General features: G+C 69.2%; 59 protein-coding genes (2 of these 59 running past the window's edge). 29 read left to right on the forward strand and 30 right to left on the reverse strand.

From position 1 onward, the window contains the following. Nucleotides 1–879, forward strand: the end of a protein-coding gene (locus CFP71_RS04745) for an efflux RND transporter permease subunit (RefSeq protein ID WP_093932602.1). The gene continues 2,262 nt to the left of window position 1, outside the view; 879 of the gene's 3,141 nt are visible here — the last part of the coding sequence; the start codon falls outside the window, past its left edge; it ends in the stop codon at nucleotides 877–879. 296 nt (nucleotides 880–1,175) lie between these two features. Here the strand turns inward: CFP71_RS04745 and CFP71_RS04750 are convergent, their stop codons facing one another. Continuing rightward, on the reverse strand, nucleotides 1,176–2,012 hold the full coding sequence (locus tag CFP71_RS04750; RefSeq protein WP_093932603.1) for a hypothetical protein: 837 nt from the start codon (nucleotides 2,010–2,012) through the stop codon (nucleotides 1,176–1,178). Nucleotides 2,013–2,135: 123 nt separating this feature from the next. After that, entirely contained in the window at nucleotides 2,136–2,378 is a 243-nt protein-coding gene (locus tag CFP71_RS04755) for a DUF3039 domain-containing protein (protein ID WP_005164469.1), read from the reverse strand. 58 nt (nucleotides 2,379–2,436) lie between these two features. Between CFP71_RS04755 and CFP71_RS04760 the strand changes: the two genes are divergently transcribed. The 4 genes from CFP71_RS04760 to CFP71_RS04775 are packed head-to-tail and all read left to right on the forward strand — an operon-like array spanning nucleotide 2,437 to nucleotide 5,688. Continuing rightward, nucleotides 2,437–3,243 (forward strand): sporulation protein, encoded by an 807-nt coding sequence (locus CFP71_RS04760; protein ID WP_093932604.1) that lies wholly within the window; start codon nucleotides 2,437–2,439, stop codon nucleotides 3,241–3,243. Nucleotide 3,244: 1 nt separating this feature from the next. After that, nucleotides 3,245–3,889, forward strand: coding sequence for an HD domain-containing protein (locus CFP71_RS04765; RefSeq protein WP_093932605.1), 645 nt, complete (start codon nucleotides 3,245–3,247; stop codon nucleotides 3,887–3,889). 9 nt (nucleotides 3,890–3,898) lie between these two features. Further along, nucleotides 3,899–4,816 carry a pseudouridine-5'-phosphate glycosidase gene (locus CFP71_RS04770; protein WP_093932606.1) on the forward strand — a complete coding sequence of 306 codons (918 nt, stop codon included), beginning with the start codon at nucleotides 3,899–3,901 and terminating at the stop codon, nucleotides 4,814–4,816. After that, nucleotides 4,813–5,688, forward strand: a complete 876-nt coding sequence (locus CFP71_RS04775; RefSeq protein WP_093932607.1) for a carbohydrate kinase family protein — start codon at nucleotides 4,813–4,815, stop codon at nucleotides 5,686–5,688. The genes CFP71_RS04770 and CFP71_RS04775 overlap by 4 nt, the downstream gene beginning before the upstream one ends. A gap of 85 nt (nucleotides 5,689–5,773) precedes the next feature. Here the strand turns inward: CFP71_RS04775 and CFP71_RS04780 are convergent, their stop codons facing one another. Further along, nucleotides 5,774–6,127, reverse strand: coding sequence for a DUF3099 domain-containing protein (locus CFP71_RS04780; protein ID WP_093932608.1), 354 nt, complete (start codon nucleotides 6,125–6,127; stop codon nucleotides 5,774–5,776). A 17-nt stretch (nucleotides 6,128–6,144) separates the two neighbouring features. Beyond that, complete coding sequence (locus CFP71_RS04785) at nucleotides 6,145–7,410, reverse strand: amidohydrolase (protein ID WP_093932609.1); 1,266 nt, start codon at nucleotides 7,408–7,410, stop codon at nucleotides 6,145–6,147. Between the two features lie 72 nt (nucleotides 7,411–7,482). Between CFP71_RS04785 and CFP71_RS04790 the strand changes: the two genes are divergently transcribed. From CFP71_RS04790 to CFP71_RS04805, 4 genes are all read left to right on the forward strand, one after another. Continuing rightward, nucleotides 7,483–8,979 (forward strand): DUF7782 domain-containing protein, encoded by a 1,497-nt coding sequence (locus CFP71_RS04790; protein WP_093932610.1) that lies wholly within the window; start codon nucleotides 7,483–7,485, stop codon nucleotides 8,977–8,979. Next, nucleotides 8,979–9,404 (forward strand): D-aminoacyl-tRNA deacylase, encoded by a 426-nt coding sequence (gene dtd / locus CFP71_RS04795; protein WP_093932611.1) that lies wholly within the window; start codon nucleotides 8,979–8,981, stop codon nucleotides 9,402–9,404. Before CFP71_RS04790 ends, dtd begins: the two co-directional genes overlap by 1 nt. A 247-nt stretch (nucleotides 9,405–9,651) precedes the next feature. Next, nucleotides 9,652–10,683 carry a sigma-70 family RNA polymerase sigma factor gene (locus CFP71_RS04800; protein ID WP_093932612.1) on the forward strand — a complete coding sequence of 344 codons (1,032 nt, stop codon included), beginning with the start codon at nucleotides 9,652–9,654 and terminating at the stop codon, nucleotides 10,681–10,683. A gap of 428 nt (nucleotides 10,684–11,111) precedes the next feature. Further along, a complete protein-coding gene (locus CFP71_RS04805) occupies nucleotides 11,112–12,770 on the forward strand; it encodes a fumarate hydratase (RefSeq protein ID WP_005164456.1) in 1,659 nt (552 codons plus the stop codon). Between the two features lie 76 nt (nucleotides 12,771–12,846). Here CFP71_RS04805 and CFP71_RS04810 read toward each other — a convergent pair whose 3' ends face one another. The 9 genes from CFP71_RS04810 to CFP71_RS04850 form a co-directional block, all read right to left on the reverse strand. Beyond that, nucleotides 12,847–13,257: a hypothetical protein gene (locus CFP71_RS04810; RefSeq protein ID WP_244199553.1), complete on the reverse strand. Its 411-nt coding sequence runs from the start codon at nucleotides 13,255–13,257 to the stop codon at nucleotides 12,847–12,849. 163 nt (nucleotides 13,258–13,420) lie between these two features. Further along, nucleotides 13,421–13,897, reverse strand: a complete 477-nt coding sequence (locus CFP71_RS04815; RefSeq protein ID WP_093932613.1) for a hypothetical protein — start codon at nucleotides 13,895–13,897, stop codon at nucleotides 13,421–13,423. A gap of 36 nt (nucleotides 13,898–13,933) precedes the next feature. Then, a complete protein-coding gene (locus CFP71_RS04820) occupies nucleotides 13,934–14,731 on the reverse strand; it encodes an ABC transporter permease (RefSeq protein ID WP_093932614.1) in 798 nt (265 codons plus the stop codon). Beyond that, the gene (locus tag CFP71_RS04825; RefSeq protein ID WP_093932615.1) at nucleotides 14,709–15,563 is read right to left on the reverse strand and encodes a 2-aminoethylphosphonate ABC transporter permease subunit; all 855 of its coding nucleotides are present in this window, start codon (nucleotides 15,561–15,563) and stop codon (nucleotides 14,709–14,711) included. Before CFP71_RS04825 ends, CFP71_RS04820 begins: the two co-directional genes overlap by 23 nt. Continuing rightward, a complete protein-coding gene (locus CFP71_RS04830; protein ID WP_093932616.1) occupies nucleotides 15,560–16,621 on the reverse strand; it encodes an ABC transporter ATP-binding protein in 1,062 nt (353 codons plus the stop codon). The genes CFP71_RS04825 and CFP71_RS04830 overlap by 4 nt, the downstream gene beginning before the upstream one ends. Further along, nucleotides 16,618–17,637 carry a 2-aminoethylphosphonate ABC transporter substrate-binding protein gene (locus tag CFP71_RS04835; protein WP_093932617.1) on the reverse strand — a complete coding sequence of 340 codons (1,020 nt, stop codon included), beginning with the start codon at nucleotides 17,635–17,637 and terminating at the stop codon, nucleotides 16,618–16,620. Before CFP71_RS04835 ends, CFP71_RS04830 begins: the two co-directional genes overlap by 4 nt. 16 nt (nucleotides 17,638–17,653) lie before the next feature. Beyond that, on the reverse strand, nucleotides 17,654–18,328 hold the full coding sequence (locus tag CFP71_RS04840) for a phosphonatase-like hydrolase (protein WP_093932618.1): 675 nt from the start codon (nucleotides 18,326–18,328) through the stop codon (nucleotides 17,654–17,656). After that, a complete protein-coding gene (locus CFP71_RS04845; protein WP_093932619.1) occupies nucleotides 18,322–19,434 on the reverse strand; it encodes a TIGR03364 family FAD-dependent oxidoreductase in 1,113 nt (370 codons plus the stop codon). The genes CFP71_RS04840 and CFP71_RS04845 overlap by 7 nt, the downstream gene beginning before the upstream one ends. 183 nt (nucleotides 19,435–19,617) lie before the next feature. Continuing rightward, on the reverse strand, nucleotides 19,618–20,394 hold the full coding sequence (locus CFP71_RS04850; RefSeq protein ID WP_093932620.1) for a GntR family transcriptional regulator: 777 nt from the start codon (nucleotides 20,392–20,394) through the stop codon (nucleotides 19,618–19,620). A gap of 73 nt (nucleotides 20,395–20,467) precedes the next feature. Here CFP71_RS04850 and CFP71_RS04855 point away from each other — a divergent pair, with 73 nt between their 5' ends. Next, entirely contained in the window at nucleotides 20,468–21,718 is a 1,251-nt protein-coding gene (locus tag CFP71_RS04855) for an APC family permease (RefSeq protein ID WP_093932621.1), read from the forward strand. Nucleotides 21,719–21,842: 124 nt separating this feature from the next. Continuing rightward, nucleotides 21,843–22,649: a S1 family peptidase gene (locus CFP71_RS04860; RefSeq protein WP_093932622.1), complete on the forward strand. Its 807-nt coding sequence runs from the start codon at nucleotides 21,843–21,845 to the stop codon at nucleotides 22,647–22,649. A 367-nt stretch (nucleotides 22,650–23,016) separates the two neighbouring features. Here the strand turns inward: CFP71_RS04860 and CFP71_RS04870 are convergent, their stop codons facing one another. Together CFP71_RS04870 and CFP71_RS04875 are read right to left on the reverse strand one after the other, a co-directional pair. Beyond that, nucleotides 23,017–24,123: an NAD(P)H-dependent flavin oxidoreductase gene (locus CFP71_RS04870; protein ID WP_005164421.1), complete on the reverse strand. Its 1,107-nt coding sequence runs from the start codon at nucleotides 24,121–24,123 to the stop codon at nucleotides 23,017–23,019. A gap of 9 nt (nucleotides 24,124–24,132) precedes the next feature. Continuing rightward, nucleotides 24,133–25,749, reverse strand: coding sequence for an acyl-CoA synthetase (locus CFP71_RS04875; protein ID WP_208635881.1), 1,617 nt, complete (start codon nucleotides 25,747–25,749; stop codon nucleotides 24,133–24,135). Nucleotides 25,750–25,809: 60 nt separating this feature from the next. On the opposite strand from CFP71_RS04875, the gene CFP71_RS04880 reads away from it, so the two are divergent. Further along, entirely contained in the window at nucleotides 25,810–26,598 is a 789-nt protein-coding gene (locus CFP71_RS04880) for a crotonase/enoyl-CoA hydratase family protein (RefSeq protein WP_093932625.1), read from the forward strand. 64 nt (nucleotides 26,599–26,662) lie between these two features. Here the strand turns inward: CFP71_RS04880 and CFP71_RS04885 are convergent, their stop codons facing one another. Then, complete coding sequence (locus tag CFP71_RS04885) at nucleotides 26,663–28,222, reverse strand: acyl-CoA synthetase (RefSeq protein WP_093932626.1); 1,560 nt, start codon at nucleotides 28,220–28,222, stop codon at nucleotides 26,663–26,665. A gap of 99 nt (nucleotides 28,223–28,321) precedes the next feature. On the opposite strand from CFP71_RS04885, the gene CFP71_RS04890 reads away from it, so the two are divergent. From CFP71_RS04890 to CFP71_RS04900, 3 genes are read left to right on the forward strand one after another with little or no spacing between them, the layout of a single operon-like run. Next, on the forward strand, nucleotides 28,322–29,305 hold the full coding sequence (locus CFP71_RS04890) for a Zn-ribbon domain-containing OB-fold protein (protein ID WP_093932627.1): 984 nt from the start codon (nucleotides 28,322–28,324) through the stop codon (nucleotides 29,303–29,305). Nucleotides 29,306–29,312: 7 nt separating this feature from the next. Then, entirely contained in the window at nucleotides 29,313–30,368 is a 1,056-nt protein-coding gene (locus CFP71_RS04895) for a thiolase domain-containing protein (protein WP_093932628.1), read from the forward strand. Next, nucleotides 30,365–31,528, forward strand: coding sequence for a thiolase domain-containing protein (locus tag CFP71_RS04900; protein ID WP_093932629.1), 1,164 nt, complete (start codon nucleotides 30,365–30,367; stop codon nucleotides 31,526–31,528). Before CFP71_RS04895 ends, CFP71_RS04900 begins: the two co-directional genes overlap by 4 nt. Nucleotides 31,529–31,623: 95 nt before the next feature. Here the strand turns inward: CFP71_RS04900 and CFP71_RS04905 are convergent, their stop codons facing one another. Genes CFP71_RS04905 through CFP71_RS04915 form a run of 3 tightly spaced genes read right to left on the reverse strand, consistent with a single transcriptional unit; the run spans nucleotide 31,624 to nucleotide 34,746 of the window. Further along, a complete protein-coding gene (locus CFP71_RS04905; RefSeq protein WP_093932630.1) occupies nucleotides 31,624–32,646 on the reverse strand; it encodes a YhjD/YihY/BrkB family envelope integrity protein in 1,023 nt (340 codons plus the stop codon). 48 nt (nucleotides 32,647–32,694) lie between these two features. Next, nucleotides 32,695–33,483: a transglutaminase-like domain-containing protein gene (locus CFP71_RS04910; RefSeq protein ID WP_093932631.1), complete on the reverse strand. Its 789-nt coding sequence runs from the start codon at nucleotides 33,481–33,483 to the stop codon at nucleotides 32,695–32,697. 36 nt (nucleotides 33,484–33,519) lie between these two features. Then, entirely contained in the window at nucleotides 33,520–34,746 is a 1,227-nt protein-coding gene (locus CFP71_RS04915; RefSeq protein WP_093932632.1) for a cytochrome P450, read from the reverse strand. A gap of 243 nt (nucleotides 34,747–34,989) precedes the next feature. On the opposite strand from CFP71_RS04915, the gene CFP71_RS04920 reads away from it, so the two are divergent. Continuing rightward, entirely contained in the window at nucleotides 34,990–36,153 is a 1,164-nt protein-coding gene (locus tag CFP71_RS04920; protein ID WP_093932633.1) for a steroid 3-ketoacyl-CoA thiolase, read from the forward strand. Between the two features lie 258 nt (nucleotides 36,154–36,411). On the opposite strand, the gene CFP71_RS04925 is transcribed toward CFP71_RS04920, so the two are convergent. Together CFP71_RS04925 and CFP71_RS04930 are read right to left on the reverse strand one after the other, a co-directional pair. Next, nucleotides 36,412–36,903, reverse strand: a complete 492-nt coding sequence (locus CFP71_RS04925) for a pyridoxamine 5'-phosphate oxidase family protein (RefSeq protein WP_093932698.1) — start codon at nucleotides 36,901–36,903, stop codon at nucleotides 36,412–36,414. A 40-nt stretch (nucleotides 36,904–36,943) separates the two neighbouring features. After that, nucleotides 36,944–37,789 (reverse strand): SCO6745 family protein, encoded by an 846-nt coding sequence (locus CFP71_RS04930; protein WP_093932634.1) that lies wholly within the window; start codon nucleotides 37,787–37,789, stop codon nucleotides 36,944–36,946. A 66-nt stretch (nucleotides 37,790–37,855) separates the two neighbouring features. Here CFP71_RS04930 and CFP71_RS04935 point away from each other — a divergent pair, with 66 nt between their 5' ends. After that, nucleotides 37,856–38,728 carry a GNAT family N-acetyltransferase gene (locus CFP71_RS04935; RefSeq protein WP_093932699.1) on the forward strand — a complete coding sequence of 291 codons (873 nt, stop codon included), beginning with the start codon at nucleotides 37,856–37,858 and terminating at the stop codon, nucleotides 38,726–38,728. Between the two features lie 77 nt (nucleotides 38,729–38,805). Here the strand turns inward: CFP71_RS04935 and CFP71_RS04940 are convergent, their stop codons facing one another. After that, entirely contained in the window at nucleotides 38,806–39,711 is a 906-nt protein-coding gene (locus tag CFP71_RS04940; protein ID WP_093932635.1) for an SDR family oxidoreductase, read from the reverse strand. Beyond that, nucleotides 39,708–40,505: an SDR family oxidoreductase gene (locus tag CFP71_RS04945; protein WP_093932636.1), complete on the reverse strand. Its 798-nt coding sequence runs from the start codon at nucleotides 40,503–40,505 to the stop codon at nucleotides 39,708–39,710. The genes CFP71_RS04940 and CFP71_RS04945 overlap by 4 nt, the downstream gene beginning before the upstream one ends. Before the next feature lie 92 nt (nucleotides 40,506–40,597). Between CFP71_RS04945 and CFP71_RS04950 the strand changes: the two genes are divergently transcribed. Genes CFP71_RS04950 through CFP71_RS04970 form a run of 5 tightly spaced genes read left to right on the forward strand, consistent with a single transcriptional unit; the run spans nucleotide 40,598 to nucleotide 44,795 of the window. Further along, entirely contained in the window at nucleotides 40,598–41,347 is a 750-nt protein-coding gene (locus tag CFP71_RS04950; protein WP_093932637.1) for an enoyl-CoA hydratase family protein, read from the forward strand. Continuing rightward, the gene (locus CFP71_RS04955; RefSeq protein WP_093932638.1) at nucleotides 41,347–42,207 is read left to right on the forward strand and encodes a CoA transferase subunit A; all 861 of its coding nucleotides are present in this window, start codon (nucleotides 41,347–41,349) and stop codon (nucleotides 42,205–42,207) included. Before CFP71_RS04950 ends, CFP71_RS04955 begins: the two co-directional genes overlap by 1 nt. Further along, entirely contained in the window at nucleotides 42,204–42,929 is a 726-nt protein-coding gene (locus CFP71_RS04960) for a CoA-transferase subunit beta (protein WP_093932639.1), read from the forward strand. The genes CFP71_RS04955 and CFP71_RS04960 overlap by 4 nt, the downstream gene beginning before the upstream one ends. Then, nucleotides 42,926–43,972, forward strand: coding sequence for an NAD(P)H-dependent flavin oxidoreductase (locus CFP71_RS04965; protein ID WP_093932640.1), 1,047 nt, complete (start codon nucleotides 42,926–42,928; stop codon nucleotides 43,970–43,972). Before CFP71_RS04960 ends, CFP71_RS04965 begins: the two co-directional genes overlap by 4 nt. A gap of 31 nt (nucleotides 43,973–44,003) precedes the next feature. After that, nucleotides 44,004–44,795, forward strand: a complete 792-nt coding sequence (locus CFP71_RS04970; protein ID WP_093932641.1) for an alpha/beta fold hydrolase — start codon at nucleotides 44,004–44,006, stop codon at nucleotides 44,793–44,795. 3 nt (nucleotides 44,796–44,798) lie between these two features. On the opposite strand, the gene CFP71_RS04975 is transcribed toward CFP71_RS04970, so the two are convergent. Next, on the reverse strand, nucleotides 44,799–45,275 hold the full coding sequence (locus CFP71_RS04975) for a DUF2000 domain-containing protein (RefSeq protein ID WP_093932642.1): 477 nt from the start codon (nucleotides 45,273–45,275) through the stop codon (nucleotides 44,799–44,801). 103 nt (nucleotides 45,276–45,378) lie between these two features. Between CFP71_RS04975 and CFP71_RS04980 the strand changes: the two genes are divergently transcribed. Further along, the gene (locus tag CFP71_RS04980; protein WP_093932643.1) at nucleotides 45,379–45,846 is read left to right on the forward strand and encodes an Lrp/AsnC family transcriptional regulator; all 468 of its coding nucleotides are present in this window, start codon (nucleotides 45,379–45,381) and stop codon (nucleotides 45,844–45,846) included. 175 nt (nucleotides 45,847–46,021) lie between these two features. Here CFP71_RS04980 and CFP71_RS04985 read toward each other — a convergent pair whose 3' ends face one another. The 4 genes from CFP71_RS04985 to CFP71_RS05000 form a co-directional block, all read right to left on the reverse strand. Continuing rightward, nucleotides 46,022–46,579 (reverse strand): sugar O-acetyltransferase, encoded by a 558-nt coding sequence (locus tag CFP71_RS04985; protein ID WP_093932644.1) that lies wholly within the window; start codon nucleotides 46,577–46,579, stop codon nucleotides 46,022–46,024. Nucleotides 46,580–46,831: 252 nt separating this feature from the next. Beyond that, the gene (locus tag CFP71_RS04990; RefSeq protein WP_093932645.1) at nucleotides 46,832–47,845 is read right to left on the reverse strand and encodes a DUF1996 domain-containing protein; all 1,014 of its coding nucleotides are present in this window, start codon (nucleotides 47,843–47,845) and stop codon (nucleotides 46,832–46,834) included. A 92-nt stretch (nucleotides 47,846–47,937) separates the two neighbouring features. Then, entirely contained in the window at nucleotides 47,938–48,690 is a 753-nt protein-coding gene (locus CFP71_RS04995) for an anti-sigma factor family protein (RefSeq protein ID WP_093932646.1), read from the reverse strand. Beyond that, nucleotides 48,687–49,238 carry a sigma-70 family RNA polymerase sigma factor gene (locus tag CFP71_RS05000; protein WP_039919256.1) on the reverse strand — a complete coding sequence of 184 codons (552 nt, stop codon included), beginning with the start codon at nucleotides 49,236–49,238 and terminating at the stop codon, nucleotides 48,687–48,689. Before CFP71_RS05000 ends, CFP71_RS04995 begins: the two co-directional genes overlap by 4 nt. A gap of 236 nt (nucleotides 49,239–49,474) precedes the next feature. Here CFP71_RS05000 and CFP71_RS05005 point away from each other — a divergent pair, with 236 nt between their 5' ends. From CFP71_RS05005 to CFP71_RS05025, 5 genes are read left to right on the forward strand one after another with little or no spacing between them, the layout of a single operon-like run. Next, nucleotides 49,475–50,035: a hypothetical protein gene (locus CFP71_RS05005; protein WP_093932647.1), complete on the forward strand. Its 561-nt coding sequence runs from the start codon at nucleotides 49,475–49,477 to the stop codon at nucleotides 50,033–50,035. Continuing rightward, complete coding sequence (locus tag CFP71_RS05010; protein WP_093932648.1) at nucleotides 50,019–50,786, forward strand: DUF4142 domain-containing protein; 768 nt, start codon at nucleotides 50,019–50,021, stop codon at nucleotides 50,784–50,786. The genes CFP71_RS05005 and CFP71_RS05010 overlap by 17 nt, the downstream gene beginning before the upstream one ends. Further along, nucleotides 50,779–51,384, forward strand: a complete 606-nt coding sequence (locus tag CFP71_RS05015; RefSeq protein WP_093932649.1) for a ferric reductase-like transmembrane domain-containing protein — start codon at nucleotides 50,779–50,781, stop codon at nucleotides 51,382–51,384. Before CFP71_RS05010 ends, CFP71_RS05015 begins: the two co-directional genes overlap by 8 nt. A gap of 33 nt (nucleotides 51,385–51,417) precedes the next feature. Then, the gene (locus CFP71_RS05020; protein ID WP_005164337.1) at nucleotides 51,418–51,654 is read left to right on the forward strand and encodes a ferredoxin; all 237 of its coding nucleotides are present in this window, start codon (nucleotides 51,418–51,420) and stop codon (nucleotides 51,652–51,654) included. Next, entirely contained in the window at nucleotides 51,647–52,990 is a 1,344-nt protein-coding gene (locus CFP71_RS05025) for an NAD(P)/FAD-dependent oxidoreductase (protein ID WP_093932650.1), read from the forward strand. Before CFP71_RS05020 ends, CFP71_RS05025 begins: the two co-directional genes overlap by 8 nt. 720 nt (nucleotides 52,991–53,710) lie before the next feature. On the opposite strand, the gene CFP71_RS05030 is transcribed toward CFP71_RS05025, so the two are convergent. Next, complete coding sequence (locus CFP71_RS05030) at nucleotides 53,711–54,163, reverse strand: winged helix-turn-helix transcriptional regulator (protein WP_093932651.1); 453 nt, start codon at nucleotides 54,161–54,163, stop codon at nucleotides 53,711–53,713. Nucleotides 54,164–54,231: 68 nt separating this feature from the next. Between CFP71_RS05030 and CFP71_RS05035 the strand changes: the two genes are divergently transcribed. Further along, nucleotides 54,232–55,377, forward strand: a complete 1,146-nt coding sequence (locus CFP71_RS05035) for an MFS transporter (protein ID WP_093932652.1) — start codon at nucleotides 54,232–54,234, stop codon at nucleotides 55,375–55,377. On the opposite strand, the gene CFP71_RS05040 is transcribed toward CFP71_RS05035, so the two are convergent. Next, nucleotides 55,361–55,851: the end of an acetyl-CoA C-acetyltransferase gene (locus tag CFP71_RS05040; RefSeq protein ID WP_093932700.1), read on the reverse strand. It continues 688 nt past the right edge of the window; 491 of the gene's 1,179 nt are visible here — the last part of the coding sequence; its start codon lies beyond the right edge, outside the window — the gene reads right to left on this strand; the stop codon is at nucleotides 55,361–55,363. The two genes, CFP71_RS05035 and CFP71_RS05040, sit on opposite strands and share 17 nt — an antisense overlap.

Genomic DNA, 55,851 nt, shown 5'->3' on the forward strand with positions numbered 1-55,851 from the left:
ACGGACATCGTGCTGCGGGCGGGTTCGGCGCCACTGTCGGTCGACGCGGTCAAGGCGCTGCCGATCCCGAGCGCGACCGGTGTCGTCCGGCTGGACTCCGTCGCGGACGTGTCCACTGTGGACGGCCCGGCCGCGGTGCACCGCACCTCGGGCGAGCTGAGCACCACGGTCACCGCCAAGAACACCGGCGCGGACCTGGCCGCCACCACGAAGGCCATCCAGTCCGAATTGGACGGCCTGACCTTCACCGGCGGCGCGGCGTACAAGCTCGGCGGGGTCAGCGAGGATCAGCAGGAGGCCTTCGGGAACCTGTTCCTCGCGCTGCTGGCCGCTGTCGCGATCGTGTACCTGATCATGGTGGCGACGTTCCGCAGCCTGATCCAGCCGCTGATCCTGCTGGTGTCGATCCCGTTCGCGGCGACCGGCGCGATCGGGCTGCTGCTGGCCACCGGGACCGCGCTGGGCCTGCCCGCACTGATCGGGATGCTGATGCTCGTCGGCATCGTGGTGACCAACGCGATCGTGCTGATCGACCTGATCAACCAGTACCGGGCTTCGGGAATGAGCGTCGCCGACGCCGTCGTCGAAGGTGGACGGCGGCGGTTGCGGCCGATCCTGATGACCGCGGCGGCGACCATCTTCGCGCTGGTCCCGATGGCGCTCGGCCTGACCGGCCAGGGCGGGTTCATCGGGCAGCCGCTGGCGATCGTGGTCATCGGCGGCCTGGTCAGCTCCACCCTGCTGACGCTGATCCTGGTGCCGACGCTGTACACGATGGTCGAAACGCGGAAAGAGAAGCGCCGCGCGAAGAAGGAAGCCAGGCGGTCGCCTTCGGAGGCGCCGGCCTCCGAGACCCTGACGCCGGAGCCGACCGCGTAGACCTGGGGGCAGGGGAAGAGAGGCACGCCGGGCCTGGTGGGGGCTCGGCGTGCCTTTCGCCGCTTCGCAGTTAGTCGGCTAATTGCGCCGAGCTCCGAAGGGCGGCGCCGGTCGCGTGCTTGAGCCCGGAACTCACGTGCTTGAGCCCGGAACTCGCGTGCTTGGAGCCGTAACTCGCGTGTTTGAGGCCGTGACTCACGCGCTTGGGCGAGTTCCGGCTCCAAGCACGCGAGTCACGGCTCTGATCACGCGAGTTCCGGGTTCAAGCACGCGAGTCACGGCTTCGGGCACGGGTCTCAGGACTTCCGGAACCGCCAGGTCTTGCTGTCGAAGGCCACGCACCACGAAGGCGACAGCACGACCACCCGCAGGGTCCCGTCGGCGGCGACGTCGATGCCCTCGGTCTCGAAGTTCCCGCTGCAGGTGCTCTTCAGCGGCAGCTGCCCCAGCGAGGTCACCCGCCCGGTCACGTCCGAACCGGACAGCGCACCGGAAAGATCCACCTGCAACAGCGGCTTGGTCGTCCCGAAGAGCGAACCTTCGGGATCGTCGGACGAGCACAGCAGGCGCGTCGCGGTGACGAAGTCGCAGCCCTGGATGTCCCGCACCGGCTTGTCGAGCCGGATCGCGGACGAGTACGGCAGGTTCGCCGACGGGTTCGTGTGCGCGACGCCGGGCATCGGGTGCACGAGGAGCCGGTCCATCGTGCCCCACTCGCCCGCCACCATCCAGCGCGCGTCGGGCGTCACGGCGGCGAACGAGTTGTTGTTCGCTTCCCACGACTCCAGCGCGTGCTTGTAGTTCGCCCATTTCCCGTCGGGTGACTCGACGCGGAAGAGCTTCTCTCCCCGGTCGTCGCGCTGGTAGGGCTCCACGTACCAGCCCTGCGCGGAGCCCGGGTCGCCGACGTGGCCCCAGCCCTGCGACGACAGGTCCACGGGAACGGTCGTGATCCCGGTGTAGCGGTAGATCGTCCCGGAAGGCCGCTCGATGGTGGCCAGGCCCTGGCCCTCGTCGAGCGGGCGGGCGTTGTCCGAACCGACCGTGGTCCAGCCTGTCACGGCTTGGGCGGCGGCGGGTGAGAACACCGCGACCAACGCGGCGATGGCGAGCACGATCCCGGTTCTACGCATGAAGGCTCCGTCCCGGCGGGGTTTCGCTGGCGGGTACTGATTACCAGCGAATACCGGGACGGGCAGCCACCATGTGAAGGATTTTCAGATTTTGTCCGGTTTCGGACACCGGACGGCCAGGTGTCAGTCGCCCGGCTTGAGACCGTCGTAGATCTTCTTGCAGTCCGGGCAGACCGGCGAACCGGGCTTCGCCGACTTCGTCACCGGGAAGACCTCGCCGCACAGCGCCACCACGTGCGTGCCCATGACCGCGCTTTCGGCGATCTTGTTCTTGCGCACGTAGTGGAACATCTTCGGCGCGTCGTCATCGGTGCCGTCGGTGCCCTCGGGACGGGTATCCGGCTTCGGAAGGGTCTGTGTACTCACCCCTCCATAATGCCCCAAATCCTCCTGCGCACACCGGCGACCTGGCAGGATCTCGCCCATGTTCCAGAAGGTGCTCGCGACATTCGGTTCGGGCGGGGCGAAGATCGACGCCCGGCTGCTCGACCGCACGGTGTCCCCCGGCAGACCCCTGCGCGGCGAGGTCCTGCTGCTCGGCGGCGAAGTCGATCAAGAGATCAACGGCCTTTCGGTGAAGCTGCTCGCCAGGGTCACCCTCCCGGACGAGCGCCGTCCCGGTGTCGAGGACCTCGAATTCGGCACCCAGCAGCTGGCGGGCAGCGAGCGGATCGGGCCGGGTCAGCAGGTCCGGATCCCGTTCGAGGTCGCCCTGCCCTGGGAGACGCCGATCTCCAGCGTCTTCGGCAAACCGCTGAACGGCATGGCCATCGGCCTCCAGACCAGCCTCGACATCGCGAACTCCGTCACCGACCCGGTCGACGTCGACGCCGCCGCGATCGAGCCGCTGCCCGCGCAGAAACGGATTCTGGACGCCTTCAGCCGGATCGGCTTCGTCTTCCGTGAGGCCCTGCTGGAACGCGGCCGGATCAACGGCGCGACGCAGCAGCTCCCGTTCTTCCAGGAAATCCGCTTCACCCCCTCGCCGCGGTTCGCGCCCGCTTTCACCTCCGTGGCGGTGACGTTCTTGTCCTCGCCTTCGGAGACGCAGGTCGTGCTGGAGGTGACGAAACGGGTCCGCGTGTCCAAGAGCGGCGGATTCGGCGGCCGCGGGCAGGAGTTCCTCGGCCTGTTCAAGGTCGACCACGCCGCGCTGGACCGGGTCAACTGGGAGCCACAGCTCGAAGGCTGGCTGCACGAGGTGGCCAAATCACGCGGAATCTTCGACTGAGATGGACTGGCCGACCGCGATCACCCGGCTCGGAGGCGATCACCAGATCGCCGCCGTCGCGTGGGACGACCTCCAGACCCGCTACGCCGAGCCGCATCGCCGCTATCACGATCTGCGGCACGTCACGGCCGTCGCCCGCGACAGCGGAGCCCTCGCCGTCGCCTTCGGCCTGGGCGCGCGCGAGCGGGCCCTCGTCGCCGTCGCCGCCTGGACGCACGACGTCGTCTACGACGCCCGTCCCGGAGAGGACGAGCGGGCGAGCGCGGCCTGGACCCGCGACGAGCTCACCAACGCGCGGGTGCCGGCGGCCGAAGTCACCCGCGCGGAGGACCTGGTCCTCAGCACGATCCACCACACCGCCCCGGACGACGACCTCCTCGCCACCGCGCTGCTCGACGCCGACCTCGCGATCCTCGGTTCCTCACCGGAGAGCTACGAGGGGTACGCGAACGGTGTCCGGGAGGAGTACTCGATCTACTCGGACGAGGACTGGCGCGCGGGCCGCGCGAGCGTGCTGGAGAACCTGCTGGCCCGGCCGCGGCTGTACCGCAGCGACATCGCGCGGGCACGCTGGGAGAGCAAGGCGCGCGAGAACCTGGCGAACGAACTGACCCGATGGCGTGACGCGGAGCCGGATCACCGATGATGTTCGTTCGTGACTCCGCAACTGTCCCTTCACGAAGAGGTCGCCTCCGCCCTCGCCGCCGGTGATCCCGTCGTCGCGCTGGAGAGCACCATCCTCTCCCACGGTCTCCCGCCGGGCCGCAACCTCGACGTCGCCCGGCGGCTGGAGAAGGTCGTGCGCGACGGCGGCGCCGTTCCCGCGACCATCGCCGTGCTCGACGGCGTCCCCCTGATCGGCCTCACCGGCGAGCAGCTGGAACGCGTCTGCGCGCCCGGCGCGGAGCTGGACAAGCTGTCCCTGCGCGACATCGGCCCGGCCGTCGGCCTCGGCCGCTCCGGGGCGACGACGGTCGCGAGCACCGCGGCGCTGGCCGCCGCGGCCGGGATCGGCATGTTCGCCACCGGCGGGCTGGGCGGCGTGCACCAGGGCGCGGCCCAGAGCTGGGACGTCTCCGCGGATCTGGGCGTGCTCGCGAAGGTGCCGACCACGGTCGTCTGCTCCGGGGTGAAATCGGTGCTCGACATCGCCGCGACGCTGGAGCTGCTGGAGACCAACTCGGTACCGGTGCTGGGTTACCGCACCGGCGAGTTCCCCGCGTTCTACCTCCGCTCGTCCGGCTTCGAGGTGCCGTGGCGGGTCGATGACGCCGCGCAGGCCGCCGCCGTCATCGCCGCGCACCGCGCGCACGCGGATTCCGGTGTCCTGCTGGCGAATCCGATCCCCGAAGCGTCCGAAATGGACAAAGAGCTGCACGATCGCCTGCTCGCCGAAGGGCTGGAACTGCTGAAGGCCCAAGGGGTGCACGGCAAGGACGTCACGCCGGTGCTGCTGGAGCATTTCCACACCGCGAGCGGCGGCGTGAGCCTCGACGCGAACGAGGCACTGGTGCTGTCCAACGCCGAACTGGCCACCGAGGTGGCCGTCGCGCTCGCCGGGAACGCGGCATGAGCGGCGGCATCGTCGTCGTCGGCGACGTCGGCCTCGACGTGGTCGCGCGGCACGAGGGCCCCATCCCGCACGGCGGCGACATCCGCGCGAAGGTCCACTTCACCAGCGGCGGCGCGGGCGCGAACACCGCGCTCTGGCTGCGGTCCGAGGAAGTGGAGACCACGCTGGTCGCGCGGATCGGCGACGATTCCGGCGGCCGCATGGTGAAGACCGAGCTGGAGGCGGCCGGCGTCCGCTGCGAGTTCGCCGTGGACCCCGAAGAACCGACGTTCTGTGTCGTGGTGCTCGTCGACGGCGCGGGCGAGCGGAGCATGCTCGCCGACCGGGCCGCGAACGCAAAGTTCAGTCCCGAGGACGTCACCGAGGCGGCGCTGGCCGGGGCGAGCCACCTGCACCTCTCGGGCTACGTCCTGCTGTATCCGTCGTCGCGTCCGGCGGCGCTCGCCTCGCTGGCGGCGGCGAAGAAGGCCGGGCTGACGACGTCGGTCGACCCGCAGGCGGCGACGCTGATCACCGATCCGGCGACCTTCCTCGACGACGTGCGCGGCGTCGACCTGCTGATGCCGAACACGAGCGAACTGGTCGCGCTGACCGGGTCGAGCGATCCCGAAGCGGCGAAGGAACTGCTGGACTACGTGGGCGAGGTCGTGGTCACCGCCGGTCTCGACGGCGCCAGCTGGGTGGACGCGAGCGGCACCATCACCTCGGTGCCCGCGCAGCCCGCGGAGTGCGTGGACTCCACCGGCGCGGGAGACGCCTTCGACGCCGGTGTGCTGGCGGCGTGGTTGCGCGGCGAGTCCACCGTGGAGGTGCTTCGGGCCGGTACGCGTCTGGGTGCGCGTGCGGTCGCGAAGGTCGGCCCGCAACCGTAGCGAAAAACGCTATGAAAGGTCCTTTCCGTGCAAATTTTGCAAGGAAAGGACCTTTCATAGCACGTGACTGCGCGCGCGAAACGGGTCAGCCGCCGTCGATGACGCGGTGCGTGGTGCCTTCGATGCGGGTCGGTTCCGCCTCGTACCGGTTGACCGACTCGCTCTTGCGCGGCGGCCGGTCGTTGGCGACCAGGACCGCGATCCAGGGCAGCGGGATCGAGATCGCGATCAGCGCCAGCGCGAGCCACCAGGTCTCGTAGAAGATCCCGGCCAGGATGAGGCAAGGGATGCGGAACGACATCATGATGATGTACTTCCGCTTCCGTTTGGCGAGCTGGTCTTCGTAGGACGGGGCGGCTTCGGTGATCAGCACCGGAGCGGGTTCCCTCGGTTCGGGACCGTGGGCGGGCGCGTTCACAGCACCACCTCCGGCATCCATGCTCCCACTCCCCGGGCTCATCCGACACCTGGGTGGGTGAACCGGTGCAGGGCCGCGACCACGAGCGTTTCGACGCCCGCCGAGAGCGTCGGATGCGGGATGGGCGCGAAGAGCGGCGAGTGGTTCGAAGGAATGTCCTGTTCGAACCGCCCGGCGGTCATCGCCGCGATGACCTTCTCCGCGTCCAGGCCGCCGACCAGCCAGAACACCGACGGCACCCCGGCCGCCCGGCCGAACTCGCTGAAGTCCTCGCTGCCGGTGACCAGGGGCGCGGGCATCACGCGGCCTTCGCCGAAGTGGTCGGCGAAAGCGGCCGCGAGGCCTTCGGTGGCCTTCTCGTCGTTCTCGGTCACCGGGAACGCGCCGATCCGCTCGATGTCCGGCGGTTTCGGGGCGCCCGCGGTGGCGGCCTCGCCGTGGACGATCCGTTCGACGGCCGCGACGACCTTCTCCCGCACCGCCTGGTCGAACGACCGGATGTTGACCTCGAGCACGGCGTGGTCGGCGATGATGTTGTGCGCGGTGCCGACGTGCAGCGAACCGACGGTCACCACCGCTGATTCGGTCGCCGAGATCTCCCGCGAGACGATGGTCTGCAGCTTGAGCACCACCGACGCGGCGAGCACGGCGGGATCCACCGTGGTCTCGGGGCGCGAGCCGTGCCCGCCCCGGCCGTGCAGCGTGATGCGCAGCGCGTCGGTGGCCGCCATGATCACGCCCGGCCTGGTCAGCACCCATCCCGCCGGACCGGGGACGACGTGCTGGCCGAGGACGACGTCGGGTTTGCCGGCGGGACCGAAGACCCCGTCCCGGACCATCCCGACAGCACCGTCCCCCGCCTCCTCACCCGGCTGGAACACGACCATCAGCGTGCCCGACCAGTGCTCGCGTCCGGACGCGAGCAGCGAGGCGGCGCCGGAGAGCCAGGTGGCGTGCATGTCGTGGCCGCAGGCGTGCATCACCGGGACGTCGCGGCCGTCGGCGTCGACCCCGCGCGCGGTACTCGCGTAGGGCAGTCCGGTCTTCTCCTCGACCGGCAGCGCGTCGATGTCGGCGCGCAGCATCACCTTCGGGCCGGGCCCGTTGCGCAGCACGCCCAGGACGCCGGTGCGCCCGATGCCGGTGTGCACCTCGTAACCGTCGGCCTCCAGGCGCCGGGCCAGTTCGGCGGCGGTCCGGGTTTCGGCGAACGACAGCTCCGGGTGCCGGTGGAGGTCGGTGTACAGGTCTTCCAATCCGGGCAGCGCCGCCTGCAGCGGTGCCAGGACACGTTCGAGGCTCACCACCTCATCCTGGCAGTATTACCCCACGTGAGCAGAGGCCCCAGCGCACCCCGCCCGTCGCAATTACCCAACGTGAGCACATCAGCGGCCCTCCCCGACCTGTCCGACGACGTCTGCGCGAGGCTGCGGGACGCCTTCCGCCGGACGGGTTACGACGCCGACGGCGTGGTCGACGCCCTCGGACCGGCACACGCCGCCCTCGGGCGCGGCGAACCCGAACTCGCTTATCGCGCCACCCGCGACTCCGGCGACCTCGGCACCCTGATCCGGCTCTTCCTGCTGGGTTCGACCGAAGCGGAGAAGGACGTCGAGGCCGCTTTCGCGCCACTGTCCCTCGATGACGCGGTCGCCGCCACGCTGCTCGTGCCCGTCGCCGACGGCTACCGGGCAGGTCTCGACGTCCGGCCGCACGGCGACGACGAAGGCTCGTGGTGGGTCGTCGCCGACCTCGACGCCGACATCCTGGGCAAGACGGTGCCCGAAGACCACGTGCTCGGCGTCGGGCACGCGTCGCTGAGCCTGATCCGGGCCACCAGCCGCCGCGAGGTCGGCAGCCTGCTCGACGTCGGCACCGGCAACGGCGTCCAGGCGCTGCACGCCACCCGGCACGCGAAGAAGGTCACCGCGACCGACGTCTCGGCCCGCGCGCTGGCACTGGCCGCGGCCACCTTCCGGCTCAACGAGCTGGACGTCGAGCTCGTGCGGGGCGAGTGGTTCGCACCGGTCGCGCGGCGCCGGTTCGACCAGATCGTCTGCAATCCGCCGTTCGTGGTCGGCCCGCCGCGGGTCGACTACACCTACCGCGACTCCGGTCTCGCCGGTGACGACGCCAGCGCGCTCGTGGTGCGGCAGCTGCCCGGGTTCCTCAACGACGGCGGCACCGGCCAGCTCCTGGCGTCCTGGCTGCACGTCGAGGGCGAGGACTGGGGCGATCGGGTGACCCGCTGGCTGCCGGCGGAGACCGACGCGTGGTTCGTCCAGCGGGACATCGCGGATCCGGGCCTGTACGTCGGCACGTGGCTGCGCGACGCGGGCATCGACCCCCGCTCCCCCGAAGGCCGTGCCAAATCCGGCGCCTGGCTCGACTGGTTCGCCGAAAACGACGTCCAGGGCATCGGTTTCGGCTTCGTCACCCTTCGCCGGGCGGGCGGCGCGACCCCGACGATCGTGTGCGAGGACCTGCGCCAGGCCTACGACGACCCGCTGGGCGCCGAGGCGGCGAACTGGCTGGATCGCGTGGAATGGCTGCGTACCAACGGCGATTCCCTCCTCGATGTCCGTTTCCGGGTGCCGGAAAGCGTTCTTCTGGAGAGCGTCGCCGAACCGGGCGAGGAGGGCTGGGCCACGACCGTCCAGCGCCTGCACCGCACCGACGGGCCCGGGTGGTCGCACGAGGTCGACGAACTCGCCACGAGGCTGCTCGCGGGCTGCCAGGGCGCGCTGCCGCTGGAGGACCTGATCGTGCTCCTGGCGGCCGCTCAAGGCCTGGAACCCGAGGAGCTGGCCGAGGCCGCGCTGCCGGTCGTGCGAGAGCTGGTCCGGCACGGCATGCTCCTCCCCGCCGCCTGATGCGGGCGGTGGTGGCGAGGGTCACGGAAGCGAGCGTGACCGTCGGCGACGAGGTGACGGGCGCCATCGACGAGCCGGGTTTGCTGGTACTGCTGGGAATCCACGTCGACGACGAGATGTCGAAGGTGGCCACCATGGCACGCAAACTGCACGAAGCTCGCATACTTCGCGACGAGGAATCCTGCGCCACCACCGGCGCTCCCCTGCTCGTCGTGAGCCAGTTCACCCTCTACGGGGACACCCGCAAAGGCCGCCGTCCGTCGTGGACGGCGGCAGCCCGCCCCGAAGCCGCCGAACCACTCGTGACGGCCGTCGTCGACGCCCTGCGCGAACGTGGCGCGCGGGTCGAGACCGGCCGCTTCGGCGCGATGATGGCAGTGCGGAGCGTGAACGACGGTCCGTTCACCCTTCTCCTAGAGGTCTAGACCATCTCGGTTTCTCCCGCGCACGGTCATTCTCAGGAAAAGCTCAGGGTTGGTCGAGCAACGTCCCAGGTCAGCCACCCGTCTCTCCTGTAGCGGCCGGGAACGTTTTCGGACCTCCCGGCGTTGAGCCAAGTGTCCAGCCAAGCTGGGCCGACGAGGAGTAGCGGGTTTTCCACAGGGCTTGCTACACCGAGGCGGATCCGGCGGACACACCGCAGCACGTTCAGCCCGTGACCGGGGAGGCAGAATGTCAGTCCAGACTCTCGAACGCGAAGCGCGCGGGATTCGCGAGCGCCGTATCCCGGCGCAATCCACCCAGGAGCCGGTGAGCACGGGGGCGCTCACCGACGCCGACCTCGACGCCCAGAGCCCGGCCGCGGACCTCGTTCGCGTGTACCTCAACGGAATCGGCAAGACGGCGCTGCTGTCCGCCGCCGACGAGGTCGAGCTGGCCAAGCGCATCGAAGCCGGAGTGTTCGCCCAGCACATGCTGGACACGGCCGAAGGCCTCACGCCCAAGCGCCGCTCGGAGATGCGCGCTCTCGTGCGTGACGGCCACGTCGCGAAGAACCACCTGCTGGAGGCCAACCTCCGCCTCGTGGTCTCGCTCGCGAAGCGGTACACCGGCCGGGGGATGCCGCTGCTCGACCTGATCCAGGAGGGGAACCTGGGTCTGATCCGCGCGGTGGAGAAGTTCGACTACTCCAAGGGGTTCAAGTTCTCGACCTACGCCACCTGGTGGATCCGCCAGGCAATCACCAGGGGGATGGCCGACCAGGGACGCACCATCCGGCTGCCGGTCCACCTGGTGGAACAGGTGAACAAGCTGGCCCGCATCAAGCGCGATCTGCACCAGCAGCTCGGGCGTGACGCGACCCACGAGGAGCTGGCCGCCGAATCGGGCATCCCGGCGCACAAGATCTCCGACCTGCTCGACCACTCGCGTGACCCGGTGAGCCTCGACATGCCGGTCGGCACCGAGGAGGACGCCCCGCTCGGCGACTTCATCGAGGACTCCGAGGCGACCGACGCCGAGAGCGCCGTGATCTCCGGCCTGCTCCAGGACGACCTGCGCCGCGTGCTCGCGACGCTGGACGACCGGGAGTCCCAGGTGATCCGCCTGCGCTACGGCCTCGACGACGGCCAGCCCCGCACGCTCGACCAGATCGGCAAGCACTTCGGGCTGTCCCGTGAGCGCGTTCGGCAGATCGAGCGAGAGGTCATGTCGAAGCTTCGTCAGGGTGAGCGGGCAGACCGCCTGCGCGCCTACGCTTCGTAAACCCTGTTGAGCCCTTCGGGGCTCGGAAAAAGCGACACCCGTTCGGCAGCGTTGACTTATGACCTGCGTCACGAGACCGTCGAGCAGGTCGAAAGTCTTCGCGGTCGGGTGTTCGCGCCCGGATCGCTTTCCCCGGGAGGTCGGGTCCGTCGGGGTGGGCCCGGCCTCCCGAACTATTTGTGCGGCGCGGCGACAAAATGCCCCGGCGACAAGACAACCCCAGTGGCAAAGTGCAGCGCGGGAATTGCAGTCCGTCAGGTGGGTCGTGAGTGGTAAGTGACGTTCTAACGTCACTTACCACTCACGACCCACTCGCGTCGGCGCCCACCGGCAGTGGCCCCGGTTACTTCAGCCGTGGCCTGTCCGGCCCGACGCCCGGGCTTGGGTACCGTGGGCGGGTTCCCGATGCCGGCAAAGGAGCCCGCGCAGTGGCGCCCACCACGTTCCAGCACACCGAAGTCCTTCCGCTCGCCAAGGACACTCGCACCGAATACCGGCTTCTCGGCACCGAAGGTGTCGAGGTCGTCGAGGCCGCGGGCCGGAAATTCCTCAAGGTCGAGCCCGAGGCGCTGACCAAGCTTGCCAAGACCGCGATCACCGACATCCAGCACCTATTGCGCTCGTCACACCTGGCTCAGCTGCGCGCGATCGTCGACGATCCCGAGGCCAGTGGCAACGACCGGTTCGTCGCGATGGACCTGCTGCGCAACGCGGCGATCTCCGCCGGCGGCGTCCTCCCGATGTGCCAGGACACCGGCACCGCGATCGTGATCGGCAAACGCGGCGAAGGCGTGCTCACCGGCGCCGACGACGAGCGCGCGCTGTCCCGCGGCATTTTCGACGCCTATCAGGAGTTGAATCTGCGCTATTCGCAGATGGCGCCGGTGAATTTCTGGGATGAGCGCAATACCGGTACCAACCTCCCCGCCCAGATCGAGCTTTATCACAAAGACGGTCAAGGCGACCCGAGCTACGAATTCCTGTTCATGGCCAAGGGCGGCGGCAGCGCGAACAAGACGTTCCTCTATCAGGAAACGAAAGCGGTCCTGAACCCGAAGCGGCTCGCGAAGTTCCTCGACGAGAAACTGCGCAGCCTCGGTACCGCCGCCTGCCCGCCGTATCACCTGGCGATCGTGGTCGGCGGCACGTCGGCGGAGTTCAACCTGAAGGTCGCGAAGCTGGCCTCGGCCCGCTATCTCGACGACCTCCCCACCGAGGGTTCCGAGCTGGGCCACGGTTTCCGCGACGTCGACCTCGAACAGCAGGTGCTGGAGATGACGCGCCAGTTCGGCATCGGCGCGCAGTTCGGCGGCAAGTACTTCTGCCACGACGTCCGCGTGATCCGCCTGCCGCGCCACGGCGCGTCCTGCCCGGTCGGCGTGGCCGTCTCGTGCTCGGCCGACCGTCAGGCCAAGGCGAAGATCACCGCCGACGGCGTGTTCCTGGAGCAGCTGGAGCGCGACCCGGCCCAGTTCCTGCCGGACGTCACCGAGGACGACCTGTCCGACGAGGTGGTGACCGTCGACCTGAACCGCCCGATGGCCGAGATCCGCGCGCAGCTCTCGCAGCTGCCGGTGAAGACGCGCCTGTCGCTGACCGGCCCGCTCGTCGTCGCCCGCGACATCGCGCACGCGAAGATCGCCGAGCGGCTCGACGCGGGTGAAGAGATGCCGCAGTACCTTCGCGACCACCCCGTGTACTACGCGGGCCCGGCGAAGACGCCCGAGGGTTACGCGTCGGGCTCCTTCGGGCCGACCACCGCGGGCCGCATGGACTCCTACGTCGAGCAGTTCCAGGCCGCGGGCGGTTCACTGGTGATGCTGGCGAAGGGCAACCGGTCCAAGAAGGTGACCGCCGCGTGCAACGAGCACGGCGGGTTCTATCTCGGCTCGATCGGCGGCCCGGCCGCGCGGCTCGCGCAGGACTGCATCAAGAAGGTCGACGTCCTCGAGTACGCCGAACTGGGGATGGAAGCGGTCTGGAAGATCGAGGTCGAGGACTTCCCCGCGTTCATCGTCATCGACGACAAGGGCAACGACTTCTTCGAGGCCACTTCGGAACCGGTGCTGCAGATCAGCTTCCGCTGACGGAAGTGTCATGAGGGGTCCCCATGAGACGTTTTTCGTCTCATGGGGACCCCTCATGACACACCGCGGGTGAGCGTTACCGCATCTGCTTCAGCACGACGGTCCGCTCCCCCAGCGGCGCCGAAAGCGCCACCGAGATCACCGGGTGCCGGATGTCCATGGTGCACATCTGGCCCGTCTGGCCCTTCAGTTCGGTCAGGTTGACGGTGACCCGGTTCCCGTCCTGCTGCGCGGCCTCCGCCGTCGCGTGCCCGCAGCCGCCTTCCTGGCCGCGGATGTTCAGGATCGTCCCGCCGTTGCTGGTGTACACCTCACGCGGGTAGTCCGCGGGCAGCGCCGCCGCGTCGAGCTGCTTGTCCGGCAGCTTGGTGCTGCCTTCCGGGACCTCCTGCCGCGGCGCGCCCGGCATCCCCGGCTGGCTGACCGGCGGGGGCGTCGAGGACGGCGGCACGGTCGGGGACGGCGGCACGGTCGGGGACGGCGGCACGGTACTCAGGGTGCCGCTCCCGGGTCCGGCCGCGGGTTCCGCCGCCTGGTTCTGCGCCCCGCAGGCGGATACCGCAACGACGATCAGGCCAAGGCCGATGGCATTCGTTAAGTACCTCATGCGACTGGGACGGAACGAAGCCGCCGTGGGGTTGCACATGATCTCAACCCGCTTCCACGACGACGGTCCGCGCACCGAGCGGCTCGGCGAGTTTCACCGGCAGGACGGCGTAGCGGATGACCTGCGGGCACATCTGCCCCGGCTTGCCGTGGTCGATCTTCACCTTGACCACGACCCGCTGCGCGTTCTGGTCGGCGAGGTTCGCCGTCGCCTCGTCGCAACCGCTCAGTTCGAGGTGCACGTTCACGCCGCCGTTCTCCGCGCTGACCTGCGCGGGCACCTTGGCGTCGACCTGGCCGGGCGGCAGCATCTTGTCCATGGGCGGCGGGCCGACGGTCGGCCTGGACATCGGTGGTTTCGCGACCGGCGGGCTCGCCGGGAGCGAGGTGGGCAGATCCGAGGGTGTGGTGACGACCGGTGGGATGCTCGTGTTCGCCGGTGCTCCCGGGCCGCCCGCGCCGCAGGCGGCCGTCGCGGCGAGCACGAGCCCCGCGCCCAGCGTCTTCGCTGCGTTCTTCATGGCGGCAAGACGGAACCATGACCGCATCGGGTTGCATCAACGCTGGGCCGCGCGCCCGCGGGCCAGTCCGAGGATCACCACCCCGGCGAGCGTGACGGCCAGCAGCAGCACCGTGCTCGCCGAGGCCAGGAACACCTGTCCCCGGTCCGTGAGCGCGAAGATGCTCGCGGGCAATGTCCGCCAGTCCGGCGGGTACAGCATCATCGTCGCGCCCAGTTCGCCCATCGACATCGCCAGCGCGAGACTCGCCGACGCCGAGATCGACGGCAGCAGCACCGGCAGCCGCACCCGCAGCAGCACCCGGACCGGCCCCGCGCCGAGGCTCGCCGCGGCCTGCGCCAGCAGCGGGTCCATCCGCGCGATCGCGGCGGAGACGGTGCTGTAGGAGAACGGCAGCAGGATCATCACGTGCCCGAGCAGCACGATCCAGCGGGTGCCGTTGAAGGCCAGCGGCGGACGGCTGAACGCGACCAGCAGCGCCAGCCCCAGCACCACCGACGGCACCGCGATCGGCAGGTGGAACAGGGTGTCGACGACCTTCCGGACCCGGCCACCGGCGGACTGCGACGCGAGCGCGGCCCAGGTCCCCAGCAGCACGGAGACCGCCGACGCGATGACCCCCGTCTGAATGCTCACCGAAAGACTCGCGAAGGTCTCGCCGGAGAACGCCTGCGCGAAATGCGAGCCGGTGAGCGCGCCCGGCAGCAATCCCGTCCAGCTCCCGGCGACCGAAGCCAGCACGATCATCAGCAGCGGCGCCAGCACGATCGCGGTGAACAGCACCGCGAACACCGCCCACAGCAGGAAACGGCTACGCCTGGTCCACAGCAGCACGGCGGCCTCCCTTCGTCAGTCGCCGGTAGGTTCCGTACAGGGCGAGGGAAAACACGACGTTGACCACCGCGATCACACACGCTTGCGGGAAGTCGAAGGTGACGATTCCCTTGCCATACACGAGCATCGGCAGCGTCGTGACGTCCTTGGCGCCGAGGAAGAGCACGATGCCGAACTCGTTCATCGCCAGCAGCATGGTCAGGCAGGCACCGGAAGCCAGCGACGGCAAGGCCTCCGGCAGGATCACCTGGCGCAGCACCCGGCCGGGTTTCGCGCCGAGGCTGGCCGCGACCTCCATCTGCGCCGACGACACCTGGCCGAACGCGGCGAGCGCCGGCCGCATCACGAACGGCGTGTAGAAGGTGATCTCCGCCAGCAGGATCCCGAACGGTGAGTACAGGAACCCGCCCGCGCCCAGGATGCCCGCGCTGCCGTAGATGAAGGTGAACGCGAGCGCGATGAGGAACGACGGGAACGCGAGCACGGTGTCCACCAGCCGCGACAACGTCCGCGCGCCGGGGAACGGCACGAACGCGATCACCAGCGCGAGGAAGGTCCCGAGCACGACGCAGCCCGCGGTGGCGCCGAGCGCGAGCGCGACGGTCTTCCAGGCGGCGTCCCGGAACTCCGCCGAGCCCAGGACGTCGAGCCACACCGACAACCCGAACTCGCCGGTCTTCGATTCCAGGGACTGGAGGACGACCAGCACCAGCGGGTAGCCGAAGAAGCCGAGCAGGACGAGCACCGGCGGCAGCAGGAGCCAGCCGCGGCCGGGCTGTTTCTCCCGCCGCCGCGCCGGTGCCGCCGTGGCGGCCAGGGCGAGGCCGGTCATCCGACACCCACCAGCGGGCAACCATCCGGAATGGACACTCCGACCCGCTCCCCCACGTTCGGAAGCCCTTCGACGTCCGGCACCTCGGCCCGGACCTCGCCCCCGTCGTGCGCGAGTTCGAGGTCGAGCCGGAAGCCCGTGCCCCGCCACTGGACACCGCGCAGCACGGCGGGCAGCGCGCCCGGCGCGTCCACCGCGGTGATCCCGACCCGGTGCGGCCGTACGCCGAGCGCGACGGACTGCCCGGTCCGGAACGTCCCGGACGGGTCGGCCGCCAGTTCGCGGTCGCCGAGCCGGACCCGGGTGCCGTCGGGCTGGATCAGTTCCACCGGGATGAGGTTGGACGCGCCGAGGAAGCTCGCGGTGAACTCCATCGAAGGACGCTGGTAGAGCTCGCGGCTCGGCCCGAGTTCGACCAGCTTCGAATCGCGCATGACGGCGATCCGATCGGCGAGCGCCAGCGCCTCGCCCTGATCGTGGGTGACGTAGATCAGTGTGGTGTCGGGCAGTTCCGCCCGCAGCCGCAGCAGTTCCGCGACCATGTCCTCGCGCAGGGCGGCGTCCAAAGCGGACAGTGGCTCGTCCAGCAACAGCACCCTCGGCCTGATGGCCAAGGCCCGCGCGAGCGCGACCCGCTGTTGCTGCCCACCCGAAAGCTCACGCGGGTAGCGGCGGGCGTACTCGCCCATCCCGACCAGTTCCAGCGCCTCGGCGACCCGGCTCGCGGTCTCGGTCCGCGGGGTTTTCCTTGCTTTGAGGCCGAAAGCGACGTTGGCCTCGACCCGCATGTGCGGGAACAGCGCGTAGCTCTGGACGACCACGCCGAGGCCGCGCCGGTGCGGCGGGAGATCGGTGACGTCCTCGCCGTCGAGCAGGACCCGGCCGGTGCTCGGCACGACGAACCCCGCGAGGGCCTTCAGCGCCGTCGACTTGCCGGAGCCGGACGGGCCGAGCATGGCGAGGGTCTCCCCTCTGGCCACGGTGAGGTCCAGTGGTGAGAGCGCGGTCGTCTGCCCGAAGCGGACGGACACCCCGCGGAACTCGACCGCCGCGGTCATCGGCCCACGGCCTTCTTGTACGCGGCGAGGTCGGCGTCGAGCTTCGCGAGGACGGCGTCCCAGTCCGGCTGCCAGATCTCGACGCCGTCGAGGGCGGCCTTCACCTTGTCCGCGCGCGGCCCGGAGGGCGTGACGTCGGCCCGCGACGGGGCGCCGAACGCGTCGACGGCCTTGCCCTGGACCTCGGGCGAGAGCAGGAAGTCCAGGAACTTCTTGGCGTTCTCCGCGTGCGGCGCGTTGTTCACGAGACCGGCGTAGTACGGGAGCGCGAACGTGGACCGCTTGCCCCGCGCGTCGGCCGGGAAGAAGAGCTCGAAACCGCCGCTCTTCTCGATCTCGGCGAGGTTCATCTGGACGTCGCCGTTGGCCACCAGGATCTCGGCCTTGGCGACCTTCGGCTGGAGCTTGCCGGTGGAGGACGACGGGCCGACGTTGTTGGCTTCGAGCTTGGCGAGATAGTCGAGCGCGCCCTGGTCACCGAGGACGTGCTGGAGCTGGAGCAGGACCGCGGTGCCGTCGCCCGCCTCGCCGGGGGTGGAGTACTGGAGCTTGCCCTTGAGCGCCGGCGCGAGCAGGTCGTCCCAGGTCTTGGGCGAGGCCTGCGGGTTGCGGATGAAGCTGAGGTAGTTGTTCATGACGGCGAAGTAGCGGCCCTGGGCGTCCTTCTGCCCGGCGGGGACCTGGTCGATCCCGGCCGGTGCCGTGGCGGCGAGCAGGCCCTGGGACGCGGCGCGCTGGATGAACGGCGGGAGCGTGACGAGGATGTCGGCCTGGGTGTTGGCCTTCTCCTTCTCCACCCGCGAGGCGACCTCGCCCGATCCGGCGGTCACCGCCTGGACGGTGATGCCCGTCTTGGCCTTGAACTCCTCGACGCGCTGGGCGTACCAGTCCTCCAGGCCGTCCACTGTGTACATCGTGACGGTCTGGTCGCCGGACGCGCCGCCGGCGGTGCCGCCACAGGCGGCCAAAGTGATCGTGAGCAGCCCGGTGAGGGCCGCGGCCGCGAGTTTCTTCATGTCGTCAAAGCTCCTTTTAGGACAGCAGGGCGGGGAGGTCGCGGACGGATTCGAGGACGTGGGTGGCACCGGCGGCGTCGAGTTCCGGCTTCTTCGCCGAGCCCGTGAGCACCCCGGCGACGATCGACGCACCGGCGGAGAGCCCGGTCTGGACGTCGGAAGGGGTGTCACCGGCGACGGCGATGCGGCGGACGTCGGTGATTTCGAGCCGCAGCGCGGCGGCGAGGACGAGGTCGGGGAACGGGCGTCCACGGACACCCTCGCCCGGTGCCAGGACGGTGTCCGCGAGACCGTGCCAGCCCAGCGCGTCGAGGATCGCGTTCTGGGTTCCGGCGGCGAAGCCGGTGGTGAGCGCGACCTTCACGCCTTGGGCGCGCAGCTCCTGGATGGTGTCCTCGGCGCCGGGGATCGGCTCGCAGTGGCCGTCGGCGACGAGCTTGGCGTAGGCGTCCTGGAAGGCTGAGTTCGCGTGCTGGGCCAGCTTCTCGTCACCGTCGAGCAGGGCGCGGAAGACGACGATCTTGGACTGGCCCATGGTTTCGACGACGTAGTCGAGCATTCCGGCGAAGCGGCTGTCCTCTTCGGACACTCCGGCGGCGCCGATCGCCTCGGTGAAGGCCCGGATCACGAGGCCGTCGTCGGCGACGGTGGTCCCTGCCATGTCCAGGACGACGAGTTCGGTGTTCACCATGAGAGCTCCTCGGCGGTGTCTTCGGCGATGGCGGGGGAACAGGTCATGCCCCGGCCACCCGGCCCGGTGACGAGCCAGGCGTTGTCCGCGACGCGGGCGCGGTGGACGATCCGGGCGGTGTCGGTGGTCTGGGCGTAGACCCCGGCCCAGCGGCGGGCGATCCGCGGGAGCGGCCGTCCGAGCAGCGCGCCGGCGACCTCGGCGAGGTGGTCGTACGGGTCTTCGGTGGTGTCGAAGGAAAACGGCTCGTCGTACTCGTGGGTGTCGCCGATGGTCAGCGAACCGTCGAGGCGCTGGACCATGAGCAGCTGCATCTTGTTGACCGCGGCGATCTCGCCCTGCGGCTGGCCCGCGTTGAGGCCGTCGAGCGCCTCTCCGCGATACGCCGGGTAATAGCGGAAGCTGTCCGCGTCGGCGACCGTGGTGGTGAGGGTTTCCCCGAGTGGCTCGGTCTGGGCCATTTGCAGCCGTACCCGGCGGACCGGCGTCTGCCCGGCGAGTTCCTTGACCAGGCCACCGGTCCAGGCGCCGGTGCACAGCACGACTACGTCGCCTTCGTGGGTCTCGCCCGCGTCGTCGACGACGCCGTGGGCGGTCAGGTCGCGGATCTCGCGGCCGGGCACCCAGGTGTAGCGGCCGGATTTCGCCAGTTCGGCGCGCAGCGCGGGCTGGGCGACGCGTGGTTCGACGGCGGCGTCGCGATCGCACCAGAGGGCGCCGAGGAAGTCGCCGCGCAGGGCCGGGTTCAGCTCCCGGGTCTCGGCGGCGTCGAGCAGCTTGAAGCCGCGATCCTCCGGGCTCGCGGCCGCGGCCCGGGCGACGGCGAGTTCGGCCTCCGTGCGGACGACGGTGAGGGAGCCGTTCGGCCGGAAACCGATCCCCTCGACGCGCTCGCCGATGCGCTCCCACAGCACCCGCGCCCGCGCGGCCGTCTCCAGTTCGGGGCCGCTGGCGCGGCCGCCGACCCAGACCAGCCCGAAGTTGCGCACGGACGCGTCCCGGGCCTCGGGTTCGCGTTCGATCTGGACGACGTCGTGGCCGCGTTCGACGGCCTGCCAGGCGTGCTGGGTGCCGAGCACTCCGCCGCCGATGATGAGGATTCGCACACCGCAGACGCTCGCCTGCGCGCACCAACGCTCCGTGACCGCGATTCTAACTCCAGGTGAAGGACCTCCGAAATGTGGACCAGACCTGTTATCTTCGCGTTACATTGATCTTGCGTTTAGTCCTCTGCTTGCGGTCGTTGAACCTGCAACCACCGCATCCAGAGGACTAAATGCGGGAAGGGATCACTCCACGCGGCCCAGGCGGGTCTCGAAGGAGAGGCGGTCGCCCCGGAACAGCGACCGGACGCGCTCGAACGGGACGCCGTCGGTCCCCCAGGAGGTCCGGTGCATCAGCAGCATCGGCAGCGCCGGGTTCGTCCCGATCAGCAACGCCTCCCGCGGCGTCGCGAGTACGGTCTCGACCCGCTCCTCCGCGCCGTCGAAGACCACGCCGAGCCTTTCCCGCAAACAGGCGTAGAGCGACTGTGTGGGATCGAACACATCCATCAGCGTCGGGAATCGCGCGGCGGTGAGATAGGTCGATTCCAGCCCGACCCGCTCGTCGTCGGCGAGCAGCACCCGCTCGATGTGGATGACGTCGTCGTCAGGATCGATTTCCAGTTCCGAAGCCAGCGACGGGCCCGCCTCCCGCCGCTCCAGTGAGATCAAATTCCGGCCGGGCTGAATGCCCTGCCTCCTGAGTCCTTCCGTGTAACTCACCAAGGCGAGCGGCTGGACGAGCTTGGGGCCCGCGACGTAGGTGCCACTCCCCTGCCGCCTGCTGAGACGGCCTTCGAGCACGAGTTCGCCGACGGCCTGGCGTACCGTCGCGCGGGAAACCTCGAAGCGTTCGGACAGTTCCCTTTCGGTGGGAAGTACCGCTCCCTGACCCAATTCGGCGATCACGTCGAGCAGATCGACTTTGACCGCGTAATAACGGGGAATGCGGCCGTGCTCGGGAATTCCGTCCCGGACCGGGCCCTCGGCGGGCGGATGAACTCTGGGCGAACGCGCTTTCACAATCGGAGATCCTAGAGCGATTTCCCCGTGCCTGTACTGACCCGAACGAAGTGTTCATGCCACGCTCACACTCGTGGACGAAAAGGGCACACTCATTCGGCGGATCGGCACCCGCGACGCGGTCTTCATCGGGCTCGGCTCGATGATCGGGGCGGGCGTCTTCGTCGCGTTCGCCCCGGCCGCCCGCGCCGCGGGAGCCTGGCTTCCCGCCGGGCTCGCCATCGCCGCCGTGATCGCCTATTGCAACGCGACGTCGTCGGCGAGGCTGGCCGCGCTGTACCCGGCGTCCGGCGGGACCTACGTCTACGGCCGGGAGCGGCTGGGCGAGTTCTGGGGCTATCTGGCCGGCTGGGGTTTCGTGGTCGGCAAGACGGCCAGCTGCGCGGCGATGACTCTGACCGTCGTCACCTACGCCGCTCCCGGACTCGGGCAGCCGTGGCGGAGCGTGTCCGCGGTGGCCGTGGTGGCCGTGCTGACCGGGTTGAACTACCGCGGCGTCCAGCGCTCGGCGTTCGCGACCAGGGTGATCGTGACCATCACGCTGACGATCCTGGCACTGGCCGTCGTGGCGATGACCTTCGGCGGCACGATGCGGGCCGGGTCGCCGGGGCCGATCGCCGCCCCCGGCGTGGGCGGCGTGCTCGAAGCGGCGGGCCTGCTGTTCTTCGCGTTCGCCGGCTACGCGCGGATCGCGACGCTGGGCGAGGAGGTCCGCGATCCGGCGCGCACCATCCCCCGCGCCGTGCCGATCGCGCTCGGACTGGCGCTGGTCGTCTACGCCGTGCTCGCCTTCGTCCTGCTGTACCGGCTCGGGCCGGATCTGCTGGGCCGGAGCGCGGATCCGATCGCGGAGGGGGTCGCGCGGTCGTCCTGGTCCTGGCTCACGCCCGCGGTGCGGGTGGGCGCCGTGGTCGCCGCGCTCGGCTCACTGCTCGCACTCGTGCTGGGTGTCTCACGGACCACGCTGGCCATGGCGCGCGATGGGCACCTCCCCCGCTTCCTGGCCGCGGTGCACCCCCGCTTCGGGGTACCGCACCGGGCCGAGGTGACCGTCGGTGCCGTCGTCGCCCTGCTCGCGAGCACGCTCGATCTGCGTGACGCGATCGGCTTTTCGTCCTTCGCCGTGCTCGCCTATTACGCCGTGGCGAACGCCGGCGCGCTGACCCTGCCCAAAGGTCGGGTGATCCCCGCTTTCGGCCTGCTCGGCTGCGCGATTCTCGCTTTCAGCCTTCCGGCGGTTTCGGCGCTCACCGGTTCCGGAGTACTGGCACTAGGCGCTCTGGGCTACGCCATTCGTCGGCGATTCGCAGCGAACGTCCGTTAATCACCACCATCGGCCGAAAGATCCGAAGAAAGTTGGTTGTCCAGGTGTATCCCCACCTGCTGTAGTCAAGTGGCCGCAGTCAGTCTCCCTGCCTCCACTGTGGACAGCCGGAAGGAATGAACCCTTGGACATCAAGCGTCGGTTCAGCCTGCTCAAAAAGACCCTGATCGCCGTCGCGGCGGCCGGAACCCTGGCGGCCCTCGCCACGGCTCCCCCTGCCGCAGCCGCGCAGCCGCCGTCCACCGACGTGGTCGGTGGAACGCGCGCCGCTCAGGGTGAATTCCCTTGGATGGTCAGGCTTTCCATGGGCTGCGGTGGTGCGCTCTACACCCCGCAGATCGTGTTGACCGCCGCGCACTGCGTGTCGCGGACCGGGGCCAACACGAGCATCACCGCCACCCTCGGTGTCGTGGACCTGCAGAGCGGCTCGGCCAAGAAGGTCAAGTCGACCTACGTGCACCGGTCTCCGACCTACCCCACCTCCACCGGTGGTGACTGGGCCCTGATCAAGCTCGCGAGCCCGGTCACCGGTATCGCGACGCTGCCGATCGCCACCACGACGGCGTACAACAACGGCACGTTCACCGTCGCCGGCTGGGGTGCCGCTTCCGAGGGCGGCGCGCAGCAGCGCTACCTGCTCAAGGCCAACGTCCCGTTCGTCTCGGACTCGACGTGCAAGGCTCAGGGCGGCAGCTACGCCGACCTGATCGACAGCGCCGAGATCTGCGCGGGCAACGTCAACTCCGGTGGCGTCGACACCTGCCAGGGTGACTCGGGCGGCCCGATGTTCCGCCGCGACGCCAACAACGCCTGGATCCAGGTCGGCATCGTCAGCTGGGGCGAAGGCTGCGCGCGGGCGCACGCTCCTGGCGTCTACGCCGAGGTGAGCACCTTCGCGACCGCGATCAAGAACGCGGCCGCCGGGTTGTAGTTCCGTCGCACGGCATGCGCTGAAGGCCCCCTTCACCACAATGACGTGGTGGAGGGGGCCTTCTTTCTGTTTCAGGACGTTGGGCGTTCCGCGCGTGCTGAAGGGTGTCGCGAAAGCCACTTTCGGGACACCTGACGTCTCGAAAGTGGCTTTCGCGACACCCGAAGCTACGGCGAGGTGTCAGGCGGGGCAGCCCTGCGGCGGTGAGGCACAGGCGTGTTGCGAAAGCCACTTTCGCAACGTTCAAGGTTGCGAAAGTGGCTTTCACAACCTCTTCCGGGGAGTCGCGAACCGGCGGAGCCGACGCGAAGGGGACTTTCCCCGCATCGCACGCGGGCAAAGTCCCCTTCGGCTCACCTGACACGCCTCAGCGAGTCTTGTCCAAACGCGACAGTGCCTCTTCGTACCCCGAGACAAGCTCCGCGATCACGTCGGCGACCGGGCGCACCCGGTCCATCCGCCCGACGATCTGCCCCACCGGCATCGAGACGACACTGGGGTCGGCCGCGTGGTGGATCCTGTTGTGCGCGTGGGAAACCAGCAGGTTCTGCAACGGCATCGGCAGCGGTTCGGGCGCGTCGGGCGCGGCCCACGCCTCGGTCCACCGCGTCTTGAGCAGCCGTGCCGGTTTGCCGGTGTAGATCCGGGTCCGGACGGTGTCGGACGAACCCGCCGCGACCAGCGCGCGCTGCATGGCCTCGGACTCCCCCATGGTCTGGAGATATTCCTCGGTGGCGAGCCAGAAGGAGCCCATCCACACCCCGGACGCGCCCAGCGCGAGCGCCGCCGCGACCTGCCTGCCCGAGCCGATCCCGCCGGCGGCGAGCACCGGCACGCGGTCGCCGACGGCGTCGGCCACTTCGGGCAACAGGACCATCGACGCGATCTCGCCGGTGTGCCCGCCCGCCTCGTATCCTTGCGCCACAACGATGTCGACGCCGTTGTCGACGTGCCGGACGGCGTGCTCGGCCTTGCCTGCCAAGGCCGCGACCGGCACGCCCTTCGCGTGGCACTGCTCGATGACGTCGACCGGCGGTGACCCCAGCGCGTTGGCGATCAACCGGATGGGGTGTTTCAGCGCGACCTCGACATGCGACCGGGCGACCGAATGCAGCCAGCCCAGCACTCCCGCGCGTTCGTCGGTGTCGTCCGGCAAGGGCGGCACCGCGAGGTCACGCAGCGTCCGCTCCACGAAGTCGCGATGCTCCTGCGGGATGTGCTTCGCGAGATCGATCGACGTCCCTTCGGCCGGGATCTTCGCGGGCATCACGATGTCGACACCGTACGGTTTGCCGCCGGTGTTCTCGTCCATCCAGGACAGGACGGAGTCGAGTTCGGCGGCGTCGTTGAACCGCACGCAGCCGAGCACGCCCAGCCCGCCCGCCCGGCTGATCGCCGCGGCGACGTGTTCGGACGGGGTGAACCCGACGATCGGCAGGTCGATCCCGAGCCGGTCACACAGAGACGTCCGCATGAAACTCCTTTACGCCGGTTGGATGGTGACGGGCTCGTGCTCGGAGGCGTAGCGCTCCGCCCAGGGGTAGTCCGGTTTCCCGCTGGGCGACCGGCCGATCTCCTCGGCGAGCCAGAGACTGCGCGGCACCTTGTACCCGGCGATCTCGCTCCGCACATGCGCTTCGAGCGCGGTGAAGTCCAGTTCCTTGCCGTTCCTCGGCTGGATCACCGCGGCCACCCGCTGGCCGAGCCGGTCGTCGGGGATGCCGATGACGAGCGCGTCGAAGACGTCCGGATGCGACTTCAGCGCGCCTTCGACCTCTTCCGGATACACCTTCTCGCCGCCGGTGTTCACGCACTGCGATCCCCGGCCGAGCAGGGTCACCGTGAGGTCGTCTTCGTAGCGCGCGTAGTCGCCCGGGACGACGTACCGCTTGCCGTCGATCTCGACGAAGATCTTCTCGGTCTTCGCGGGATCCTTGTAGTAGCCGAGCGGGACGTGCCCACGTCGCGCGATCAGCCCGATCGCCCCCGGTTCGGGCTCGACGAGCGCGCCGTCGTCGTCCACCAGGATGGCGTCCTTGCCGAAGTTGACCCGCGGCCCGGCCGAATGATCACTGTCCTTGCTGACCATGCCGATGCCGGTGAACCCGCTTTCGGACGAGCCGATCGCGTCGGTGATCACCACGTGCGGGAGCAGCGCCAGGAATTCCTGCTTCACCGACTGGGAGAACAGGGCGGCGTGGCTCGACACCGCGACGATCGACGACGCGTCGTAGTCGCCCTCGCGATAGGCGTCGATCAGCGGCCGCGCCATCGCGTCGCCGACGATGGTGAGCACCTGGACCTTGTTGTCCTGCACGGCTTTCCAGACGTCGTGCGCGTCGAACCGCGGGACGAACACGACCGGGCTGCCGGTGAACAGCGCGCCGAACGCGGCCCACTGCGCGGCGCCGTGGATCAGCGGCGCGGCCGGGAGCCGGACCAGACTGCCCGACTTGCCCTGTTCGGCGAGCGTCCATTCGTCCGGGACGTATTCGCCGGTGACGAAGTTGATCCCGCCACCGAGCGCGCGCCAGATGTCCTCGTGACGCCACAGGACGCCCTTGGGATACCCGGTGGTGCCGCCGGTGTAGAGGATGTAGATGTCGTCGGCGCTGCGTTCGGCGAAGTCACGCTCGGGCGAACCTTCGGCGAGCGCGGCTTCGTAGTCCACGCCGTGGTACGACGAGTAGTCGCCGTCGCTTCCGTCGTCGACAACGACAACGTGTTTCAGTTTCGGCGCCTCCGGCAGGACGGCGGCCACCTTGTCCGAATACTCGCGCTCGTGGACCAGTGCCACGAGGTCGGCATTGTCGAACAGGTACCGCAGTTCGCCGTGGACGTATCGGTAGTTGACGTTGACCGCGATCGCGCGCAGCTTGTACGCGGCGATCATCGATTCCAGGGCCTCGATGGAGTTCCGGGAATAGACACCGATGTGGGATCCGGGTCCCACGCCGTGTGCGGCGAGGTGGTGCGCCAGCCGGTTGGCGCGCTCTTCCAGTTCGGCGAAGGTGACCCGCCGATCGCCGCAGACGACCGCGATGCGCTCCGGCACGGCGTCGACGGCGTGCTCGAGTAGATCCGCGATGTTGAGTGCCACGTCCTCAAAGTAGAACATGTTATCGTTCTGGGCAATGGCCGCTCTTTCACGGAGGTTCTGGTGGGCGAACCACACGCGCTGGTGGAAAAAATCGACCACACCCTCGTGGTCACGATGAACCGGCCCGAGGCCCGCAACGCGCTCAGCGGCGAGATGCTCGGGATCATGGTCGAGGCGTGGAACCGGGTCGACGAGGACGACGACGTCCGGTGCTGTGTGCTCACCGGCGCGGGCGGCGCGTTCTGCGCGGGCGCGGACCTCAAGTCGATGTCGAAGAACTCGCCGTCCGATTCGTTCGAAAAGGGCACGTTCGATCCCAGCAGGATCGAGGGACTGCTCAAGGGGCGAAGGCTGACGAAACCGTTGATCGCCGCCGTCGAAGGCCCGGCGATCGCGGGCGGGACGGAGATCCTGCAAGGCACCGATATCCGCGTCGCGGGCGAGAGCGCGAAGTTCGGAGTGTCCGAGGCGCGCTGGAGCCTGTTCCCGATGGGCGGTTCGGCCGTGCGGCTCCCCCGTCAGATCCCGTACACCGTCGCCGCCGACCTGCTGCTGACCGGACGGCACATCACGGCGGCCGAGGCACTGGAGATCGGCCTGATCGGGCATGTCGTCCCGGACGGGACAGCCTTGGACAAGGCGCTGGAACTGGCGGGCAAGATCGCCGCGAACGGGCCGCTGGCCGTCCGCGCGATCCTCAAGACGATGCGCGACACCGAGGGCATGCACGAGGAAGAAGCCTTCAAGCTGGACGCCCAGTACGGCATCGAGGTCTTCGCGAGCGAAGACGCGAAAGAAGGCCCGCGCGCCTTCGCCGAGAAGCGCAAGCCCGTCTTCCGGGGCCGCTGATGTCATGAGGGGTCCCCTTAAGACGAATTTCGTCTCAAGGGGACCCCTCATGACACGGGGCGGATCAGGGGACGCGGTGGCCCTCCCAGTACGGGTCGCGGAGCTTCCGCTTGTAGAGCTTCCCGTTCGGGTCACGCGGAAGCTCGGGCAAGTAGTCGACGGAACGCGGGAGCTTGAACTTCGCCAGGCGCGCGGCGGCGTACTCCAGGATCTCCGCGGTCAGGTCGTCCGACGGGGAGACGCCGTCGGCGGGCTGGACGACGGCCTTGATCGCCTCGCCCCAGTCCTCGTGCGGGACGCCGAACACCGCGACGTCGGCGATCTTCGGGTGCATCACCAGCTCGCCCTCGATCTCCGCCGGGTAGATGTTGACCCCGCCCGAGATGATCAGGTCCGCCTTGCGGTCGTGCAGGAAGAGGTAGCCGTCCTCGTCGAGGTGCCCGACGTCGCCGAGGGTGAACAGGTCACCGACCCGCGCTTTGTCCGTCTTCGCCCGGTCCTTGTGGTACTCGAACTTCGAGTCGCCCATCTTCATGTACACCGTGCCGGTCTCGCCGGCGGGCAGTTCCGCGCCCTCGTCGTCGAGGATCTTGATCGTCGAACCCGGCCACGGCAGCCCCACCGAACCCGGCTTCTTCAGCCAGTCCTCCCCCGAGATCGCCGTCCCGCCGCCCTCGGTGGCCGCGTAGTACTCGGTGACGACCGGGCCCCACCAGTCGAGCATCCGGCGCTTGACCTCCAGGGGGCACGGCGCGGCGCCGTGGATCATCACGCGCAGGGAACTCATGTCGTAGGCCGCGCGGACGTCGTCCGGCAGTCCGAGCAGGCGCCGGAACTGCGTCGGGACCATGTGGCTGTGCGTGACGCGGTGCCGGTCGATCAGCCGCAGCATGTCCTCGGCGTCCCAGCGGTCCATCAGCACCGCGGTGTGCCCCAGTTGCAGGGAGATCGCGACGAAGTTGAGCACCGCCGTGTGATAGAGCGGCGACCCGCACAGGTGGACGTGATCGTCGTGCGGCGCCAGCCCGAAGATGCCGAAGAACCACGTGGACGCGGCCGGAACGGAGTCCGGATCGGCGCCGGTCAGCGGACGGCGGACCCCCTTGGGCCGCCCCGTGGTTCCCGACGTGTAGAGCATCGGCGAGCCCGCCGTGCGCCCCTCCGGCCGGCCGTCGCCCTCACCGGACCCGAGTTCCTCGATCCGACGGAAGCCCTCGACGTCGCCGACGGCGAACCGCCCGCGTTCGGGAATCCCCGCCTCGTCGGCGGCGGCGATCGCGACATCGGCGAACCGTTCGTGCGCGAGAAAGGCCTTGGCGCCGCTGTCGGAAAGGATGTAGGCGACCTCCGGCCCGACCAGATGCCAGTTGACCACGACGATGTACAGCCCGGACTGGATGGCGGCGAAATAGGCCGCCACGAGTTCGTCGCCGTTGGGCTGCAGGACGACGACCACGTCCCCGGCTTCCAGCCCGAGGGCCCGCAGGCCCCGGGCGTACGCGTTCGCTTTCGCGGCGAGGTCCCCGTAGCCGATCGAGCGGCCGTCCGGATCGACCAGCGCGACCCGCTCCGGTTCCTGCGCGGCGATGTTCCAGACCCCAAGTGTCCCGGTGGCAGTCGACATACCCGCGAATCTAGAACGCGTTCCACTCAAGAGCAACCGCCAGCACGGCCTAGATGCCACGCCTTGCTCGAAAATCGAGAACGTGTTTCACTCAAGTTTGTGAGCGCACCTGAACTCCCGCTGTCGGCCCCGCTCAACGTGGGCTTCGACTACACGCGTTCGGTCGGCCCGGTACTCGGCCGGTTCGTCAACGCCCTGCGCGAGCGCCGTGTCGAAGGCGTCCGGGGCAGCGACGGCCGCGTCCACGTGCCACCGCTGGAATACGATCCCGTGACCGCCGAAGCGTTGTCCGAATTCGTGCCGGTGGCCTCCGAGGGCGAGATCGTCTCCTGGTCCTGGATCGCCGAACCGGTCGACGGCCAGCCGTTGTCACGGCCGTTCGCGTGGGCGCTGGTCAAACTCGACGGCGCCGACACCTCGATCCTGCACGCCGTCGACGCCGGCGATCCTTCGAAGGTCCACACCGGACAGCGCGTGCGGATCCGGTGGGCGGAGGAGACCGTCGGCCACATCCGCGACATCGCCTACTTCGTCCCCGCCGACGGCCCCGACACCGAGCCCACCGAGGCTCCTCCCCCGATCGCGAAACGTGAGGAGGACGCGCCGGTCAGCGTGGTGATCACGCCGATCCACCTGCGCTACGAGCATTCCGCGTCGCCGGAGGAAAGCCGGTACCTGCGCGGGCTCGCCGAAGGGAAGCTGATCGGCCAGCGCTGCCCGTCGTGCGAGAAGGTCTACATCCCGCCGCGCGGCGCCTGCCCGACCGACGGCGTGCCGACCACCGACGAGGTCGAACTGCCCGACACCGGCATCGTCACCACGTTCTGCGTCGTGAACGTGCCTTTCCTCGGCCAGAAGATCAAACCGCCGTACGTGGCCGCGTACATCCTGCTCGACGGCGCGGACATCGCGTTCCTGCACCTCGTCCTCGGCTGCGACGCCGCCGACGTCCGGATGGGCATGCGCGTCCGCGCCGCCTGGAAACCGCGGGACGAATGGTGGACGTCGCTGGAGAACATCGGCCATTTCGAACCGACCGGCGAGCCCGACGCGCCGTACGAATCCTTCGCCCACCATCTGTGAGGACACCGTGCCAGATGTAGCAGTCGTGGGCTTCGCGCAGGCCCCCAACGTCCGCAGCACCCCGGGCACCACCAACGGCGTGGAAATGCTGGTGCCGATCTTCGCCGAGGTCTTCGAGCGAACCGGTCTGTCCAAAGAGGACATCGGGTTCTGGTGCTCGGGTTCCTCGGACTACCTCGCCGGCCGCGCGTTCTCGTTCATCGCCGCTGTCGACGCCATCGGCGCCTTCCCGCCGATCCACGAGTCGCACGTCGAGATGGACGCCGCCTGGGCGCTCTACGAGGCGTGGCTCAAGATCCGGATGGGCGAGGTCGACACCGCGCTCGTCTACGGCTTCGGCAAGTCCTCCGCCGGGCAGTTGCGGCGCGTGCTGGCCTTGCAGATGGACCCGTACGTCGTCGCGCCGCTGTGGCCCGACTCGGTGAGCGTCGCCGGGATCCAGGCCAGGCTGGGCCTCGAAGCGGGGCTGTGGTCGGAGAAGGATCTCGCCGAGGTCGCCGCGCGCAGCCGCGCCGACGCCGCCGGGAATCCCGCCGCCCAGGTCTCCGGGACGGTCGAGGTCGCCGAACTCCTCGATGCCCCGTACTTCGCGGATCCTTTGCGGGCCCACGACATCGCCCCTGTCACCGACGGTGCCGCGGTCCTCGTGCTCGCCTCGGCCGAGCGGGCGGCGGACCTCGTCGACAGCCCCGCCGTGATCACCGGCATCGAGCACCGGGTCGACTCCCCCGCGCTCGGCGTGCGGGACCTGACCGTCTCGCCGTCCACCGTAGCCGCCGGGCGTGCGCTGGACCTCGACGGCGTCGAGGTCGCCGAACTGCACGCGCCGTTCACCCACCAGGAACTGATCCTGCGCGAGGCGCTGGGCCTCGGCGAACAGGTGCGGATCAACCCTTCTGGCGGGGTACTGGCAGGCAATCCGATGTTCTCGGCGGGCCTGGCGCGGATCGGCGAGGCGGCGAACCGCGTCCTCGACGGCAGCGCGCGCAAGACCCTCGCCCACGCGACCAGCGGCCCCGTCCTCCAGCAGAACCTGGTCGCGACCTTGGAGGTCCTCTCGTGAAGCACCTCGCGGCCGTACTGGGAACGGGCCAGACCCACCACAAGGCCAAGCGCACCGACGTGTCCATGCCCGGACTGCTCCGGGAGGCGATCGACCGGGCGATGCTCGACGCGCGGACCGGCTGGGACGACATCGACGCGGTCGTCCTCGGCAAGGCGCCGGACCTGTTCGAGGGCGTGATGATGCCCGAACTGTTCCTCGCCGACTCGCTCGGCGCGAACGGGAAACCGTTGCTGCGCGTGCACACCGCGGGTTCGGTCGGCGGGTCGACCGCGCTCGTGGCCGCGTCGCTGGTGCAAGCCGGAGTGCACCAGCGAGTCCTCACGGTGGCCTTCGAGAAGCAGTCCGAGTCGAACGCGATGTGGGGCCTGTCGATCCTGCCGCCGTTCCAGATGCCCGTGGGCGCCGGCGCGGGCGGCTATTTCGCGCCGCACGTGCGCTCCTACATCCGGCGGTCCGGCGCGCCCGACCACATCGGCGCGATCGTCGCCGCCAAGGACCGGCGCAACGGCGCCCTGAATCCGTACGCGCACTTGCGGCAGTCCGACATCACGGTGGAATCGGTGCAGGCGTCGCAGATGCTGTGGGATCCGATCCGCTACGACGAGACGTGCCCGTCCTCGGACGGGGCGTGCGCGATGGTGATCGGGAACGAGGCCGCGGGCGACGCCGTCGCCGGTGGGGCGGCGTGGATCCACGCGACCGCGATGCGCACCGAACCGACGACGTTCGCCGGACGCGACCAGGTCAACCCGCGGGCGGGACGCGACGCGGCCGCCGCGTTGTGGCGCGACGCGGGAATCACCGACCCACTGTCCGAAGTGGACGCCGCCGAGATCTACGTCCCGTTCTCGTGGTTCGAGCCGATGTGGCTGGAGAACCTGGGGTTCACCGAGGAAGGCCAGGGCTGGAAACTCACCGAGGCGGGTGAGACCGCGCTCGGCGGACGGCTGCCGGTCAACCCGTCGGGCGGCGTGCTGTCGTCGAACCCGATCGGCGCGTCCGGGATGCTCCGGTTCTCCGAAGCGGCCAAACAGGTGATGGGCCGGGCCGGGGACTACCAGGTCGACGGCGCCCGCATCGCGCTCGGGCACGCGTACGGCGGCGGTTCGCAGTTCTTCTCGATGTGGGTGGTGGGTTCGGCGAAGCCCGGTTCCTGAAGCCTCGGGCTTGATGCCGGAGCGTGTCATGAGGGGTCCCCATGAGACAGATTTCGTCTCATGGGGACCCCTCATGACACACGCGAGAGGTGAGGCTAGCTTCGGCGGCGCGGCCGGAGGCGTTGCGCCGCCAAGGTCGCGACCACCCCGGTCACCGCACCGACCAAAGCGGGCTTGAGGCCGTGCCGGTCGCCCTGCTCCACCACCGGCCGGACCACCACGGGAGGCGGCGGTTTGACCGGGTCCGGCGGGGCGTCGCGCGCGGTCGCCGTCCAGGCCGTGACGAACACCAGCATCCTCGCCACCAGCGAGATGAAGAAGATCAGGCCGATGATGGAGCCGAACGCGACCCCGGTCGGCGAGTTCCCGATCAAACGCAGGTAGATCCCACCGGCCTGCTTCAGCAGTTCGAAACCCACGGCCAGCGCGACAGCGCCGCGCATCGCGCTGCGGACCCCGACCGGCTTCCGCGGCAGCCGGGTGAGCACCCAGAGGAACACGAGCCAGTTGGCCAGCAGCGCCAGCGGAATCGAGATCGCCGACAGCACGTTGTGCCCCCACGCGGTGTCGTCGACACCCGCCAGCCCCAGCAGGTACCGGCCGAGCGCGGACCCGGAGATGGTGATGGCGAAGGAGAGCAGCAGCGCGGACGCGAGACCGAGCAGCGCGAGCAGGTCCGCGGCGATCGTGCGCAGCAGCGGCAGATCCGACCGGTTCTGGCCCCACAGCGCGGTGAGCGCGTCCCGCAGGGAGTTCATCCAGTTCCAGCCGGAGTACAACCCGATGATCAGACCGATGAGCCCGACGCTGGTGCGCTGTTCCACGAAACCGGTGAGCAGCTCCCCCGCCTTGTCGCCGAGCCCGCCGGGCAGCGTGCCGGTGATCGCGTTCAGCATCGACTCGATCAGCTGCGGCTGGCTCGCCAGCACGAAGCCGGCCACCGACACCGCGACCATGAGGATGGGCACCAGGGAGAACAGGCTGAAGTAGGTGATCGACGCGACGTAGTGGTACCCGCCGTACTCGATGTAGCGGTTCACCGCCCGCGCCACGTGGTCCAGCCAGCGGTAGCGGGCACGCAGCCGCTGCCATTTCGTCGGTGTTCGCTTCTCCCTCACACGCCAATGTCTACCTCAGGCAGGTCACGGCTCGTGGGCAACACGCGATCAGGCGAGCGCGATCAGCTGCGAGCCGTCGTCCTCCGGCAGCGACGGGCCCGCGGTCGCCAGCACGGTGTTGCCGAGAAAGTCCAGTTCACAGCCGAGGGTGGAGAGGAACGCGGTGTCGGCGGCGTCCCGCCCGGTCGCGATCCGGCTCAGGCTCTGCCTCGGTGCGAGACCGGTGGCGTCGAACACGTACCAGCGGCCGTCGATCGCGGCTTCGAACACGGCGTGGAAGTCCATTGGGGACAGTCCGGGCGCGTAGACCGCGGCGAACCTGGCGGGGATGTCGAGCACGCGGCACAGCGAGATGCACACGTGCGCGTAGTCGCGGCAAACCCCTTCCCCGGCGAGGTAGGTGTCCACGGCGTCGTCGGTCGGGGAACCGGAACCGACCACATAGGACAGGTGCTCGCCCACGTGCCGGACGATCGCCTCGACCTGGGTGCGCGCGTCGGGCAGGTCGCCGAAGCGGGACAGCGCGAGCCCGCCCATCCGGTCCGAGGGGCAGTACCGGCTGGGCCTGGTGTAGCGGATCACGTCCTCCAGGCCGGCGCGCTCGGCGTCGGCCTGGCCGAGCGCGCGTCCGGCCCGGTACCGCACGACGTGCTCGCCCTCCGGGAGATCCAGCACTTGGGCGCGGGTCCCGTGTTCGAACGCCACCTGGCGTGGCGGCGCGGGATAGGCGAACTCCTCCTGGTCGGCCCCGCTGGCGAACGCGACCACGAACGCGGCGGGACCGGGTTTCGTGACCCGGAAGGACATTTCGACATCGACCTGTACGTGGGGACCCATGGCCCCATGGTGCCCCACCGCGCCACTCCGGGCCGATCAGGCGTAACGGACCTGGTAGTGCTTGATCCCGTTGAGCCAGCTCGACCGGAGGCGGTCCGGCTGGGAGACCTCGGAGATGTTCGGCATGACGTCGGCGATGGCGTTGAAGATCAGGTCGATCTCCAGCCGTGCGAGGTTCGCGCCGATGCAGTAGTGCGATCCCGTGCCACCGAAGCCGACGTGCGGATTGTCCTCGCGGAGGATGTCGAACTTCTCCGGCTGGTCGAAGTGATCCGGGTCGAAGTTCGCCGAGCTGTAGAACATCCCGACCCGGTCGCCCTTGCGGATGCGCTGCCCGCCGAGTTCGGTGTCCCTGGTCGCGGTGCGCTGGAAGGCGACCACCGGGGTGGCCCAGCGGACGATCTCGTCCGGCGCGGTCTTCGGCCGCTCCTTCTTGTACAGCTCCCACTGATCGGGGTGGTCCAGGAAGGCCTTCATGCCGTGGGTGATCGCGTTGCGCGTCGTCTCGTTGCCCGCGACGGCGAGCAGGATGACGAAGAACCCGAACTCGTCGGACGCCAGCGATTCGCCGTCGACGTCGGCCTGCACCAGCTTCGTGACGATGTCGTCCATCGGGCACTTTCGCCGCTCTTCGGCCATGTTCCAGGCGTAGCCGACGATCTCCGCCGACGCGGCGAGCGGCTCGACCTCGTACTCGGGGTCGTCGTAGGACACCATCTGATTGGACCAGTCGAAGATCTTCAACCGGTCTTCCTGCGGGATGCCGATCAGTTCGGCGATGGCCTGCAAGGGAAGTTCGCACGCGACGTCGACGACGAAGTCACCGGAGCCCTTCTTCTTGGCCTCGCTGACGATCCGCTCCGCACGGTCGCGCAGGGTGTCCTCGAGCTTCGCGATCGACCTCGGTGTGAAGCCCTTCGACACGATCCGCCGCAGTTTCGTGTGCTGCGGGGCGTCCATGTTGAGCAGGACCAGCCGGTTGGCTTCGAGGCTGTCGTCGGTCATGTGCTCGTCGAAGCGGATGATCGCGGTCTTCTCCCGGGAGGAGAACAGCTCGCTGTCCCTCGACACCGCCTTGACGTCTTCGAGCCGGCTGACCACCCAGTAGCCGTCATCGCGGAAGCCCGCGGTGTTGTGCGGCTGGGGGTTCCACCAGACCGGTGCCGTGCGACGGAGTTCCGCGAACTCCGCCAGAGGCAGTCTGGTGGCGTACAGATCCGGATCGGTGAAATCGAAACCGGCGGGGATCAGGGGAGCGGCCACGGGCTACCTCCTACGCGGTTCGCCAATGAAACACGTTCTAGACCCGATTGAAGCATATGGCGTCCGTCACGTGAAGAGTTTTAGTGAAACCCGTTAACTCAACCGGGCCCGATCAAGGAATCCCAGCGAGAAGCGGAAACCGCGACCAGTGATCAAAAACAGGCCGACCCAGGGGCGGCTTGCTCAAATCAAGAACGTGTTCTACTTTTCTCGGTAGTGAACAGTGTTTCCCAGGAGGCGAACGTGGGTAGTCCGGTGATCGTCGAGGCGGTCCGCACCCCTGTCGGCAAGCGCGGGGGCCACTTGGCGGGCCTGCACGCCGCCGAGATCCTCGGCACGGCGCAGCGCGCCTTGCTCGAACGCGCGGGGCTGGCTCCCGAGCTGGTCGAACAGGCCATCGGCGGTGCCGTGACCCAGGCCGGTGAGCAGGCGGGCAACGTCACGCGGACGGCGTGGCTGCACGCCGGGCTCCCCGAGACCACGGGCGCGACGACCATCGACGCCCAATGCGGCTCCGCGCAGCAGGCGACCCACTTGATCGCCGGTCTCATCGCGGCCGGGGCGATCGACGCGGGGATCTCCTGCGGTGTCGAGGCGATGAGCCGGGTACCGCTAGGCGCGAACCGAGGCGAAGGCATCGGCACGCCGCGGCCGGGGTCGTGGTCGATCGACATGCCGAACCAGTACGGCGCGGCCGAGCGGATTGCGGAACGCCGCGGGATCACCCGCCCCGACGTCGACCGGTTCGGGACGGCATCGCAGGCCAAGGCCGCCGCCGCGTGGGCGGCCGGGCACTTCGACCGCGAGGTCGTCGCGGTGAAGGCCCCCGTACTCGGCGAGGACGGCACCCCGACCGGCGAGACGCGGCTCGTGACCCGCGACCAGGGCCTGCGTGAGACGACCGTCGAGGGGCTCGCCAAGCTCAAGCCCGTCCTCGAAGGCGGCGTGCACACGGCCGGCACGTCTTCGCAGATCTCCGACGGCGCCGCCGCGCTCCTCCTGATGGACTCGGACCGGGCCAAGGCACTGGGCCTGAAGCCCCGGGCGCGGATCGTCTCGCAGGCGTTGGTCGGCGCGGAGCCGTACTACCACCTCGACGGCCCCGTGCAGGCGACCGAACGCGTCCTGGCCAAGGCCGGGATGACCATCGGCGACCTCGACCTCTTCGAAGTCAACGAGGCCTTCGCTTCAGTTGTGCTTTCGTGGCAACGGGTGCACCGGCCCGACGAGGACAAGGTCAACGTGAACGGTGGCGCGATCGCCCTTGGGCATCCCGTCGGCAGCACCGGTGCCCGCCTGCTGACCACGGCGTTGCACGAACTGGAGCGCCGTGACGCGAGCACCGCGCTGGTGACGATGTGCGCCGGCGGCGCGCTGTCCACCGGCACGATCATCGAACGGATCTAGGGCAAGGCGAACGTGTCGTGCCGTCGAGGTGTGCGCCCGATGTGGCATTGGGGACGTCGAGTGTCCCCAATGCCACATTGGGCGCCCCCTGGGATCGGGTGGACTTGGGGGCCGTGTCTCGAAGGCTCCCTTTGAGACGTCCCGAAGCGCGGCCGGAGGCGCCAGAACCCGGCAGGGCTTGACGCGAAGGATGCCTTCACGGACTCGCCGCCCGCCAGGACACGTTTGACTTGGCCCTCAAGGGAACCACCTCACCGCTCAGGCCTGACCCAAGGCGACCTCGACCACCGGACCGTTGTCCGGCCTCGCGAGCCGTTTGCTCCCCTGGCCCTCCTTCCAGAAGTCGAAATAGATGGTGTTGCCCTCGACCCAGGTCAGCACGACCTCGGTGAGGTCGAGGCGGAACACGTGGGCCTCTCCGTCGTCACCCTGAAGGCGGGCGACCTCCGCCGGATCGGTGATCTCGACGGCGTTTCCCGACACCTTCGCGTCCGCGCCGCCCTCGTCGATCGCCGAGGCGGCGTGGATCGCGAACCTGCCGTCACGTCGCAGGTCCTTCGCCTTCATCGCGTTGATCATCGAACCGATCAGCAGATCCTGTTCGCGGAAATCGACCTCACTGCCACTGACCCGGGGCGAGCCGTCCCGCCGGACCGTCGCCAGCACGTGCGACTTCGCCGCGGTGAACCGCTCCTTGATCTTCTCCGCCAGCGCGGGTGCCTCTTCACTGAACTGCTGCCACGTCGCCATGCGGAAAAGCATCCCACCGGGGTCCGACAGTTTCGAGAGCTCAGGGCCGCGGTGCCCCCATCGGATTCGGCAGCGGGATCGCCCCGGCGTCGAAGATCCGGCGGCTCAACGGGACTGCGATCCGCACCACCTCCGCGGCGCCGTCCTCCCCCAGCGCGTCGAGAGGACCGGTGGCGAGGCGGTCGGTGTCGTCCTCGATCCGTTGGCGCAGAACGATTCCCGGCTCGGTGAGCCTCAGGTCGCCGTCGAGGATGCCTCGCCCGGCCAGCCGCGCGACGCTCTCGTCCCAATCCTCGTCGGACCAGCCGCGGTTGCTCTGGAGAACCTCGCGCGTCACCGCCCCGCTGCCGACGTGGGTCAACGTGGTGTCGAGCCCGCGCAGCCCGGCGGCGACGGCGGAAAGCACGTGACCGTCCCCGCGATGTTCGCGCAGCACCGTCGCCGCGAGCCAGATCCTCCCGATCGGCGTCGCGGGCCGGGCGACGGAGGACCAGGCGGCGGCGAGTGGCCTGGCCGCGTAGTCGCAGCCGGTGACAGCCAGTTCGAGCAGTTCGGCGAGTTCTTCGAAAGGCGCGTCAGCGGGCAGGAGCCGCTTCAGGGCGACCTCGACGGCGTCCATTCGGGTCTGGAGCACGACGGCGGGCTCGGCGTACTGCCACGCGTCGGGCAGGGATCGCGCCACCATGCGTGGGGCGAACCCGAAGAGCATCGCGGTCGCGGGTGGTTCCGGCAGCGGCCCGAGCGGCGCTACACGGCCGGCGAAGTAGCCCATCCACCAGCTCGGCAGGCCCACCGCCTTGGCCGCGGCCGCCGTTTCCGGCGCGAAGTAGACGACGGCGTGCAGCGGCTCGACCGCTTCCCATAGACGGCGCTGAAGTGACTTCACCTCCCCATCTTGGCCCCCGCCGAAAACCGGATGCGGCTCGTCGCCGGGTGGTGTGTGATCACGGGCATGGCGATCACTGTGGAGAAGCCGGGCATCGACGGCCTTGAAGAGGCCGTGGCCGAGCTACGGGAGTGGCAGTCCGACGGGGTGGCCTGGCAACTGCATCCCGGTGACCTCGGCTGGTTCTGGCGCAAGGGACCGGAGGAGACGGCCGCGTCGGTCCGGATCTGGCGCCGGGACGGCCGGATCCTCGCCGTCGGGTTCCTGGACGGAGCCGACCTCCTGCGGTTCACGACCGCGCCGGACGTCCGCCGCGACGAGGAACTGGCTCGGCGAGTGGCCGAAGACGTGGCCTCCCCGGAGCGCGGTGTCCTGCCCGAGGGGAACGTCTTCGTCGAGGCTCCGCCGGACGCGCTGCTTCAGGAAGTGCTGCCCGGACACGGCTGGCACGTCGACGACGAAGAGCCGTGGACGCCGCTGAGCCTCGACCTCACCGAGCCGGTGAAGGCGCCGGACCTGCGGATCGAGACGGTCGGAGCAGACCTGGCGGCCGCGTGGGCCGAAGTCATCGGGACGGCGTTCAACGGCTCGACGTTCACCGCCGAGAAGTGGCGGACGATGGCGGCCGGGCCGGCGTTCGCCGATGCCCGGTGCCTGCTCGGCTATGACGACCGGGGGGCCGCCGTCGCGGCGGTGGCCGTATGGTCGGCCGGTCCCGGCAAACCCGGGTTGCTCGAACCGATGGGCGTGCACCGGGACCAGCGCGGCCACGGCTACGGCCGGGCGATCACCGTCGCCGCGGCGGCCGCGCTCCGGGAGCTCGGCTCGTCGAGCGCGGTCGTGAACACGCCCAGTTCCAACGTAGCCGCCGTGACGACCTACAAGTCGGGTGGGTTCCAGCCGTGGCCCGAGACACGGGACCTGACGCGCGACGCCTGAGCCCTGGGCCGGGGTGGTCGTGAGTGAAAAGTGTCGTTAGAACGACCCAAAACACTCACGACCACCTGGACCGAAACCTAAGCGCCGTAAACACTTTCCGGCACCGGAGCCTCCGCGAGCAACTCGCTCACCACCGGCCCGAGCTCGGCGGGCGACCACCGCGATCCCTTGTCCCGCACCGCGCCATGCCGCCAGCCCTGCGCGATCGACACGCGTCCGCCGTCGACCTCGAACACCCGCCCGGTCACTCCGGACGACTCCTCGCTGCCGAGCCACACCACCAGCGGGGACACGTTTTCCGGTGCCATGGCGTCGAAACCGGCCTCCGGCGCGGCCATGTCGTCGGCGAACGCCTCTTCGGTCATCCGGGTGCGGGCGGCCGGGGCGATCGCGTTCACCGTGACGCCGTAGCGCGCGAATTCGGTCGCGGCGACCAGCGTGAGCCCGAGGATCCCGGACTTCGCGGCCGAGTAGTTCCCCTGCCCGACGCTGCCGAGCAACCCCGCTCCGGAGCTGGTGTTGATCACCCGGGCGGCCCGCGTCCGGCCCGCCTTCGCCTCGGCTCGCCAGTACTCGGCGGCGTGCCGCGTCGGCGCGAAATGCCCCTTCAGGTGGACGCGGATGACGGCGTCCCATTCGTCCTCGCCGAGGTTGACCAGCATCCGGTCGCGCAGGAACCCGGCGTTGTTGACCAGGACGTCGAGCCCGCCGAAGGTTTCGACGGCTGTCCGCACCAGCGCGGCGGCGCCGTCCCAGGACGCGATGTCGTCGGTGTTCGCCACCGCCTTGCCGCCGAGCGCCTCGATCTCGTCGACGACGTCCTGCGCCGGGCCAGCCGACCCGCCGCTGCCGTCGATCCCGGCGCCGAGGTCGTTCACCACCACCCGCGCGCCCTCGGCGGCGAACGCCAGCGCGTGCGCCCGTCCGATGCCTCGACCGGCCCCGGTCACCACGACGATCCGGCCGTCGGCGATCCCGCTCACACCGGCTCCTTTCGTTCTGTTGCCACGGAATTGGAAGCGGAGAGGAAAGCGGGCAGCTCTCCCCCGCCGTGCACGGTCAGGCAGGCCCCGCTGACATAGGAGGCCAGCGGAGACGCCAGGAACACCGCACAGGAACCGATCTCGTCCGGCTCTGCCAACCGTCCTAACGGGACTGTCGCGCCCACGGCCGCGATCCCCGCCTCGTCTCCGTAATGCAGATGCGAGTGTTCCGTCCGCACCATGCCGACGTCGAGCGCGTTGACCCGCACCTTCGGCGCCCACTCGACGGCGAGCGTCGCGGTCAGGTTGTCCAGGCCCGCTTTCGCCGCGCCGTAGGACGCCGTCCCCGGCGACGGTCTCGTCGCGCTGACGCTGCTGATGTTCACGATGACGCCGCCACCGTCCTGGCGTTGCATGAGCGCGTTCGCCGCGCGGGCGACGGTCAGTGGCGCCAGCAGGTTCAGCGCGACGATCTTCTCGTGGAACCGCGGTGACGCGTCCGACGCCTTCGCGTATGGCGCGCCGCCCGCGTTGTTGACCACGACGTCGAGCCTGCCGTGCCGCCGGACGACCTCCTCGATGAGCGCGTCGACCTCTTTCGGGTCGCGGACGTCGCAGGAGATGAAGGTCGACGCCTTGTCCCCGGCGCGCACCGGCCGCTCCGGTTCGGTGCGGGCGCAGGTGACGACCTCGGCGCCGGCCCGCAGAAAAGTCCTGGTGACACCGGCGCCGACGCCGCGTACCCCGCCGGTCACCAGCACCACGGCACCGTCGAGCCGGAGTTCGAGTGTCATGCCGGTCCTCCTTCACGGTCGCTGTACCCGGGCCGGACGTCCTGCTAACGTACCAAGCAAGTGCTAGGTTTGGTAGCCGAGAAGGGTGCAAGATGACCGTTTCCACCCACTCACCGGAGCCCGGCATCGCCGTGGTCACGGTCGACGCGCCCCCGGTGAACGCGCTGAGCGTGAAGGGCTGGTTCGCCCTCGCATCCGCCCTCACCGACGCCGGGCGGGATCCCGCGACGCATGTCGTGGTGCTGCGCGCGGAGGGCCGCGGGTTCAACGCCGGGGTCGACATCAAGGAGATCCAGCGCGATCCGGGATACGGCGCGCTGATCGGCGCGAACGAGGGCTGCGCGGCGGCGTTCTCCGCCGTGTACGACTGCGCGGTCCCGGTGATCGCCGCGGTGCGGGGCTTCTGCCTCGGCGGTGGCGTCGGCCTGGTCGGCAACGCGGACATCGTGATCGCCGCCGAGGACGCGACCTTCGGGCTCCCCGAAGTCGATCGCGGGGCGCTGGGCGCGGCGACCCATCTCGCGCGGCTGGTCCCCCAGCATCTGATGCGGGCGCTGTACTACACGGCTTCGACGATCACCGCGGCCCAGCTGCACCACCACGGTTCGGTCTATGCCGTGGTCTCGCCCGACGAGCTCGACGAGACCGCGCTCGGCGTGGCGCGGCAGATCGCGGCGAAGGACACCCGCGTGATCCGCGCCGCGAAGCAGGCCATCAACGGCATCGACGTCCAGCCTGTCCACCGCAGTTACCGGTTCGAGCAGGGATTCACCTTCGAACTCAACCTGGCGGGCGTCTCCGACGGTGCGCGCCAGGAGTTCTTGGACGGTAAGGGGAAGTGATGGCCGACAAGCGGATGACGCCGGACGAGATCGTCGCCGAACTCGAGGACGGCATGACGATCGGGATCGGCGGCTGGGGTTCCCGGCGCAAGCCCATGGCGCTGGTGCGCGCGATCCTGCGTTCGCCGGTCAAGGATCTCACCGTGGTCTCCTATGGCGGTCCGGACGTCGGACTGCTGGCGTCGGCGGGCAAGATCAAGCACCTCGTCTTCGGCTTCGTCACCCTCGACACGATCCCCTACGACCCGTGGTTCTCCCGGGTGCGGGAATCCGGCGCGATCACCGTCACCGAGTACGACGAAGGTGTCTTCGGGACCGGCCTTTCCGCCGCCGCGCAACGACTTCCGTTCCTGCCGACGCGCGCGGGCCTCGGCTCGGGGGTCATGGACCTGAACCCGTCGCTGCGCGTCGTCCGGTCGCCCTACGACGACGCCGAGGAACTGCTGGCGGTGCCCGCGCTGGAACTCGACGCGGCCTTCGTCCATCTCAACCGCGCCGACGCCCGCGGCAACGCGCAGTACCTCGGCCCGGACCCCTACTTCGACGAACTGTTCGCGCTCGCCGCCGACAAGTGTTACGTGTCAACGGAAAAGATCGTGGAGACCGCGGAACTCGCCGAAGCGGGGCCGGTGCAGAGCCTGCTGCTGAGCCGCATGCTCGTCACCGGGGTCGCCGAAACGCCGAACGGCGCGCATTTCACCACCGCCGTCCCGGACTACGGACGCGACGAACGTTTCCAGCGTCATTACGCCCAGGCCGCCAAGGATCTCGACGCGTGGCCGGACTTCGTCGACAGGTTCCTGTCCGGGGACGAAGCGCAGTACCAGAAGGCCGTCGCCGAGTTCGGGGAGTCCGCGTGAGTGACATCAGTCGTGCCGAAGTGGCGGTCGTCGCCTGCGCCGAGTTGTTCCGCGGTGACGGCGAGATCGTGGTGAGCCCCATGGGTTTCATCCCGTCGCTGGGCGCCAGGCTCGCCAGGCAGACGTTCGAACCGGACATCCTGCTGTCCGACGGCGAGGCGTACCTGATGACGCCCGACGCCGTCGTCGAAGGCTGGCAACCGTTCCGCAAGGTCCTCGACACCGTGGTGCCGCGCGGAAAACGTCACGTGGTGATGGGCGCGAACCAGATCGACGGTGAGGGCAACCAGAACATCTCGGCGATCGGCGAGCATTCACAGCCCAAGAAGCAACTTCTCGGCGTGCGCGGCGGGCCGGGCAACACCGCCAACCATCGCACGAGCTACTGGGTTCCCCGGCACAGCAAGCGGGTCTTCGTCGATCGGGTCGACATCGTGTCCGGCGTCGGCTACGCCAGGGCGCGCGAGGCCGGCCTGCGGCATCACGACGTCCACCGCGTCGTCACCAACCTCGGCGTCCTGGACTTCGGCGGGGAAGACCACGCGCCGAGGCTGCTTTCCGTGCATCCGGGGGTTTCCGTGGACGAGGTCGCCGCGGCGACGTCGTTCCCGCTGATCACCGACGGCGTCACGGAAACCCGCCTGCCGACCGAGGCCGAACTGCTTTTGATCCGGACCAGCCTCGACCCGAAGTCGTCGCGGGACAAGGAAGTCCCGTCGTGAAGACCGCGCTGACCGAACTGGCGGGCATCCGGCACCCGGTCGTGCAGACCGGCATGGGCTGGGTCGCCGGGCCGCGGCTGGTGTCCGCGACGGCGGAAGCGGGCGGCCTCGGCATCCTCGCCTCCGCGACGATGACCTACGACGAACTGGCGGCGGCGATCAAGGAGGTCAAGAGCCGCACGTCGCGGCCCTTCGGGGTGAATCTCCGCGCGGACGCCGAAGACGCCGGGCGCCGGGTCGAACTGCTCATCACCGAGGAAGTCAAGGTCGCTTCCTTCGCGCTCGCGCCGAAGAAGGACATGATCGCGCGCCTGAAGGATCACGGCATCCTCGTCGTCCCCTCGGTCGGCGCGGCCAGGCACGCGGAGAAGGTCGCGGGCTGGGGCGCCGACGCCGTCATCGTGCAGGGCGGCGAGGGCGGCGGGCACACCGGCGGGGTCGCGACGACACTGCTGCTGCCGTCGGTGCTGGACGCCGTCGACATCCCGGTGGTCGCGGCCGGCGGCTTCTTCGACGGCCGGGGGCTGGCCGCCGCGCTGGCCTACGGCGCGGCGGGGGTCGCCATGGGCACCCGGTTCCTCCTGACGAAGGAAAGCACCGTCCCCGACGAGATCAAGCAGGCGTACCTCGCCCGCGACCTCAACGGCACCGTCGTCACCCGCAAGGTGGACGGGATGCCGCATCGCGTCCTGCGCACGGAACTGGTCGACGCGCTCGAATCCGCCGGTCCGGTGAGCGGGCTCGCCAGGTCGGTCCGCAACGCCGCGAAGTTCCGGAAGCTGAGCGGGCTGTCGTGGCGCTCGCTGGCCACCGAGGGCCTGCGGATGAAACGGGGCGGCGACCGGACGTGGTCGCAGGTGCTGATGGCCGCCAACACGCCGATGTTGCTGCGCGCCGGTCTGGTCGAGGGCGATCGGACCGCCGGGGTGCTGGCGTCCGGGCAGGTCGTCGGCCTGCTGGACGACCTGCCCGCGGTCGGCGAGCTGATCGAGACGATCGTGGCCGACGCCACCGACGCCCTGCGGCGGCTGGCCTCCGAGTGAAGGACCGAGCGCGCTGTGCTTGACTTCGGCCATGATCTCGGAGAGTCGTTGTCCGGTCGAGGACGGTGAGCTGTACGTCCGCAGTACCGGCGAAGGGCCGCTTCTGCTCCTGATCGCCGGTGGGCTGGGCTCGGCGGACACCTTCCGGGCGATGACGAAGCTGCTCGCCGACGACCACACCGTCGTCACCTACGACCGGCGCGGCCACTTCCGCAGTACCGACACCAGCACCGGGCCGGTCAGCGTGCCGAAGCAGGCCGACGACGCCCACGCCGTCCTCCAGCACGTCGGCGGCGGGCCCGCGAGCGTGTTCGGGACCAGCGCGGGCGCCCTGATCGGCCTCGACCTCGTCGCCCGCTACCCGGACGCGGCGAGCGTCCTGGTCGCGCACGAACCGCCCGCCGTCCAGCTGCTCCCGGACGCGCTCGGCTGGCTCGACGAGGCCAACGCGCAGGTGCGGCTCGCGCAGGCGGGCGATCTGATGGGGGCGTTCAAACGGTTCACCGACGGTATCGCCGGTGCCGCGCTGCCCGAACTGCGCGCGATCCGGCTGCCGAACGAGGACGACTGGAAACGGCTGTTCGGCCGCGAACTGGCCGAGATCCTCGACTACCTTCCCGACCTGCGGGCGCTGCGCAGGGCCAGGACCGAGATCTTCCCCGTCGCGGGTGTCGGCAGCCGGGGGCACTACCACTACCAGCCCGCGAAGATCCTCGCGCTGGAACTGGGTTTGCCGTTCACGGAGGTACCCGGGGCGCATCTGGCGCCGCAGCGGAACCCCGCCCAGTTCACCGAAGCGCTGCGGGACCTGCTCGACGGCTGAGCCTCACGCCATCAGGGGCAGCTTCCCGACCAGCTTGTCGATCCGGTTGCGGGGTCCGACGATGCCGACCGCGCAGAAGTCCATCTCCTCGGTCGGGATCTCCTTCATCGTCGCGAGGAAATCGGTGTAGACCCGGATCTGCTGGGCGACCCCGGGCATGTCGGCGACGTGACAGCCCGGCGAGGCCGCGGCCTTCGCGCGGACGGCCCGCAGCTTCTCGGCGTCGGCCGTCAGGATCGAGCAACCGACCCACGGCAAGCCCGTGTAGTGCTCGCCGTCGGCGTCGACCGCTTCGTCACCCAAGAGACCTGTCACGGCCTTCGTCGTGGCGACGGCGGTGCAGACCGCCGCGTTGACCGCGCGACCGGGCGGCAGCTCGCTGTTGACCACGATGACCCACTTCAGCCTGGCGGCTCGGGTGGACGCGGTGAAGTCGATCTCGTCGGGGGCGAACCCGATGGCCGTACCGTACTCGGACATTCAGCTGGACTCCTGCTCACATCAACGGATGAACAAGGCCAAGCTAAGAGGACATACGAGTACAGTCCACCGTGTTCGTACTTAATACGGTGGAAGGTCCGAGATGGCGCGACTGGACGAACTTGATAAGGCGATCCTGGCGCAATTGCAGTCGGACGCACGGAAGACCAACCGCGAGGTGGCCGCCGCGGTGGGGGTTTCGCCGACCACCGCGCTGGACCGCACCCGTGGTCTGCGGGAACGCGGCGTGATCCGCGGCGCGCTGCTGGACGTCGATCTGCCGTCGATCGGCCGCGGGGTGCAGGCGCTCATCGCGGTGCGGGTGCGCCCGCCCTCGCGACGGAACATCGAAGGCTTCCGGAACTGGGTCAACGCGCTGCCCGACCTCGTCGGGCTCTACGTGACCACCGGGACCGAGGACTTCATCCTGCATGTCGCGGTCCCGGACAACGACGCCCTCTACGCCTTCGTGATCGACAAACTGACCGAGCGCCCGGAGGTGGCCGACGTGCGCACCTCCATGGTGTTCGAGCACAGCAGGCGTACCAGGATCACGCCGGTGGACCAGTGAGCGGGCGCGGGACCAGGCCATGTCTCTCGATTCACTGACGCCGCGCTGCCGCACCTGGTCCTGAGGCTGAAGGGGACTTTCCCCGCATGCGATGCGAGCAAAGCTCCCTTGACCGCGTGCGACGCGGTGAAGGTCCCCTTCAGCCACGGCGTCGGTGTCCCCTTGCGCCCGAGCCTCAGAGCTCCCGGATGACGCGGGCCGGGTTGCCCGCGGCGAACACCTTCGACGGCAGGTCCCGGGTGACGACGCTGCCCGCGCCCACCACGGTGTCGTCCCCGATGGTCACCCCGGCGCAGACGATGACACCGCCGCCGAACCAGACGTTGTCCCCGATCGTGATCGGCGCGGCCGACTCCCAGCGCTCCCGCCGCAGTTCGTGGTCCTCCATGGGATGCAGCGCGGTCAGCAGCTGACAGCGCGGTCCGATGGAGCAGTCCGAACCGATCTTGATCGGGGCGCAGTCGAGAAGGATCGCGTCGTAGTTGAGGAAACTGTTGGCGCCGATCTCGATCAGATAGCCGTAGTCGCACTGGAACCGCGGCATGATCCAGGAACCCTCACCGAGTTTTCCCAGCAGCTCGCGCAAAACCGTGTCCCGCTCACCGGTCTCCTCGGCGCCCGTGCCGTTGAAACGGTCCACAAGCGCCTGCGCGCGCCTGCGGTCCGCGACCAGTTCGGGGTCGTTGTCCCGGTACAGCTCTCCGCGCAGCATGCGGTCCTTTTGCTCACCCATGCCGCCAACCTACCGAAAGTGCCCCGCCGGCGGGCTTCTCCGGGAAGCCGCCGGCAGGGCGGGTGAAGCGATGGCGGAGTGTTCTTCAGTTGTGTCGATCGTTTCGAGTAGGGCCGGCCCGGCGGGTGGGTGAGGTGTAGGGGGGACCCGCCGGGCCGGAGTATCTTCCTCCTGTTCGCCGGTGCTCGTTGGCGTTGAACCGCCTCGGCCGTCGGAGTGAGCCGAGGACGTCCGGGATGGTCGCTCAGCACCTCATTCGCGGCACTGGCGACCTTCGTTGACGCAGTCGACGAGGCGATCCATGATCCGGTCCGGCATCACGTTCGCGAAATCGTCGTGGTCGGAGAAGGGGTTGTGATCCTCTTCGGGGAAAGAGTCCACTTTGTACTGTCCATCGACCTGGATCCGCCGGGGGATCTCGTAGGTCAGCGAGATGGTGAGCTCCGGAACCGCGGTCAGGCCGTTCCCGCATTCGCCGTTCTCGTCGGGGTACTTGATGTGGTCCCGGTGGTTTTCGCTGTCGATCTCGTTCCCGTCGAGACAACTCGGGAACGTGTGCACCCGCTTGACGTCGCTGCCTTCCGGGCAGATCGGGTACTGCTTGACGACCCGGTTCTCGAAGCCGGTGCAGGTCCAGCTCTCCCGCGCGTTGGCGGGCCCGTTCGTGGTGACCTTCGCGTCACCGTAAAGGATCCGGAGGAACTTCGGCATCTCCTGCACCTTCTCCTGGGCGTTGCCCTTGAAGGTGATGTCGACGACCGCGGGGCGCTGGATCTCACCGTCGTTGCCGGCGAGCTCGTTGTCCGCGTTCCGCTCCCGCCCGGTGTCGATCCGGACCACCGGCCAGAAGTACGTCGATTCGTCGCCGTTCTCACAGGTGGTCCCGGCGCCGAGCAGGCTGTCGTTGTCCGAATCCGCGTTCGTGGAAAGGTTTCCGACGTAGTCGTGCAGATGCTGCGCGCCGTTGCGGATGCCCGGCTGCGCGATGAAGTTGTCGGGATTGAAATGCCCGTTCTCGTTCCGTCCACAGTCGACGGTGAACGAGCCCGTGGAAGCGTTCCGGCCCGGCCGCGGCTTGCCCGCGTTCGGCCGCACCTCGGTGATGTCCACGAACTGCGACTTGTCCGCCTCGTCCGCGGAGGCGCGTTCGGGGTCGCCGGTCGTGGTGGACACCACCAGTCCGCCGACCGCGATCGACAGGCCCAGCAACGCGGTCGCGATCTTGGTCCTGCGGGCGATACGGTGGCGCCCTTGATTTCGTCCCATTGCCGCTCACCTCATTCGTTTCCGAATTTCGATCCGGCTACTGGGAGATACGGTTCCGGAAGGGGAGCGGTTCAAAAAAAGATCGAAAAAGGTTACCGGCGCACGACGGCCAGCACGGTGCCGTCCTGCTTGTGCACCTCGAAACGTTCGACGTCGGCTTTCCGCAACGCCGTCGAACCGGTGATGACGAGCGGGTCCGGGGAACCGGGAACCCCGTATCCCTTGGCCGGGACGCTCCAGTTGTTGACGACGTAGGCCTCTCCGCCGCGGGAGTAGGCGAAGAGCTGGCAGGTCATCGGCCCGGTGAGGCCGCGCAGTTCGAGCTCGACGGCGCTGCCCCACTCCTTCTCCTGGACCGTGACCTCGGCGGCGACCGCGTTGCCCGCCTCGGACCAGCCGAAGGGGGCGGCACCACCGTCCGGGCCCGCCTCCCTGGACGACGACGGCGGCGGTGTCACCACCGAGGTGACGACCGTGGGCGCGGCCTGCGTGATGACCGGTTCACGGTTCGTGAGCGAAAGAACGACGAGCGGTCCGCCGATGACGAGCACGAGTACGGCGGCGGCCGTCGCGAGCCGGATGATCCGGCGACGGCGGTTCGCCTTGGCGGCGTCCGCGAGCAGCATCCGCAGCACGCGCGGCCCCGGCCCCTTGACGGGCGGGTCCGGCCAGCTCTTCTTGACCATGTCCAGGATGTCGGGCAGGTGGTACATCTCCACCAGTTCGACCTGACACTCCGGACACTCAAGCAGATGCGCCTCGAACCTGACGTGATCCTCTTCGCCGAGGACGCCGAGCACGTAGGCGGCGATATCCGTGTGCGGCGCTCCGGACACCTCGCTCACCCCCGCTCCTGCAACGCCCTGCGCAGCGCGCGCACAGCGTGGTGGATCCGCGATTTCACCGTACCCGGCGGAACCCCCAGCGTCGCCGCGACCTCGTTCACGGTGCGGTCACGCAGGTAGGTCTGCTGGACGGCCTCACGTTGTTCCGGGGAAAGATTGCGCAGGGCCTCGTAAACGATCATGGCCGCGAGCGTCTTCTCCGATTCGTCCGGTACTCCGATCGAATCCGACTCCAGTTCCTCCACCTCTTGAGGGCGGGCGCTGCGGCTCCGCCAGCCGTCGATGACGATGCGCCTGGCCACGGTGAACAGCCAGGCGCGCAGCATCTCCGGCTGCCGGTCGAGCTTGCCGGCGTTGCGCCACGCCTTGATGAGCGTCTCCTGGACCACGTCCTCGGCCCATTGGCGATCGTGACCGGTCAGCTTCAGCACGAACGCCATCAGGCTCGACCCGAACTCCTGGTACAACGCCCTGATGAGGTCGTCATGCCCGTTCGACACGGGTTCATGATCGACAATTGGCTGCAGTATCCGAGAGTGGCGTCCCACGCGGCACATCTTTGTGCGATCAGGGGCGATAAGTCCAGTACCAAAACCGTTCGGTACCGGTTTCTCCACGCGGTGAAAGTTTTTTGAACCGTTCCCGACTCGTGACCGTATCCCCTACCGAAGACCCCGACCCGGCGCTGTCCCCCGCATCGCCGAATCCACTGTGGATCATGACTGTCCACAGTGTACTTAAACCTGCCTGCACACACTCCTCTGGCCCCGACAGGAGGATTTCCGTGAACCCCGTGTCACGCTCGGTCATACCTCTGACCCTGACCCTGTCCGCGATCGCGCTGACCTCGGCCTGCACCACCGGTACCGCGGGACCCAACGGCACTCCGGGCGCGGCTCCCGCCGCCGGCGCGGCGCAGATCCCGGGTATGCCCGACCCCAGGGCCGAACCGGCCCCCGGTGTCACGGCGGCGATCCTGTTCGATCTCGGACCGATCGTCACCGACACGAACGGCTTCACGCTCTACCGCTACGACAAGGACACGGTCAACCCGCCGAAGTCGAACTGCGCCGAAACCTGTTCGCGCACCTGGATTCCCGCCAAAGCGGGCGGCGACCTCGTGGTGACCGGGCTCGATCGCGCCCTGGTCGGCACCGTGACCAGGGACGACGGCACCGAGCAGGTCACGCTCGCGGGCTGGCCGCTCTACCGCAACGCCGACGACGCGATGCCCGGCAACACCGGCGGGCAGGGAGTCGACGACGCGTGGTTCCCGGTCAAACCGGACGGCACGAAAGTGCTGCTCACCGCGGACACCTGGCAGGCCGATGACCTCGGCATCTGACCTCCCCAGATTCTCCCGCCCGGTGCTCGTCCTGCTGGTCGCGGCCGTGGTGACCCTGCTCGGCCCCGTCGGCGACGCGCACGCCCAGCAACTGTCCGCGGCGGACCGGAACCTGATCGTCAACGTCAAACTGGCCGGGCTGTGGGAAATGCCCGCCGGGATGTGGGCGCAGGAACGCGGGAAGAGCAAGCGGGTCCGCGAAGTCGGCCGGACGCTGATGATCGACCACGGCAGGCTCGACACCGCGACGCACGGCATCGCCGACCGCTTCGGCGTCACCCTGCCGACCGAACCGTCCGATCAGCAGTCCGCGTGGCTCGGCGAGATGAAGGCCGCCCGCGACGACACCGAGTTCGACCGGATCTTCGCCAACCGGCTCCGGTACGCGCACGGCGTGCTGTTCCCCATCATCGCCCAGGTCAGGGCCGGTACCCGCAACGACGTCGTGCGTGACTACGCCACCACGGCCAACCAGGCGGTGCTGCGGCACATGACCCTGCTGGAGAGCACCGGCGTCGTCGACCAGTCGCTGATGCCGGAAGCCCCGGTGCCGCAGGCGAACAACGCCAACGCCGCGATGGACGTCGGCTTCGGTGACCTCGCCCTCGGCCTGCTGCTCGCGGTCGCGCTCGGCGGCGGACTGTTCCTCGCCGTCCGGACCCTGCGAGCCAAGAACACCCGGACCCGCAAACGCGCGGCCGCCGCCGAACCGGAACCGGTTCCCAGTGCCTCAGGAGAGATCCATGTATGACCAGTGGTCCGAGGTGGTGATAGTCCTGACCCAGAAGACGGACACGGATCCCGGAATCAAGGGCATGGCACAGACCTCCGCCCGGATCTCCTACGGCTTCATGTGCTTGACCCTGTGCTGGGGCGTGCTCACCGCGACCGGCTGGATCAAGTCGCTGACCGGCCGGAAAGCGCTGCGCAACTCGCATATGGTGCTCGGCATCCTGGCGCTGTCGTTCGGTGTCGTGCACGCGACGTCTTTCCTGTTCCTGCCCGACGGGTTCACGTTGGCGCAGATCTCGATCCCGCTCCTGCCGGGCACGCTGGCGCGGCACGAACTCGGCGTCATCGGGCTCGAGGTCATGATCGCCATCGCGCTGACCGGCGGGATCAGCCGGTTCAGTTCCTACCGGCGCTTTCTGTGGATCCACCGGCTCGCCTACCCGGCGGTCGCGATCACGGCGCTGCACTCGTTCTTCGGCGCCATGGCCAACGGCCACCTCGGCCTCCTGTGGTTCGGCGGGATCACGCTGTTGGTCCCCGCGCTGCTGCTGACCGCGCTGCGGTTCACGCCCACCCGGTACCTGGAACGGCTGGGCCTGGTCGAGGAACTGGTCTGACGGCCGCACGAAACGACTGGGAGAAACGAAAAAATGATCTTCGGAAGCGTACGGCGCGGCACCCGTGTCAGCGTCGACAACGAGCGGTGCGAGATCTTCGGCTTCTGCGAGATGGAAGCGCCCGCCACGTTCAAGATCGGACCGGACGGCAAGCTCCGCATCCGCCGGATGGTCGACCGGGACGGCTTGGACCAGGCCATTTCGGCGGCCAGGCTCTGCCCGAAACAAGCCATCAGAGTCAAGGGAGAAGGAGCGTACGACGATGAGTGACGGAGACCGGATCGTCATCGTCGGCGCGGGCGTCGCCGGGCTCCGCTCCGCGGAACGCCTGCGGGAGCTCGGTTTCGACGGCGAGATCGTGCTGGTCGGCGACGAGCCGCGGAAGCCGTACCACCGGCCGATGGTGTCGAAGGAACTCGTCACCGGCGGGGTGAAGCCGGTGGCCGCGAGCCTGGAGCCGTACCTCGACCTGGACGTCCACTGGCGGCTCGGCACCCGCGCGACCTGGCTCGACAGCAAGGAACGCACCGTGCACCTGCCCGGCGGGGAATCCCTCTGGTACGACGGTTTGATCATCGCGACCGGGGTCTACCCCCGGCATCTGCCCGGCTCGCCGCGCCACGACCCCCGGGTCCGTGTGCTGCGCACCGTGGAGGATTCACTGGCCGTCCGGCGGGCTTTGGGGAACAGCAACAAAGCCGTCGTCGTGATCGGCAGCGGCCTGATCGGGAACGAGTTCGCCGCGTCGATGCGGCACATGGGCCGCGACGTCACCCTCATCGGCCACGCGAAGGCGCCTTTGCACCGCTTCGGGGAGCGGATCGCGTCGGCGCTCACGAAGGAACACCAGCATCATCGCGCCAAGCTGGCGATGAACACCGAGGTGCGGAACTGGATCAGCACCAAGGAGACGGTCGGGCTGCACCTGACCAACAACCAGTTCCTGGTGGCCAGCTGCGTGGTGCTCTCGATCGGCAGCGTGCCCGCCGTGGACTGGCTGCGCGGCTCGGAGCTGACCATCGACGACGGCGTCCTGTGCGAAGCCACACTGTTCGCCACCGGGGCCGAGGACGTCGTGGTCGCCGGCGACGTGGCGAAATGGCCGAACCTGCGGATCGACGAGACCCCGCGCCGGGTCGAGCACTGGATGAACGGTGTCGAATCCGGGCGCGCGGCGGCGGAAAGCCTGATGCTGGGCCGGGGCAACGCGCGGCCGTACACGCCGCTCCCCCGTGCCTGGTCGTCCCTGTACGACGCGCGCTTGCAGACCGTCGGGATGCCGTCGCTGGGCAAGGACACGATCGAACTTTCCGACGGGGTCACCGGTTTCGTCCGTGACGGCAGGCTGATCGGCGCGGCGGGCTGGGACCGGCCGAAGGCGATGATCCACTGGACCGCCGAACTCGACCGGCGGCTGCCGGTGCCAGAACCGGTGGCCCCCGCCCCCGCTCCCGCCGAACCTTCGTTCGTGGCCGGCCTTGGGGAGCCGACGCCGATCGGGGAGGACGTCCTCGCCCCGTTCGAGCGGGACTTCCTGTCCGACACCCCGACCGCGGCCGTACCCGCGCAGGAGGAGATGCCCTGGGCTCGCGTTCCCGCCGGGTGACCCGGGTTCGCGACCGGACCGGGGCCGCGCGCGGCGGCCGCGGTCCCCTCAGGTGGCGGTGGGCAGCTGGGCCTCCGCACCCACCGCCACCCCCTGGGGACGCCGGAAGGATCCCGGACCGACGGAGATTCGGGCTCCGTCGGAAACCGTCCTTCCAGCCTCCCCGCATCCGGTCGGGGCCCTTCCAGGCTTGACTCACCTGGGAGGGCCCCGATCTATGACCTCGTGACTCACGTGCGCAAAGACGTGACCCGCGTGATCGAGGCCGGAACTCGCGTGTTTGGAGGCGGAACTCGCGTGTGCGGCGCCTGATCACGCGAGTTCCGTCTCCAATCACGCGAGTCACGTCTCTGATCACGCGAGTTCCGTCTTTGAGCACGCGAGTGCGGGGTGGACTTTCACCGCAGCGCACGCGCGGAGGCTCCCTTCGCGTCGAGATGCCCACCTCGGAACGCGTTGCGAAAGCCACTTTCGCAACCTTCAACGTTGCGAAAGTGGCTTTCGCGGCACTGCTTTCCCGCGACACCGCACCGGGCCGCCTCCAGGTGTCGCGAAAGCCACTTCCAGGACATCAGGTGTCGCGAAAGTGGCTTTCGCGACACCGCCCGCCGAGGTGGTGGCCAGCTGGCAGGGCACCCGCCCGCCCAGCCGTTCGCCTGCCCGTGAAGGCCTCCTTCCCTACCCTGAAGGTAGTGAAGGAGGCCTTCACGGACTCACCACTCACGAGGCCGGCGCCTTCACCACCACCGTGTCGTCCGGACCGACCGGACGCCCGTCCGAGGCGTGGATCTCCAGTGCCCGCAACGGAAGCCCGCCATCACGATCCACCAGTTCGGACCGTGGTTCACCTTCGGCGAAGAAGTGCGCTTCGCCCCACTGCCGCAACGCGACGATCACCGGGAACAGGTCGCGCCCCTTCGCCGTCAGGACGTACTCGCTGTACGTGCTCCCGTCCGAAGCCGGGACCACGTCGAGCACCCCGTGCCCGACGAGCGCCCGCAATCGAGCGGACAGGATGTTCTTCGCGACGCCGAGGCCACGCTGGAACTCCCCGAAGCGGCGGACGCCGTCGAAGGCGTCACGCACGATCAGAAGTGACCACCAGTCGCCGATCGTGTCGAGCGAGCGCGCCACCGGGCACGGGGCTTCGTCGAACGTCGTCCGCTTCACCATGGTTGCATCTTACTACCGGTTTGCCCTACCGTTCGAGTGGTAGCAAGTTGAAACCATCTGGAGGGTCAGTGCGGCTCGGAGTCGTCCTGCTGTTCGCCGTGGCCGCCGGGACGGCCGTCGCCACGATCTACTTCGCCCAGCCCTTGCTCGTCACCATGGGCGCCGATCTCGGGATCGCCGCGTCGACCGTGGGCGGCATCGTCACGCTCACGCAGCTTGGCTACGGCCTGGGCCTGTTCCTGCTGGTCCCGCTCGGTGACCTGCTCGAACGCCGACGCCTCGTCGCCGGGTTGCTGACGCTGCTCGCGGTCGCCGAACTGGTGGCCGCGACCGCCCCGAACGGCCTGGTGCTGTTCGCCGGGATGGCGTCGATCGGCGTGCTCGCGGTGGTCACGCAGCTCTTGGTCGCGTTCGCGGCCTCGCTGGCGGATCCGGCCGGACGAGGGCGCGTGGTCGGCCTCGTGACGACCGGTGTCGTCCTCGGGATCCTGCTCGCGCGCACGGTTTCCGGGACGCTAGCCGACTTAGCCGGCTGGCGCGCGGTGTACGTCGTGTCCGCCGGGGTGACCGTGCTGATCGCGATCGTGCTGTACCGAGTGCTGCCTGCTTCGTCCCCGGCCGGCAACGGCATGACCTACCGGCGGCTGCTGCGTTCCACCCTGTCCCTCTTCGCTGAGGAACCGGTCTTCCGGACGCGCGGAACGCTCGCGCTGCTGATCTTCGCCGCGTTCGGCACCCTCTGGAGTTCCGTCGCCCTGCCGCTCAGCGAAGACGGCCTTTCGCACACCGCCATCGGCGCGTTCGGGCTGGCCGGGGCCGCGGGGGCACTGGCGGCGGCGCCCGCCGGACGGCTCGCGGATCGCGGCCGGGCACGGTGGACGACCGGGCTCGCGCTCGGCCTGCTCCTGATTTCCTGGGTGCCACTGGGTTTCACGCGTTCGTCACTGTGGGCGCTGGCGGCGGGCGCCATCCTGCTCGACCTGGCGGTCCAGGCCGTCCACGTCACGAGCCAAACGCTGATCTACCCGCTCCGCCCGGACGCCGGCAGCAGGCTGATCGGCGGGTACATGATCTTCTACTCGGTCGGCAGCGGCATGGGAGCCATCGGCTCGACAGCCGTCTACGCGGTCGCGGGCTGGACCGGAGTCTGCCTGCTCGGCGCGGCCTTCAGCGCGTCGGCCCTTGCCGTGTGGAGTGTCAAAGCCGCTCGATGATCGTGACGTTCGCCGTCCCGCCGCCTTCGCACATGGTCTGCAACCCGTAGCGTCCGCCGCGGCGTTCGAGTTCGTGCAGCAGGGTCGCGAACAGTTTCGTCCCGGTCGCCCCGATGGGATGGCCGAGCGCGATCCCGCCGCCGTTGACGTTGACGCGGTCCGGATCGGCGCCCGTCTCCTCGATCCACGCCAGGACGACGCTCGCGAACGCCTCGTTGACCTCGAACAGGTCGATGTCCTCGATGCTCAAGCCGGTCTTGCGCAGCGCGTGCGCGGTCGCCGGGATCGGCCCGGTCAGCATCCATACGGGATCCGCCGCCCGCACCGAAAGGTGGTGGATCCTGGCGCGCGGGGTGAGGCCGTGTTCCTCGACGAACTTCTCCGACGCGATGAGTGTCGCGCTGGCGCCGTCCGAGATCTGGCTGGCCACGGCCGCGGTGACCCGCGAACCCTCGCTCAGCGGCTTCAGCCCGG

Origin of the sequence: Amycolatopsis thailandensis (assembly GCF_002234405.1) — a bacterium.
Classification (GTDB): domain Bacteria; phylum Actinomycetota; class Actinomycetes; order Mycobacteriales; family Pseudonocardiaceae; genus Amycolatopsis; species Amycolatopsis thailandensis.

Bases quoted from the DNA above. Each gene is read 5' to 3' on its own strand.
- CFP71_RS04945 (WP_093932636.1), bottom strand. From the start codon at position 40,505: ATGACACTCGAACTCCGGCTCGACGGTGCCGTGGTGCTGGTGACCGGC.
- CFP71_RS05020 (WP_005164337.1), top strand. From the start codon at position 51,418: ATGATCTTCGGAAGCGTACGGCGCGGCACCCGTGTCAGCGTCGACAAC.
- CFP71_RS05030 (WP_093932651.1), bottom strand. From the start codon at position 54,163: ATGGTGAAGCGGACGACGTTCGACGAAGCCCCGTGCCCGGTGGCGCGC.
- dtd (WP_093932611.1), top strand. From the start codon at position 8,979: ATGCGGGCGGTGGTGGCGAGGGTCACGGAAGCGAGCGTGACCGTCGGC.
- CFP71_RS04750 (WP_093932603.1), bottom strand. From the start codon at position 2,012: ATGCGTAGAACCGGGATCGTGCTCGCCATCGCCGCGTTGGTCGCGGTG.
- CFP71_RS05025 (WP_093932650.1), top strand. From the start codon at position 51,647: ATGAGTGACGGAGACCGGATCGTCATCGTCGGCGCGGGCGTCGCCGGG.
- CFP71_RS05015 (WP_093932649.1), top strand. From the start codon at position 50,779: ATGTATGACCAGTGGTCCGAGGTGGTGATAGTCCTGACCCAGAAGACG.
- CFP71_RS04925 (WP_093932698.1), bottom strand. From the start codon at position 36,903: ATGGCGACGTGGCAGCAGTTCAGTGAAGAGGCACCCGCGCTGGCGGAG.
- CFP71_RS04870 (WP_005164421.1), bottom strand. From the start codon at position 24,123: ATGCGGACGTCTCTGTGTGACCGGCTCGGGATCGACCTGCCGATCGTC.
- CFP71_RS04950 (WP_093932637.1), top strand. From the start codon at position 40,598: ATGACCGTTTCCACCCACTCACCGGAGCCCGGCATCGCCGTGGTCACG.
- CFP71_RS04980 (WP_093932643.1), top strand. From the start codon at position 45,379: ATGGCGCGACTGGACGAACTTGATAAGGCGATCCTGGCGCAATTGCAG.
- CFP71_RS04815 (WP_093932613.1), bottom strand. From the start codon at position 13,897: ATGAAGAACGCAGCGAAGACGCTGGGCGCGGGGCTCGTGCTCGCCGCG.
- CFP71_RS04825 (WP_093932615.1), bottom strand. From the start codon at position 15,563: ATGACCGGCCTCGCCCTGGCCGCCACGGCGGCACCGGCGCGGCGGCGG.
- CFP71_RS04800 (WP_093932612.1), top strand. From the start codon at position 9,652: ATGTCAGTCCAGACTCTCGAACGCGAAGCGCGCGGGATTCGCGAGCGC.
- CFP71_RS05010 (WP_093932648.1), top strand. From the start codon at position 50,019: ATGACCTCGGCATCTGACCTCCCCAGATTCTCCCGCCCGGTGCTCGTC.
- CFP71_RS04840 (WP_093932618.1), bottom strand. From the start codon at position 18,328: ATGGTGAACACCGAACTCGTCGTCCTGGACATGGCAGGGACCACCGTC.
- CFP71_RS04910 (WP_093932631.1), bottom strand. From the start codon at position 33,483: ATGGGTCCCCACGTACAGGTCGATGTCGAAATGTCCTTCCGGGTCACG.
- CFP71_RS04990 (WP_093932645.1), bottom strand. From the start codon at position 47,845: ATGGGACGAAATCAAGGGCGCCACCGTATCGCCCGCAGGACCAAGATC.
- CFP71_RS04780 (WP_093932608.1), bottom strand. From the start codon at position 6,127: ATGGATGCCGGAGGTGGTGCTGTGAACGCGCCCGCCCACGGTCCCGAA.
- CFP71_RS04760 (WP_093932604.1), top strand. From the start codon at position 2,437: ATGTTCCAGAAGGTGCTCGCGACATTCGGTTCGGGCGGGGCGAAGATC.
- CFP71_RS04830 (WP_093932616.1), bottom strand. From the start codon at position 16,621: ATGACCGCGGCGGTCGAGTTCCGCGGGGTGTCCGTCCGCTTCGGGCAG.
- CFP71_RS04985 (WP_093932644.1), bottom strand. From the start codon at position 46,579: ATGGGTGAGCAAAAGGACCGCATGCTGCGCGGAGAGCTGTACCGGGAC.
- CFP71_RS04955 (WP_093932638.1), top strand. From the start codon at position 41,347: ATGGCCGACAAGCGGATGACGCCGGACGAGATCGTCGCCGAACTCGAG.
- CFP71_RS04885 (WP_093932626.1), bottom strand. From the start codon at position 28,222: ATGTCGACTGCCACCGGGACACTTGGGGTCTGGAACATCGCCGCGCAG.
- CFP71_RS04835 (WP_093932617.1), bottom strand. From the start codon at position 17,637: ATGAAGAAACTCGCGGCCGCGGCCCTCACCGGGCTGCTCACGATCACT.
- CFP71_RS04765 (WP_093932605.1), top strand. From the start codon at position 3,245: ATGGACTGGCCGACCGCGATCACCCGGCTCGGAGGCGATCACCAGATC.
- CFP71_RS04935 (WP_093932699.1), top strand. From the start codon at position 37,856: ATGGCGATCACTGTGGAGAAGCCGGGCATCGACGGCCTTGAAGAGGCC.
- CFP71_RS04970 (WP_093932641.1), top strand. From the start codon at position 44,004: ATGATCTCGGAGAGTCGTTGTCCGGTCGAGGACGGTGAGCTGTACGTC.
- CFP71_RS04975 (WP_093932642.1), bottom strand. From the start codon at position 45,275: ATGTCCGAGTACGGTACGGCCATCGGGTTCGCCCCCGACGAGATCGAC.
- CFP71_RS04775 (WP_093932607.1), top strand. From the start codon at position 4,813: ATGAGCGGCGGCATCGTCGTCGTCGGCGACGTCGGCCTCGACGTGGTC.